The 57671-nt window shown below is 73.9% G+C and carries 39 protein-coding genes and 13 pseudogenes (1 of these 52 running past the window's edge); 17 read left to right on the plus strand and 35 right to left on the minus strand.

Translation table 11 applies throughout. The features are described from left to right. Together BM536_RS05565 and BM536_RS05570 are read right to left on the minus strand one after the other, a co-directional pair. Window positions 1–520 (minus strand): annotated as a pseudogene (locus tag BM536_RS05565) (sigma 54-interacting transcriptional regulator); the annotation flags it as partial. Window positions 521–608: 88 nt separating this feature from the next. Beyond that, window positions 609–2309, minus strand: a complete 1701-nt coding sequence (locus BM536_RS05570) for a hypothetical protein (protein WP_094102681.1) — start codon at window positions 2307–2309, stop codon at window positions 609–611. Window positions 2310–2544: 235 nt separating this feature from the next. Here BM536_RS05570 and BM536_RS41680 point away from each other — a divergent pair, with 235 nt between their 5' ends. Beyond that, window positions 2545–3018 (plus strand): hypothetical protein, encoded by a 474-nt coding sequence (locus BM536_RS41680; protein WP_073491007.1) that lies wholly within the window; start codon window positions 2545–2547, stop codon window positions 3016–3018. Continuing rightward, window positions 3015–4462, plus strand: a pseudogene (locus BM536_RS05580) (alpha-amylase). The gene BM536_RS41680 and the pseudogene BM536_RS05580 overlap by 4 nt, the downstream one beginning before the upstream one ends. A 12-nt stretch (window positions 4463–4474) precedes the next feature. On the opposite strand, the gene BM536_RS44740 reads toward BM536_RS05580, so the two are convergent. The 11 genes and pseudogenes from BM536_RS44740 to BM536_RS05625 form a co-directional block, all read right to left on the minus strand. Further along, window positions 4475–4567 carry a mycothiol transferase gene (locus tag BM536_RS44740; protein WP_425444610.1) on the minus strand — a complete coding sequence of 31 codons (93 nt, stop codon included), beginning with the start codon at window positions 4565–4567 and terminating at the stop codon, window positions 4475–4477. Between the two features lie 15 nt (window positions 4568–4582). After that, window positions 4583–4726, minus strand: a pseudogene (locus BM536_RS44745) (hypothetical protein); the annotation flags it as partial. Beyond that, a pseudogene (locus BM536_RS42415) lies at window positions 4696–5019 on the minus strand (mycothiol transferase); the annotation flags it as partial. The pseudogenes BM536_RS44745 and BM536_RS42415, both read right to left, overlap by 31 nt. Before the next feature lie 103 nt (window positions 5020–5122). Continuing rightward, window positions 5123–6861: pseudogene (locus BM536_RS05590) on the minus strand (hypothetical protein). A 68-nt stretch (window positions 6862–6929) separates the two neighbouring features. Then, window positions 6930–10586, minus strand: coding sequence for a vWA domain-containing protein (locus BM536_RS05595; protein WP_094102613.1), 3657 nt, complete (start codon window positions 10584–10586; stop codon window positions 6930–6932). A gap of 5 nt (window positions 10587–10591) precedes the next feature. After that, entirely contained in the window at window positions 10592–11725 is a 1134-nt protein-coding gene (locus BM536_RS05600) for an ATP-binding protein (protein WP_107439558.1), read from the minus strand. A gap of 70 nt (window positions 11726–11795) precedes the next feature. After that, window positions 11796–16870, minus strand: a pseudogene (locus tag BM536_RS05605) (hypothetical protein). Continuing rightward, the gene (locus tag BM536_RS05610) at window positions 16867–17721 is read right to left on the minus strand and encodes a DUF4132 domain-containing protein (RefSeq protein WP_073491005.1); all 855 of its coding nucleotides are present in this window, start codon (window positions 17719–17721) and stop codon (window positions 16867–16869) included. The pseudogene BM536_RS05605 and the gene BM536_RS05610 overlap by 4 nt, the downstream one beginning before the upstream one ends. A 156-nt stretch (window positions 17722–17877) precedes the next feature. Then, on the minus strand, window positions 17878–18129 hold the full coding sequence (locus BM536_RS05615; protein ID WP_094102614.1) for a hypothetical protein: 252 nt from the start codon (window positions 18127–18129) through the stop codon (window positions 17878–17880). A gap of 182 nt (window positions 18130–18311) precedes the next feature. Then, entirely contained in the window at window positions 18312–18701 is a 390-nt protein-coding gene (locus tag BM536_RS05620; protein WP_073491001.1) for a cold-shock protein, read from the minus strand. A 140-nt stretch (window positions 18702–18841) separates the two neighbouring features. After that, a complete protein-coding gene (locus BM536_RS05625; protein WP_073490999.1) occupies window positions 18842–19237 on the minus strand; it encodes a DUF5997 family protein in 396 nt (131 codons plus the stop codon). 58 nt (window positions 19238–19295) lie between these two features. Between BM536_RS05625 and BM536_RS05630 the strand changes: the two genes are divergently transcribed. After that, a complete protein-coding gene (locus tag BM536_RS05630; protein ID WP_094102615.1) occupies window positions 19296–20075 on the plus strand; it encodes a LysR family substrate-binding domain-containing protein in 780 nt (259 codons plus the stop codon). 13 nt (window positions 20076–20088) lie between these two features. On the opposite strand, the gene BM536_RS05635 is transcribed toward BM536_RS05630, so the two are convergent. Further along, window positions 20089–22887: a beta-L-arabinofuranosidase domain-containing protein gene (locus BM536_RS05635; RefSeq protein WP_094102616.1), complete on the minus strand. Its 2799-nt coding sequence runs from the start codon at window positions 22885–22887 to the stop codon at window positions 20089–20091. A 128-nt stretch (window positions 22888–23015) separates the two neighbouring features. Continuing rightward, window positions 23016–23492, minus strand: coding sequence for an Lrp/AsnC family transcriptional regulator (locus BM536_RS05640; protein ID WP_073499270.1), 477 nt, complete (start codon window positions 23490–23492; stop codon window positions 23016–23018). Between the two features lie 271 nt (window positions 23493–23763). On the opposite strand from BM536_RS05640, the gene BM536_RS05645 reads away from it, so the two are divergent. Further along, window positions 23764–25257 carry an FUSC family protein gene (locus BM536_RS05645; protein ID WP_094102617.1) on the plus strand — a complete coding sequence of 498 codons (1494 nt, stop codon included), beginning with the start codon at window positions 23764–23766 and terminating at the stop codon, window positions 25255–25257. Window positions 25258–25806: 549 nt separating this feature from the next. After that, the gene (locus tag BM536_RS05650; RefSeq protein ID WP_073499272.1) at window positions 25807–26847 is read left to right on the plus strand and encodes a lactonase family protein; all 1041 of its coding nucleotides are present in this window, start codon (window positions 25807–25809) and stop codon (window positions 26845–26847) included. A gap of 158 nt (window positions 26848–27005) precedes the next feature. On the opposite strand, the pseudogene BM536_RS05655 reads toward BM536_RS05650, so the two are convergent. The 4 genes and pseudogenes from BM536_RS05655 to BM536_RS05670 form a co-directional block, all read right to left on the minus strand. Then, window positions 27006–27933: pseudogene (locus tag BM536_RS05655) on the minus strand (sirohydrochlorin chelatase). A gap of 141 nt (window positions 27934–28074) precedes the next feature. After that, window positions 28075–29110, minus strand: a pseudogene (locus BM536_RS05660) (N-acetylglucosamine kinase). Continuing rightward, entirely contained in the window at window positions 29107–29784 is a 678-nt protein-coding gene (locus tag BM536_RS05665; protein ID WP_073491314.1) for a uracil-DNA glycosylase, read from the minus strand. The pseudogene BM536_RS05660 and the gene BM536_RS05665 overlap by 4 nt, the downstream one beginning before the upstream one ends. Window positions 29785–29857: 73 nt before the next feature. After that, window positions 29858–30943, minus strand: a complete 1086-nt coding sequence (locus BM536_RS05670) for a WD40/YVTN/BNR-like repeat-containing protein (RefSeq protein WP_073491324.1) — start codon at window positions 30941–30943, stop codon at window positions 29858–29860. A 278-nt stretch (window positions 30944–31221) separates the two neighbouring features. On the opposite strand from BM536_RS05670, the gene BM536_RS05675 reads away from it, so the two are divergent. After that, window positions 31222–31794, plus strand: a complete 573-nt coding sequence (locus BM536_RS05675; protein WP_073491313.1) for an Rv1733c family protein — start codon at window positions 31222–31224, stop codon at window positions 31792–31794. Between the two features lie 36 nt (window positions 31795–31830). On the opposite strand, the pseudogene BM536_RS05680 reads toward BM536_RS05675, so the two are convergent. The 3 genes and pseudogenes from BM536_RS05680 to BM536_RS05690 form a co-directional block, all read right to left on the minus strand. Next, window positions 31831–32444, minus strand: a pseudogene (locus BM536_RS05680) (SRPBCC family protein). A 128-nt stretch (window positions 32445–32572) separates the two neighbouring features. Then, a complete protein-coding gene (locus tag BM536_RS05685) occupies window positions 32573–33604 on the minus strand; it encodes a medium chain dehydrogenase/reductase family protein (RefSeq protein WP_073491323.1) in 1032 nt (343 codons plus the stop codon). Between the two features lie 139 nt (window positions 33605–33743). Then, window positions 33744–35406, minus strand: a pseudogene (locus tag BM536_RS05690) (acyl-CoA dehydrogenase family protein). Between the two features lie 82 nt (window positions 35407–35488). Between BM536_RS05690 and BM536_RS05695 the strand changes: the two are divergent. Next, window positions 35489–36238 (plus strand): PaaX family transcriptional regulator C-terminal domain-containing protein, encoded by a 750-nt coding sequence (locus BM536_RS05695; protein ID WP_094102619.1) that lies wholly within the window; start codon window positions 35489–35491, stop codon window positions 36236–36238. A 70-nt stretch (window positions 36239–36308) separates the two neighbouring features. On the opposite strand, the gene BM536_RS05700 is transcribed toward BM536_RS05695, so the two are convergent. Further along, window positions 36309–37115, minus strand: coding sequence for a pectate lyase (locus tag BM536_RS05700; RefSeq protein WP_073491311.1), 807 nt, complete (start codon window positions 37113–37115; stop codon window positions 36309–36311). A 348-nt stretch (window positions 37116–37463) separates the two neighbouring features. Here BM536_RS05700 and BM536_RS40220 point away from each other — a divergent pair, with 348 nt between their 5' ends. From BM536_RS40220 to BM536_RS05710, 3 genes are all read left to right on the plus strand, one after another. After that, window positions 37464–37691 carry a hypothetical protein gene (locus tag BM536_RS40220; RefSeq protein WP_073491310.1) on the plus strand — a complete coding sequence of 76 codons (228 nt, stop codon included), beginning with the start codon at window positions 37464–37466 and terminating at the stop codon, window positions 37689–37691. 189 nt (window positions 37692–37880) lie between these two features. Next, the gene (locus tag BM536_RS05705) at window positions 37881–39200 is read left to right on the plus strand and encodes an extracellular catalytic domain type 1 short-chain-length polyhydroxyalkanoate depolymerase (RefSeq protein WP_094102620.1); all 1320 of its coding nucleotides are present in this window, start codon (window positions 37881–37883) and stop codon (window positions 39198–39200) included. A 106-nt stretch (window positions 39201–39306) separates the two neighbouring features. Continuing rightward, complete coding sequence (locus BM536_RS05710; RefSeq protein WP_094102621.1) at window positions 39307–39864, plus strand: DUF2087 domain-containing protein; 558 nt, start codon at window positions 39307–39309, stop codon at window positions 39862–39864. A 13-nt stretch (window positions 39865–39877) separates the two neighbouring features. Here BM536_RS05710 and BM536_RS05715 read toward each other — a convergent pair. Then, a pseudogene (locus BM536_RS05715) lies at window positions 39878–40956 on the minus strand (NADH:flavin oxidoreductase/NADH oxidase). Window positions 40957–41075: 119 nt separating this feature from the next. Between BM536_RS05715 and BM536_RS05720 the strand changes: the two are divergent. After that, the gene (locus BM536_RS05720; RefSeq protein WP_073491309.1) at window positions 41076–41429 is read left to right on the plus strand and encodes an ArsR/SmtB family transcription factor; all 354 of its coding nucleotides are present in this window, start codon (window positions 41076–41078) and stop codon (window positions 41427–41429) included. Here BM536_RS05720 and BM536_RS05725 read toward each other — a convergent pair. Together BM536_RS05725 and BM536_RS05730 are read right to left on the minus strand one after the other, a co-directional pair. After that, window positions 41349–42736 (minus strand): annotated as a pseudogene (locus BM536_RS05725) (nucleobase:cation symporter-2 family protein). The gene BM536_RS05720 and the pseudogene BM536_RS05725 sit on opposite strands and share 81 nt — an antisense overlap. 192 nt (window positions 42737–42928) lie before the next feature. Then, entirely contained in the window at window positions 42929–44269 is a 1341-nt protein-coding gene (locus BM536_RS05730; RefSeq protein WP_073491308.1) for an FAD-dependent oxidoreductase, read from the minus strand. Between the two features lie 201 nt (window positions 44270–44470). On the opposite strand from BM536_RS05730, the gene BM536_RS05735 reads away from it, so the two are divergent. Beyond that, window positions 44471–44971: a DUF6214 family protein gene (locus BM536_RS05735; RefSeq protein WP_079274875.1), complete on the plus strand. Its 501-nt coding sequence runs from the start codon at window positions 44471–44473 to the stop codon at window positions 44969–44971. Between the two features lie 18 nt (window positions 44972–44989). On the opposite strand, the gene BM536_RS05740 is transcribed toward BM536_RS05735, so the two are convergent. Further along, window positions 44990–45649, minus strand: a complete 660-nt coding sequence (locus BM536_RS05740; RefSeq protein WP_245873283.1) for a DUF305 domain-containing protein — start codon at window positions 45647–45649, stop codon at window positions 44990–44992. A gap of 200 nt (window positions 45650–45849) precedes the next feature. Between BM536_RS05740 and BM536_RS05745 the strand changes: the two genes are divergently transcribed. Beyond that, window positions 45850–47352, plus strand: a complete 1503-nt coding sequence (locus tag BM536_RS05745) for an LVIVD repeat-containing protein (protein WP_073491307.1) — start codon at window positions 45850–45852, stop codon at window positions 47350–47352. Here BM536_RS05745 and BM536_RS05750 read toward each other — a convergent pair. After that, window positions 47340–48107, minus strand: a complete 768-nt coding sequence (locus BM536_RS05750; protein ID WP_245873284.1) for a TetR/AcrR family transcriptional regulator — start codon at window positions 48105–48107, stop codon at window positions 47340–47342. The genes BM536_RS05745 and BM536_RS05750 overlap by 13 nt on opposite strands. A gap of 276 nt (window positions 48108–48383) precedes the next feature. On the opposite strand from BM536_RS05750, the gene BM536_RS05755 reads away from it, so the two are divergent. Continuing rightward, window positions 48384–48644: a DUF2630 family protein gene (locus tag BM536_RS05755; protein ID WP_073491306.1), complete on the plus strand. Its 261-nt coding sequence runs from the start codon at window positions 48384–48386 to the stop codon at window positions 48642–48644. A gap of 219 nt (window positions 48645–48863) precedes the next feature. On the opposite strand, the gene BM536_RS05760 is transcribed toward BM536_RS05755, so the two are convergent. The 4 genes from BM536_RS05760 to BM536_RS05775 all read right to left on the minus strand — a co-directional run bounded on the left by BM536_RS05760 (window position 48864) and on the right by BM536_RS05775 (window position 52439). Continuing rightward, window positions 48864–49556, minus strand: coding sequence for an HAD family hydrolase (locus tag BM536_RS05760; protein WP_073491305.1), 693 nt, complete (start codon window positions 49554–49556; stop codon window positions 48864–48866). Window positions 49557–50111: 555 nt separating this feature from the next. After that, the gene (locus BM536_RS05765) at window positions 50112–50783 is read right to left on the minus strand and encodes a phosphatase PAP2 family protein (RefSeq protein WP_073491319.1); all 672 of its coding nucleotides are present in this window, start codon (window positions 50781–50783) and stop codon (window positions 50112–50114) included. 54 nt (window positions 50784–50837) lie between these two features. Continuing rightward, entirely contained in the window at window positions 50838–51773 is a 936-nt protein-coding gene (locus BM536_RS05770) for a M56 family metallopeptidase (protein WP_094102682.1), read from the minus strand. Window positions 51774–51878: 105 nt separating this feature from the next. Further along, window positions 51879–52439 carry a DUF5134 domain-containing protein gene (locus BM536_RS05775; protein ID WP_073491318.1) on the minus strand — a complete coding sequence of 187 codons (561 nt, stop codon included), beginning with the start codon at window positions 52437–52439 and terminating at the stop codon, window positions 51879–51881. Between the two features lie 258 nt (window positions 52440–52697). On the opposite strand from BM536_RS05775, the pseudogene BM536_RS05780 reads away from it, so the two are divergent. Continuing rightward, a pseudogene (locus tag BM536_RS05780) lies at window positions 52698–54310 on the plus strand (FUSC family protein). Between the two features lie 245 nt (window positions 54311–54555). Beyond that, a complete protein-coding gene (locus tag BM536_RS05785) occupies window positions 54556–55038 on the plus strand; it encodes a MarR family winged helix-turn-helix transcriptional regulator (RefSeq protein WP_073491304.1) in 483 nt (160 codons plus the stop codon). Between the two features lie 13 nt (window positions 55039–55051). On the opposite strand, the gene BM536_RS05790 is transcribed toward BM536_RS05785, so the two are convergent. From BM536_RS05790 to BM536_RS05800, 3 genes are all read right to left on the minus strand, one after another. Next, entirely contained in the window at window positions 55052–56098 is a 1047-nt protein-coding gene (locus tag BM536_RS05790; RefSeq protein ID WP_073491303.1) for an aldo/keto reductase, read from the minus strand. An 89-nt stretch (window positions 56099–56187) separates the two neighbouring features. Next, a complete protein-coding gene (locus tag BM536_RS05795; RefSeq protein ID WP_073491302.1) occupies window positions 56188–56952 on the minus strand; it encodes a VOC family protein in 765 nt (254 codons plus the stop codon). Between the two features lie 71 nt (window positions 56953–57023). Further along, window positions 57024–57416, minus strand: coding sequence for a VOC family protein (locus BM536_RS05800; RefSeq protein WP_073491301.1), 393 nt, complete (start codon window positions 57414–57416; stop codon window positions 57024–57026). 72 nt (window positions 57417–57488) lie between these two features. Here BM536_RS05800 and BM536_RS05805 point away from each other — a divergent pair, with 72 nt between their 5' ends. After that, window positions 57489–57671 carry the 5' portion of a GNAT family N-acetyltransferase gene (locus BM536_RS05805; protein ID WP_073491300.1) on the plus strand. Its footprint extends 357 nt past the window's final position, so 183 of the gene's 540 nt are visible here — the first part of the coding sequence; the start codon lies at window positions 57489–57491; its stop codon lies beyond the right edge, outside the window.

Below are 57671 nucleotides of genomic sequence, written 5' to 3' on the forward strand. Positions count from 1 at the left end.
GCGGAGGACCGCGGGTTGGCGGCGGCCACGATCCGGACGTCGGCGGCAGTCGCAGGGCACCGATCCTGCGCTCGAGCACGAGCCGGAGCAGGGCGGCCTGCACGGCGGGCGGCGCGGTGGACAGTTCGTCCAGGAACAGCAGCCCGCGACCGGCCCGCACCAGCCGCACCGCCCAGTCCGGCGGTGCCATCGGAACCCCGTGCACCGCCGGATCGTCCCCTACGACGGGCAGGCCCGAGAAGTCGGACGGCTCGTGCACGCTGGCGATCACCGTGGTCAGCGGCAGGTCCAGGGACTCGGCGAGCTGGGTCAGGGCCGCGGTCTTGCCGATCCCCGGCTCGCCCCACAGCAGTACGGGCAGGTCAGCGGCCACGGCCAGGGTCAGAGCCTCCAGCTGGATGTCGGGCCGCGGTTCGGTCGTCGTAGCGCGCAGTACGGCCAACAGCTCGCCGGCCACGTCGAGTTGGGAGGCGGGAGTGGAATCGGTGGCAAGGGCGGGGGCGGGGGTACGCGTGGACATGTGTGATCACCTTGGGTTCGTGGTGCGACGAGTGAGGGCAGGGCGGGGCCGGGAAGCCCCGAGGGAGGGGTGGGTCGGGTCGTGAGCTTCAGCGGTAGGTGCCGTGTCGTGGGCGCGAGCGGCCCACCCGGGGTCGGCGAACGTCCTCGGGCCGGGTGCGGGCGGGTCCGGTCAGACCGGCCCGGTACAGCCCGTACGTGATCCGCTGCCGCGCGGCCGCCTCCAGGGCGTCCCGCAGCGCGCCGTCGCGCAGCAGTGCGCCAGGACCCAGCAGGCCCTCGACGACGGCCAGCGCGCCGGCGATGTCACCGTGGACGAGGCGTTCGCGGACGCCGGTGAGACAGTCCGGGTGCCGGTGGGCCTCGTCGATGGCCTGGAGGCACGGCAGCGGGGTGCCGGTCAGCGCGACCAGCAACTCCTCCCGCCGGATCTCCTCCGGGTCGTGGTCCAGCGGAGCCAGCACCCCGTCGACCAGGCCGATACGGTGCCGGGCGCCCCGGCACTCGACGAGGCGCGGCCGCCCCGCCGGGTCCGGACGACGGCCCGGGCCGGCCGGCACATGACCCGGCACCAGCGCCGAGGCCACCAAGGGGTGCAGCCGACCGACGTCGATCGCGTCGGCGCGGATCAGCTCCAGGTCGGGCGCCACCCACGTCGCTGCATCGGGCAGGACGGGCAGCTCGGACGTCGACCCGGAGACCTCGTACAGGAGGGGCCAAGCGGACGCCGAGCCGGATACCTCCCACCGGACGGGCCGCTCGGACGCCGCCGCGGAGACCTCGTCCCGGACCGGCCGCGCGGATGTCGCCCCGCCGACCTCGTGCCGCACAGGTAGCTCGGACGTCGCCCCGCCGACCCCGTGCCAGACGGGCACAGCGGACATCGCCCCGCCGGCCTCCCACCGGGCGGGCGCAGTGGACGTCGACCCGCCAGCCTCGCCCGAGACCGGCAACGCAGACGCCGACCCGCCAGCCTCGCCCGAGACCGGCAGCTCGGACGCCGACCCGCCGACCTCCGGCACGACACGCGACGCGGATCCCGGAGCCGCCGCATCCTTCCGTACGTCCAGCACCAGCCGGTGCCGTCCCCCGCACCGCACCAGTACCGGCCCGGTGGGCCGCCGCTCGGCGCGCAGCAGGATCTCCGCCTCGGCCGTCCATCGGCCGACGGCACACCGGTACCCGTCCGGGACCGCCGCCGGCACGGCGGGGTGACGGTCGGCGGCCGGTCCGTCGGCCCCGGACCGGCCGCGCAGCTCGTCCGCACGGCTCGCGTCCCACAGATGGCGGTGCAGGTCGAAGCGGAACCGACGGCTGGGGCGGGGATGCGGATGGCGGCAGGCGCCGGCGCCGTAGTCCGCGCCGGAGCCGTCCCACAGCGTGAGGCTGATCCGCTGACCGGAGTCCGCCCAGGCCGGCGGCGTCCGCACGACGAGGTGCACCGGGCTCACGCCGTCCAGGCCCAGGGCGTCGTAGCGGGCCAGGGTGAGGGTCAGCCCCGGGCGGAGCAGCCCGTCGGGAGCGATCCTCGGCATGTGCCAGCGCAGCAGGTCGGGGGCCAGGCACCGGAGATCGGCCCGGATCCGGGCTGCGAGTTCCGGGTGATGGCTGCGTGCCACGGAGCGCAGATTGAGATCGACGTCGAAGCCTGCGGCTGCGCACGCCCCCGCCCAGTCACCGGCGAGGCGTCGGGCGGTCGCAGTCTCGATCATGGAGGGCGGCACGGCGAACTCGCGCACGCGCAGCCAGAAGGAAAGGCGGGAATCCCCGATCGCGGGTGGGGTGAGCATCAGCACTCACCTTGCGCGGTGGGGTCCCCCAATCTGTCAACGGAGTCAGTTGTCATCGTGATGATCGTAGCGTTCACCCGCCCGGCTGTGCCAGACGCTTTTCACCCAGTCCGACGCTGCACCCCTGAGCGCCTTCGCCGGCACCCACCGTCACCGGACCGCCGTCCCGCCCCCTTGCGGCCCCGCGCGACGGAGCCGACGGTGGAGGCACAGGGCGGGCGGCGAGGAGCGGGCGATGACGCACGGTGGTGGCGGGGCGGACCGCGAACGACGGCTGTTCGCGGAGGCCGACGAAGGCGGCGCCCTGGCGGCGCCGGTGTCCGAGCGAGCGCCGGTGGCGGACCGTACGCGAGAACCCCAGCGGGGACGGGGACGCGTGGTCGTACTTCACCCACGACCAGGTCCGCTCACCCCCGTCTTCCCGCGCGACTGTGACGGTCGCCGCCCCGTGCACCGCGCACAACCCGTGTTCGCCAAGGATCCGCACCGGAAGGACCTCCTCCTCGTCCACGAGCACTTCCACGGCGGCAACGGCGCGGGGTTCGGCGCCTCCCACCGGACCGGCCGGACCGGGCTCGTCGCGGCCACCGCGACCCTGTGCCACAGCCACAGCCACAGCCACAGCCACGGCCACGGCACCGACGACCGGCGCCGCGGCGGACGGGAGTCCCTCAAGTCGGTGCGCGGACGCGGGGAGCCGCTGTCATGACGGTGATCCACGAGATCAACACCCCCGTCTGGCTGACGGAGTTGAGCGAGCGATACGGGCGCCGCGTCACTCTGGGCGAGGTGCCCGGCGAGGTCTGGGACGGGATCGCCCTGCCGGGCATCGACACCGTCTGGCTGATGGGCGTCTGGGAACGCAGCCCGGCCGGTCTGCGGATCGCGCTGCGCGACGACGCCCTGGTGGCGTCGTTGCGCGCGGCCCTGCCCGGCCTCACCGAGGCGGACATCGCCGGCTCCCCGTACTGCGTACGGAACTACGTCGTCGACGAGTCCCTCGGCGGACCGGACGGGCTGGCCGCCGCCCGCTCCCAACTGGCCGCCCGTGGCATGCGGTTGATCCTCGACCACGTGCCCAACCACGTGGCCCCCGACCACCCCTGGCTCACCACGCACCCGGCCCGTCTGATCCGGGGCACCGCCGACGACCTGTCCCGCGCGCCGCAGGCCTACGTCGAGGTCGGCGGGCGGATCTACGCCCGTGGCCGCGACCCGTACTTCCCGCCGTGGCCCGACGTCGTCCAGCTCAACGCCTTCAGCGACGACCTGCGCCGGGCTACCGTGGACACGCTGGTCTCCATCGGCGAGCAGGCGGACGGCGTGCGCTGCGACATGGCGATGCTGATGATGAACGACGTCTTCGCCAAGACCTGGGGCGAGGCCGCGGGACCGGTACCCGCCGAGGACTTCTGGCCGTACGTCGTCCCGCGCGTCCGCGCCCGCCACCCGGACCTGCTCCTCGTCGCCGAGGTGTACTGGGACCGCGAACACGCCCTCCAGCAGCAGGGTTTCGACCACTGCTACGACAAGCGGCTGTACGACCGTCTGCTCCACGAGGACGCCGAAGCCGTCCGCGCCCATCTGCGGGCCGGCCCACCCACCAGCGCGGCCTCGTCCGCTTCCTGGAGAACCACGACGAACCCCGGGCCGCCGCGACCCTGCCGGGGGAGCGGGGACGGGCGACGGCCCTCACCGTCGCCACCCTGCCCGGCGCGACGCTCTGGCACGAGGGCCAGTTCGAGGGCCGGCGCGTACGCCCGCCGGTCTTCCTCTCCCGCCGGCCGGCCGAACCGGCCGACGAGACACTGCGCGACTTCTACGGCCGGCTGCTGCGGGCCGCCAAGGCCGTCCGCCGGGGCGAGTGGCGGCTGTCGACGCCGACCGGCGGGCCGGACGGCGACAGCCACAGCGCGCTGCTCAGCTGGACCTGGACCCACCCGGACGCGCGCCACCTGGTCGTCGTCAACCACTCCGACCGCCCGGTCCAGGCACGGCTGGCCCTCCCCTGGGACGACCTGCGGGGCCGCACGCTCCGCCTGACCGACCTGCTCACCTCAACGACGTACGACCGCGAGGGCGACGAACTGGCCGACCGGGGCCTGTTCGTGGACCTCGGGCCCTGGGCGGGGCATCTGTTCCAGGTGCCCTGACGGGAAGCGGGCTCAGCCCATGGTCTTCGCGCCGTCCAGGGACTCGCGGATGATGTCGGCGTGGCCCGCGTGCTGGGAGGTCTCGGCGATCACGTGCAGCAGCACCCGGCGGGCCGACCACTCCTTGCCCGGCGCGAACCACGGCGCCGACGGCAGAGGGTGCGCCGCGTCGAGGTCGGGCAGGGACGCGACCAGCTCGTCGGTACGGCCGGCCACCTCGGCGTACGTCTCGAGCACCTCCGCCAGCGTCTCGCCCGGCAGCATCCGGAACTCGTCGCCCGCCGCGCGAAGTCCTCCTCCGTCATGTTGTCGAAGTCGCCCATCGACGACGGACCGTCCACGATGAAGGAGACCCAGTTCCGCTCGACGGAGGTCACGTGCTTGATCAGGCCGCCGATGCACAGCTCGCTGGCGGTGGTCCGCAGCCCGGCCTGCTCGTCGGTCAGACCGTTGGCGGTGAAGCGCAGGAAGCCGCGGTGCTTGGCCAGGGTCTCCAGCAGGTCGGCGCGCTCGCCGGTGAGGGCCGGGGCAGGGGCGGTGGGGTTGTTCTGGGACATGGCGGGTCTCCGTCTCCGTGGGGCGTGTTGCGCGTTCGTGGACCACGTTAGGAGGGATACAGGTCAGTTCCTGACCTAAAGGAGCGGGAACCCTGGGCGGCCCTCACACCGGAACAGTGCTCACCCCCCAGGCCTGCGCGCACAGCGCCCGTTCGACCTCGCCGGTGTACACCGCCGCCGCCAGCCACGCGCCCGCGAATCGGTCGGAGTCGGACGGCAGGAGCCGTCCGAACGTGTCACGCGCGCGGTCCGCCGCGGCGGCGTGCAGCTCGTCGAGAAGGTCCCCCGCCGTCCCGAGCCCCACGCGGCGCAGCCGGGCCCCGTCGCCCGCCGCACCCCCCGGGAAGGCCAGCACACGGCGGCCTCCCGAAACGGCCTGATGGACCCGCCGGCGCAGCAGGTGCAGCGGGGCCTCGTCCACGACCGGAACCGGAGCGGCGGCCGGGGCCTTCCCCGCGGGCAGGTCGGCGTGCTGGAGCCGGTCGAGACCCAGGTCGACCCGGGCGGCCGGGTCGCTCGGGTGCTCGGTGGCCAGCAGCAGCGCGCGGGGGAGCGGTCCGGACGCCAGACGGGCGACGACCCGCAGCCGCATGCCGCCGGCCGCCGCCAGCAGACGCAGATTGTCGCGGTACGGCAGGGCGGGAGCGTCATGCGCCGTGGCAAGCCGCAGCGGCAGGCCCGCGCAGTCGGCCAGCAGACAGTCGCCCGTCGCCTCCCGGACCGTGCCCATGAGCCTCACGTCGAGGAACAGCAGGTCATGGCCGCCGCCGAGAGCCCGCGCCACCTGGTCGGCGACGGGTACGGCCCACAGCCGGTCGAGCGGCTCGCCGCGCCACGCGGCGCCGGACGCGCGCACCGCCCGTACCCCCGCCCCCGCGCCGAGGCGGCCCGTGGGTGAAACCGTGGCGCCCGACACGGCGAGTCCCGCGCGCGCCAGCTCACGGTGCGTCAGGGACGTGTCGCCGATCCGCACGGCACGGTCGGCGGCGCCGGTGGCGCGGCCGGGGCCGCCGGGTGCCACGTCGGACACCGTGTGGAGGCGGCCCTCGGCGTCGGCGGTCCAGGTGACCGCACCCGCGTACCCGGTGGTCGTGAGCACCGGCTCGGAGAACAGGCCGTACAGCCGCAGGGAGCCGTCCGGGCGGTACGGCTGCCGTGCCGTGCCGCGCAGTTCGGCCAGGTCGCACCCGTGGCGTGGGGAAGGCGGTGGGCCACGCCGAGGGCGCCACCGAGTGCGTCCGCGAGGTCGGCGAGACGGTACGCCGGGTCGGCGGACCGTGCCGCGCGCACCCCGGTGACCACGGAGACCGCGGCGGCCGAGGCCCGGGGGAGACCCGCGAGGCGCGCGGTGTGCGCGGCGCGCAGCAGCTCCGCCTGGAGCACGGCACCGGACCCGTCCGTGCCGGCCTCCAGGACTGCGGCCGCAGCGGCGAACACCGCACGGGCGGCGGCACGTTCCTCGGGTCCGGCGGTCTCGGGCTGCTCCTGCCGCGTCTCCCGTGTCGCGTCCGCGGGCTCGTCCGCGGGCGGGCTCGGTGGTGTGTCGTCCGCGACCGGCGCGGCCGAGGCGGCGGCCGCGCGGTGCAGACAGTCCGGCGCCAGCAGGCACCCGCAGCGGATGGCGTCCACGCGGGTCACCGTCCCGCCGGGGGCGTGCAGTTCGAGGTCGGTGTCGTCGTCGACGGCGATCCGCACGGTGTCGCCGTCGCGCACCACCGGACGGGCCGCGAGCTTGGCGACCCCGGCGTCCAGCCGCTTGCGGAGCCGGGGAGACAGCGCCCCGACCAGCTCGGCGGTGACGGACGGGGCGACCGGAGGCAGCCCCGGGCCGGGTCGGTCCATAGACGGGTCCGGGCCGGGTCGGTCCGGAGACGGGTCCGGGCCGGGTCGGTCCGGAGGCAGGTCCGGGCTCATGCGATCTTCTCCCCTACCCAGCGGGCGAGTTCGAGCGGACTGAGGGCGGCCACCGGCATGCCCGCGGCGACGAGCTGACCGGCGACCCCCGTGGAGTAGCGGGGCCGCCCCGTGTCGTCGAGGCTCGCGCAGCCCAGGACGTGACAGCCGGCCCCGACGAGTGCTCGGACCTCGGCGAGCAGCCCGCCGAGCGGATAGCCCTCCTCGAAGTCGCTGACGACCACCACGAGGGTGCGCGAGGGCACGGTGACCAGCTCGCGGGCGTGCCGCAGGCCGGCCGCGATGTGCGTGCCGCCGCCCACGCTGACCTCCAGCAGCAGCGACAGCGGGTCCTCCACGTGCCCGGTGAGGTCGATGACCTCGGTGGAGAAGGCCAGGAAGTGCGTGGACAGGGTCGGCACCCCGGCCAGTACCGACGCCGTGAGCGCTGCCCAGACCGTGGACGCCTCCATGGACCCCGACACGTCCGTGACCAGGATCAGCCGCCAGTCGGCGGACCGACGCGCACGCGTGCGGAACACCGGGTGTTCGGGGACGACCTGGACCGTGCCGTCGGGGGCACGGCGCGCGGTCGTCAGGTTGGCGCGCAGCGTGCGGGGCAGGTCGAGGCCGCCGCCCGGACGTCTGCTGGGGCGCGGCAGGGCCGTCCCGTGCAGGGCGGGCCGCAGCCGGGTGGCCAGTTCCCGGGTCAGGGCCTCGACCAGCCGCCGGACCAGCGGACGCAGTGCCGCCAGCCGGGCCTCGGGCAGGCCGCCCGCGTGGCGCAGCACCGTGCGCAGCAGGTCGACCGAGGGGCGGACGCTGTCCGCGTCCAACTCGGCGAGCACGTCCTTGCGGCCAGAGGCGGCGGCCGCCGCCAGCACCTCCTCGCGGACGCCCGGACCGAACAGCACCGCCAGTTCCTCCGACCACTCCCGCACACCGGGATACGGCACCTCCCGGCCGCCGCCCGAGCCCGGCCCGGTCAGCTCCCCGCGGCTGCCCTCCCCGCGCCCACTGCCGTACAGCTCGTCCAGTGCGGTCGCCAACGATGCCGCGGAGGAGGGGAGTTGATCCTTCCGGCGACCCAGGACGAGCCGCCAGCGATCCCCGGGGGCGAGCAGAGCGCCCTCGGTCCGAGGTGCGGCGGTCCCGCCCTCGGCCGCGGACCCGGCATCCGTCGGGGCGGGCGCGGGCAGCAGCCCCAGCGTCCGCAGGGTCTCGCGCGCGGCGAGGTCCGCCCGCGTCCAGGCGGCGAGCGCGGCCGGGCCGACACCGCCGGTGTCCGCGAGGTGCGCCACGCCGAGGCGCTCCTCGACGGCCGCCAGCAGCCGGTCGCGGGCGGCGGGGCTGAGGACGTCGAAGCCACCGCGCAGCGCCGGCAGCCGGTCGAGGAACTCCCTGTCGGGCAGCTCCGCGACCCGGTCGAGCAGAGGCTCCAGCGCGGGCGCCGCGGCCTCCAGCAGGGGACCGGCGGCGGTCAGCAGCCCGCCGAGCCGCGCGGTGAGCGCGGCCCGCGAGTCCGGGTCGACGGCCGCGTCCACCCAGGAGGCCACCCGGTCCCCGAACACCCGCGGATCCTCCTGCCCGAGCAGCACGCGCACGGCCCCGGCGGCGCCGCGCATCAGCGGGGAGCCGTCGGCGGCCAGCCGGGCGAGGGCGTCGGTGAGCCGGATGCCGCCCAGCGCGTCGGCCCGGTGGGCGAGTTCGAGCAGGGCGTGGGCGTCCGCCGGGTCCTCGGAGCCGGTCAGGCCGTCCACCTGGCGTACCGCCGCCGAAGTGAGCAGCCCGGCCACGCCCACCGCCCGCGCCGTACGGTCCTCGTCATGGCCGAGACCGGGGATGTGACCGGCCCGCAGCCGGTCCAGCAGGGCGAGTCCGGCGAGCAGTTCGGGCAGGGTACCGGCGAGGGGGAGCGTGTCGGCGATGTCGGCGAGCCGCTCGTCCGCGAGCGCGGTCAGGCCGCACTCGGCGGCCCCCGCCAGCCCGTCGAGAGCCTGGGCGGCGGTCGGCCCGCCCTCGTCACCCTCCAGGCGCCGCCGCTCGCGCAACACCCCTTCGGCGGCCTGGGCGGCGGTGACCCCGCGCACCCCGGCCGCGGTGAGCATGGCCGCCGTCGCGGGCGTCCAGCGCACCTCCCAGCGCGAGGTGACCGCCTCGGCACCGCCCGCGCCGACGACCTCCTTCGCCTCCCCGTACGGCACCCCGCACACCGCCAGCCGGCGCAGCAGCAGCTCACGGCGCCGGTCGAGGTCGGAGCGCAGCGGGTCCAGACGCAGATCCCGCACCGCACCGGGCACCCCGTCCCCCGGTCCGGGCAGGCCCAGTTCCGCCACCTCGGCCTCCACCGCGGGGGCCAGACCGCAGCGCGGCGCGTCCGGCGCGGGCCGTCCGGTGCGGGTGCCGACGAGCACCCGCTCCATCGCCCGCGCCACGGCGCGCCCCCGCCCGTACGGCTCACCCTGCGTCAGGACCGTCTGCACGGCCTCCACCAGCTCACCCCGGCCCGCCGCGGGCAGCCCGCGCAGCCGGGCCAGATCGGAGGCGAGCCGGACGATCTCCCGCGCGTCGGCGGGCCCCGACGGGTGGCCGAGGCTCCGCAGCTCGGCACAGACACGGACGGCCGCCCGCGTCAACGCCTCCTCCAGCGCCTCGGGATCCCCCGCCGCGCGCAGGACCATGTCCTGCCACTCCGGGTCCCGGATGCCCGCCGGATAGCCGGACCGCTCGTCCAGCAGGGCGTAGGTGTAGGGGATGAGGGACGTGGTCCACACGGGGCGGTTCCCGTCGGCGGCGGCTCCCGCGGCCTTCCCGGTCCCCCCGTCCTTCCCGGTCCCCCCGTCCTTCCCGGTCCTCCTGGCCTCCCCGGTCTCCCTGTCCCTCCCGGCCTCTCCTGCCTCCCCGGCCTGTTCGGCCTCGTCCGGGTGCTGCCCCGTCAGCGCCGGGGCGTGGAAGGCCCCGACCACCACGGCGGCCCGCTCCCCGCCCGCGGTGGCCGCAGCGATCCGCGCCCGCATCCACCGCTCCCGCCGCAGATCCAGCTCGGGCACGCCGCCCGCGGCGGACGCGTCCTCGCGCAGCGCCCAGCCGGTGAGCAGGGCGGCCCGGCGCAGGGCCTCCGGCGGAGAGCCCGGCGCGGTCGCCTCGACGAGCCGGTCCCACAGGTCGTCCCCGGTACGGCCGCTCAGACCGGCCCGCAGCGCGGCGGCCAGTCCGGGCACGGCGTCCCCCGGCGCCGCAGCGGCGGTCCGGCCCTCGCCCCACGCCCGGTCGGCGAGCGGCAGATCGCAGGCGATCACCGGAACGCCCCGCAGACCCGCCCAGCGCACGGCGGCCAGCTCGGGCGAGAAGTCCGCGAACGGATAGAACGCCGGTCCCGCGCCGCCGCTCCCGTCACCGGGGGCGGCGGCGAGGGCGACCGGGGCACGCGTCTCCTCGTGCCCGAGCCACGGCAGCCACTCCTGCGTCTCGGCCGGCAGCTCGACGAGCAGCACGTCCGGCTTCGCCTCGTCCAGCAGCAGGGGCATCGCCGCGGCCAGGGACGGCGCGTGATGCCGTACGCCGATCAGGTACGGCGCCGCCGGGCCGGTCAGGGCGGCGAGAGCCTCGTCGGGTGAGCCGGGACCGAGGCCGGGGCCGGCCGTGACCGGCGTGCGGCGGGAGGTGAGGGACACGGCCGTCAGCCCTCCAGGACCGTGCGCAGGTCCCACAGGGTGCGCCAGGTGGCGGAGCCCTGTTCCGCGCGGCGGCGGACGGGACCGTCCCAGTAGCCGCGCAGCCGGGCGGCGTCGGCGGGGTCGTCCTTGCGGACCACGCCCAGGAGGTGTCCCGGCAACAGGCCGAGCACGTCACGGTCCCCCGGGAAGTAGGCCGCCGCGAGAGCCAGCGCCCCCGCCACGGACACGGCCTCGGCGGTGCTCATCACCGTGGACGGACGCTCCACCTCCCAGCCCTCCGCCGACCGGCCCTCGCGCAGATCCCGGAAGGCCGTCACCAGCGCCTCCAGCACCGCGTCGTCGACATGGAAGGGCGCCCCGGCCCGCTCCACGGACGCCCGCGCCTGGCTGCGCACCAGGGCCGTCTCCGCGTCCAGGTCCGGGATGGGGCCGACGGTCTCGAAGTTGAAGCGGCGCTTGAGCGCCGCGGACATCTCGGAGACCCCCTTGTCGCGCAGGTTCGCGGTGGCGATGAGGTTGAAACCAGGGGCCGCGTGCGCCAACGCGTCCTGCGAGCCCGCCAGTTCGGGTACGGCGATACGCCGCTCGGAGAGGAGCGACACCAGGGAGTCCTGCACCTCGGGCAGACAGCGGGTGACCTCCTCGACCCGCGCGATGCCGCCCCGGCGCATGGCGGTCAGCACCGGCGAGGGCACCAGCGCCTGCCGGCTCGGCCCCTGCGCCAGCAACAAGGCGTAGTTCCAGCCGTACTTGAGCTGGTCCTCGGTGGTGCCCGCCGTGCCCTGCACGACCAGGCCGCTGGTGCCGCACACGGCGGCCGACAGCAGCTCCGACAGCATGGACTTGGCGGTACCGGGCTCGCCGACGAGCAGCAGACCGCGCTCGCCCGCGAGGGTCACCACGCACCGCTCGACCAGGGCCCGGTCGCCCACGAACTTGCCCTCGATCACGAGCCGGCGCGGCACCCCGTCGCCCGCCTCGGCGCCGTCGGGCAGCTTCAGGGCCCGCCCGTCGCTGCCCATGACGAACGTGACGACCGCGCGCGGGGTCAGCCGCCAGGCGGGCGGACGCGGCCCGTCGTCGTACGCGGCGAGGAAGGCCAGTTCACCGGCGTGCAGATCCTCGCGCGGGACGATCTGGCGGGCGGCGCGGGGGACAGGGTGGTCGTCATCGGCGCGTGTTCTTCCGGGTGGGAGGGGACGGTGGTCATCGGCGGCGGCCCTTGCGGGTGGCGCGGGTGGTGAGTTCCTCGTAGGCCGGTGCGTCACCGGCGCGGACGAGTTCCCACGCGCGCGTGAACAGCTCGGGCACGGGCACCAGAGGCACCGCACGGGAGTGCTCGCCCACCGGGTAGAGGCGTTCCTTCCAGACCTCCACCGGCAGCGCGGGCGCCTTGAGGTCCCGCCAGCCGCACGGCAGGAAGAGGGTGCGACCGGCCCGCGGCCGCTTGGCCTCCACGACGAGGTCGGTGGCCATGAGTTCGGCCCGGGCCTTCTTCGTGCGGGCGGGCTTCCAGCCGGTCCAGCGGGCGCAGTTGCGGTCCGTGGGGTCGGGCAGGGCGAGCAACTGGAGGTAGAGCGCCGCCGCGTCCTCGCTCAGACCGTGCGCCCCGGCGACCTCCGCCACCAGCTCCGGCACGGTGACCGCCGGGTCCTGGGCGTGCCCGCCGGGCCTGTCGGACTCCCGGGGGACGATGCCGGCGGCGAGCGCACGGGCGAGGTCGTCGCCCAGGAGTATCCGCAGTGCCCGCAGCCCGCTGCCGCGTCCGGGTCCGGCCAGCCCCTCGACGAGCCCGAACACGGTGTCGTCCGGCCCGGTCAGTCCGGCCGGGCGGACCAGGACCGCCTCCTGATCCTGGTACCAGGGGCGCAGCACCAGCGCGTCGCCCAGGCGCGTCAGACCGTCCGCGTCGGTGCCGCCGGCGGCGGGCAGACCGTACGCCTTGCGCAGTCCGGGTGCGGTCGTGCCCTTCTCCGCCCAGGTGACGTCGAGATCGAGCAGCAGCCCCGGGTCCGTGAGCCGGCGGCGCACCGCGGCGAGCCCCTCGGGCAGGGCGGCGCGCAGCGGATGGCCGTACGGCAGCGTGTAGGCGAGCCCGGCCAGGGAGGCCACGGCGTTCGTCAGCTGGTAGCGGCCGGGCAGCGCCCGCGCGTCGTCGGGGACGAGGTCACCGTTCTCACCGGTGCGCTGCACGGTGGTGCGGCTGATCCAGGGCGTGCGGGTCGGGTTGAGCACGTCCTCGACCGAGCCGATGGACACCCCGGCGAGTTCGAGATCGGCGGCGATGTCCTCGGGGAGCCGGACGAACCCGCCGAACCGCTGCTCCCACACGCGTCCCGCGGCTGCCGTGTCCGGACCGGCGGTCCACAGGTCGCCCGGGCTGTCGGGCAGCAGGGCGCCGGCGAGGGCGGGCCCGTCGCCGAGCCGGAAGGAGTTCAACATGCTCTCACCGAGGGCCTTCTGACGTGGCTTCAGACCGATCGTCGCGAGTACCTCCGTGCTCACCTCCGCCGGCTTGCCGGCCAGCAGCAGCGCCGACTGCACGGGGCCGAGCCCGCCCCCTGTGGCGGCGGTGAGCGCGTCCGGCGCGTCCGGCTGCCAGGGGGCGGCGCCCTTGTCCCGGATCAGCTTGGTGACGGAGGCCAGGGCGTCCGCCGGGAACACCGGCGGGTGCGCGGTCTCCCGCTCCAGCACGAAGTGGGCGATCGCGCCGAACGCGCCGGACGGATCGTGGTCCAGGGCCAGCCAGTGCACACGGCCGTTCGCCCGGTCCACCTGCTGGCAGCCGAGGACGACGACCGTGCGGCCGTCCCGGCGCAGCACCTGGCCGAGGCGTTCGTGCTTGTCCTGAGGCTCGCTCAGCACGATCTCCCGCAGAGCGCGCCGTCGGCCGCGGCCAGCCGCCCGTCCGCGATCACCTCGAACAGCACCAGGAGGGCCTCCCGGTGCGCGTCGGTCACGATCGGGGAGGCGGCGCGGTAGGCGAGCGGCCGCAGCACGTCGAGCAGGGACGGCCACATCATCCTGCCGATGCCGGGGACGGTGAACTCGTCGCTCCGCCAGCCCTCGGCGGCCCCCGCGGTGCGGTCACGCTCCGGCAGCGGCCTGCCGTCGGCGGGCTTGCCCGACAGCACGTGGTTCACGGCGCGGATCTGCCGCACGGCGCTCCACTGCTGCCCGCCTCCCCACCAGCCGCGCTGGTCGGCGAGGCCCGTGGTGGCCGCCCGCAGCGTCTCGTCGTCGGCGTGCGGAGGGCTGTAGTCGACGAACATGCCCGCGACGCGCCGTCGTTCCACCGGCTTCAGCTCCACCGGCGGCGCCACGAACGCCGCGGTCGACTCCGCGAGCCGCAGCACCGCGCGCACCAGGGCGGAGACCCCGGTGAGCAGGTGCGGTTCGGTGAGATCGGGCAGGCAACGGGAGACCGTCTCGCGCAGCACCTCGTCGGAGCTAGGAAGGGCGGGGCTGCCGGGGGAGACGGCGCCCGCCCCGGTGGAACTCCCCGTCGTAGCCGTCGTAGCCGTCGTAGCCGCCTCGGACGCCTCGGACGCCTTGGCCGCCGCCCACCGCACGGCATGCTCGGCGAGCGCCTGCGCCCCGGCGCGCAGCACCGCGGCCGCCTGCTCGTCGGTCAGCGACCGCAGGACCGCCGACGCCGCCTCGTCCCGTGGCCGCAACGCGTGCCAGAAGTCGACCGGCGGGACGAGCCGCGTGCCGGCGGCGAACTCGCCGCCCCGCTCCAGCGGGGTCACCCGCCCCGACTCGCCCGCCTCGGAGGTGTCGTCCGCCGTGTAGAAGGCGATCCCCCGGTGCAGGGCGACGACGACGGGTTCGGCCCCGCCGGGGAGCCGCAGCGCGCCGACCGGCACGCCCCGGACGACGCCGGCGCGGCCCTTCGGCAGGGAGACCGTGCGTCCGTCCGGCGTGCCGGCGGTGGTGCGTGCCTCGGCGCCCTCGCCCTCCTCGCGCACCCAGCGCCCGAGGACCGTGCCGTCCGTGCCGAACGGGCTGTTCTCCAGACCGGGCTGGAGCGGCAGCACCGCACAGTGTTGCTGGAGCAGGTTGGCGTCCTCGCGGATGCCCGCCCGCAGGAAGGCCGGCAGCGAGGCGCGCCCGTGCGTGCCGGTGGCGGGGTCGTACTCCAGCCACACCTGCCTGCGCCCCTGCCGGCCCTCACGCCAGTACGAGGTGCCGTCCCCGAGGACGCGGCGGCTCGGCGGCAGGACGGTGTCGCCGGTGTGCAGCATGCGCCCGCCGGTGGCCCGGCCGCCCGCGGGCAGCGGGATCGACGGTTCACCGGCGTCGTCGGCGCCGTACCAGTGGGCGAGCTGCTCGCCGCCGAGGGGGAAGGTGTCGGACGGGCGGGCCGACCAGTAGCCGAACTGCTTGCCGCCGTCCCGCCACGTCACCAGCAGTTCGCCGTCCGTGAAGCGGAACGACGGACGCTGCCAGCGGTCCAGACCGTCGGGCAGCCGCAGGTCGTGTTCGAGGAGGATGCCCTCCGGGCCGACGACGACCACCTTGTGCCGGCGGGCGAGGATCAGCGCGGGCCAGGCCTCCTCGACGCGCAGGGTGTCGTCGCGGTCGCGCTTGGTCTCGGCGTCCAGCCGCCCGAGCGCCTCCTCCAGAGCGGGCCAGCCCAGTTCGTCCGGGATACCGGCGCGCAGTGTGCGGCCGAGCAGCGGCGCGACCTCGTGCGCGGCGACCTTGGCGACGGCCGCGGGGCTGACCCGGGCGGCGATCGCGCGAAACGGTCGCAGCTTGTCCAGCGCCGCGCGCGCGGAGGGAAGCCCGGCCGCGGCGGTCAGCTCCTCGGCCGCGTCCTCCAGCCACTCGCGCAGCACGTCGGCGAGTACGGGATGACCTGCCACTCCCTCCAGCAGCCGCGCGTCGGGGCGGTGGCCGCCGAGGGTGCCGACGGACACGTACAGGAGCCGGCGGTGGCGCGGGTCCGCAGCGATGGCCGTCAGGTCTCGTCGTCCCGGCGCGGTGTCCTTGAGCCACTGGTTCAGGGGCAGGAAGACGTTCTGCCCGGCGCCGGGCGACGTCAGCGGCACGCCCTTCGCGAGGCACAGGTCGAGGAGGTCCAGGTCGGCTCCGGCGTGCCAGCGGCCGGTGAAGAGGTCCACGGGCCGCCCGTGGTCGCGCAGCCGGGAGGCCATCCGCTCGACGAGCGCCATCGTGGCCGGCGAGCGGCCGCTGACCGAGCTGCCGTGCTTGCGGTGCAGGGACCAACGGCTCAGCCAGTCCGCCGCGTCGACGTCGGTGTCGGCCTCCCCGGTGAGCAGCAGATCCGCACCGCACTCGACGAGGAGCGCCAGCCAGAACTCGTCGTCCTGCGTGGAACGGCCCAGACCGGACGGCATGATCTCCAGCAGCCGGGTGCGCACGGCGGGCTGCTGTTCGGCGAGCAGCACCAGCGTCGACCGGTAGGTGTTCCAGAAGGACGCGGGCGCCCGGACCGCCGCCGGCGAGGCGATCAGGTCGGCGACCAGCGCGCACTCCTCCGCGGCCCGGTCCAGGCCCGCGGCCTTGATGAGCCCGCGCGCGTCCTGCGGCAGGGAGGCGTACGGCGGCATGCCCGCCGCGCACCGCTCCACCGTCAGCTGGCGGAACTGGGACCAGGCCTCGGCGGGGCTGAGACGCGCCGCGAGGGCCTTGACGTGTTCCTTGAGCGCCTTGACGGTCAGCGCCCCGGCGAACGCGAACTCCAGGAACACGGCCCGCTGCCGCTCCTCGTCGACGGCCAGCGCGTGCACCCGCTCGGCCTCGCGGGCCTTGCCGAAGAACGCGGCGGCGTACGTGGTGTTCTCGTGCTGGAGGAAGACGCGGGCGGCCTGCTCGTAGAAGGTGGGCAGGAAGTGCGGCACGGACCGGCCGAGCCGTTCGCCGAGCGCCTCGAAGCCCTCCTTGGCGGTGCCGGGGCGGGACTTGGCCTGCCGTGAGAGCCGCTCGACGTCCTTGACGAGGGCCAGCGCGTGGTGGCCGTTCGCCGGATCGTTGACCAGTGCCCAGGCGGGGAAGCCGAGCGTCTCCCGGCGGATCTGTCCGACCTCCGGCGTCTCCGGCTCCCGGACCAGGCCGAGAAAGTCCAGGGCCAGGTCCTCCGCCTCGCCCAGCGTGCCCGGCACCAGCCGCACGATCCGCCGCTCGTCCAGCGCGGGATGCGTGTACGTGCGCACGGTGAGGACGTCGGCGTCCTCCCGGCCGGTGGTGCCCGGCGGCAGGACCGCGCCGGCGTCGAGCAGTGCGGCGGAGGTCGTCTCGTCGTACGTCGTCATGCCGCCTGCTCCTCGTCCTCGATGTCCCGCCCGGCGTACAGCGAGGCCGCCATGCGCATGCCCTCCGACCAGGCCACCGGCCCGACCTGACCGAGTTTCAGGGCCCGCCCGGCGGGGTCGGTGAAGGTCAGGGGACCGGTCTCGGTCTCCTCGTAGCCGTCGTAGTCGCCGATCCACACCCGGGCCTCGACGCCCCGGCCGCCCTCCAGGACGGAGCAGACGGCGTTCCCGCCGCGCACGCGGTAGCCGAGCTGGGCGGCCCTGCCGTGCAGGAACCGCAGCTCCTTGAATCGGCCGCCCGCGAACTCCTCGACGGCAGTGCCCTCGGTGTCGAGCGCGGCGGGCCGCTGCCAGACCTCGCGGAACAGCTGCTGGGCGCGCTGCTCCACGCCGAGTTCGACGGCGAACTCCCGCAGGTCCTCCAGGTCTTCGAGGAGCACCGGGTGCGGGAGACGGACCAGGCCGGGGGTGATGCGGACGGTGTCGCCGTCGAGGTCGACCAGGCCGAGGCCGCGCTCGGTGTCGGCGTCCCGCAGGAATCCGGCCACTTCGCCGTCCTCCCCGGTGACGACGAGGTCGCGCAGGGCGGCCTGCCACGCCGGGTCGGGCCACACCCGGGCGAGGACGGCGAACGGCACCGGCAGGGAGCGCACCATCCAGCGCTCCACGTCGCTCAGGCACCGGTGTTCGTGCCGCTCCAGCCATTCGACCAGCTGACGCAGGCCCACCACGGCCGGATCGTCGGCGATCTTGGGCGGAACGGACTTCAACCGCCGCCCCGCCGCGTTGCGGCACACCACCTTGCCGTCGTCCAGGGCAACTTCGTAGTCCCCGGCGGACACCCACCCCATGTGTGCCTCCTGCACCCGCACTGATCAAGTGACCGGAACTCTAGATCAGGCCACTGACAACGGGTCCTGACGGGAGGCGACGCGGTTGTTGCCGTTGTGCACGGTGCCGACGCGGATGAGGGAACAGACCGAGGATCACGCACCGCGGACCCTCGATCACCGCGGACCCGAAGGCCGTCCGCACCGCCGGACCGCACCCCGTCCGCCGGCCAGGGTCTCGCCGCACCGCTGCCGGACGCGCACACCGTCGCCGACGACCTGGCGCCGGTGCAGCAGGAACGCCGCTTCGGCGAGCGGGTCCGCGCGGCCGGGGACGGGGCGCTGCCGCGGCAGGCGTAGCGTCGAGCGGGTCGGCCGCCGCACGTGCACCACGGCGGGGCCGTCGCCGCGCCGCACGCGCTCGAGCACCGGGCGGACACCGGCCGCTGGGACCAGGTCACGCCCCGCCCTCCGGAGCGCGGCGACCGGCCCTGGCCTCGGCGGAGCGGCGTACCTCGTCCACCGCCCGGCATCCCTGACGGTGGGCGGCGACCGCTGAGCGCGGCGCCGGGAGACGGAGGCGTACCGGCCGGGGACCCCGGCCGGTACGGTCAGCCCTCGACCCAGCCGTGGTTCTTGGCGAACTGGGCCAGTCCGGAGCGCACCTGGAGGATCTGCTCGGCGGTCAGCGAGGGCGCCGCCGTCAGCAGGGACTCGGTGACGTCACGGGTGAACTCCTCCGTGCTGAGCACGTCGCACAGGACGTCGTCGTCCGCCACGAGCGGCTTGCCGTCCGCCCCGCGCGCGAGCCGTACTCCGGACGCCTTCGGACCGCGCTCGCCGTCCTCGACCTCGAACTCGACCACGATGCCCCGCCGCACCTGCGACTCGGGCATCAGCATGTCGTTGACGTGCAGGAAGACATCCTCCCCGCCGTCGTCGGGCGCGATGAACCCGTAACCCCGCTGGCTGTCGAAGCGCACCACACGACCAGCAACCATCCCAACCCCCAGCAACCTCGAAACACCCACGTCGGTGGACCTGAGCAGATCGTAGTCACCGCGACGGCCCAGGGCGACCATCGCGGGCGCGCCGGACCCGGTCCGACGTCATACGGATACGGGAGGGGGCGCGACGGCGGTCAGGACTCCGCGCCGTCGGCCTTCTCGGCGTCGCGCTGCTTGAGGCGCGCCGCCTCCTTGCGGACCTCGGCCTGGGTGGCGCGCTCCTTCTCCAGCCACTCCGGCCCGGCGTCCTTGATCTCCTGGATCTGCTCGCTGGTCAGCGCCTCCGTGACGCCGCCGCGCGCCAGTCCGGCGATGGACACACCGAGCTTCGCCGCGACCACGGGACGGGGGTGCGGCCCGTTCTCCCGCAGGGCGCGCAGCCATTCCGGCGGGTTCGCCTGGAGCTCGTTCAGTTCGGCGCGCGTGACGACACCCTCCTGGAACTCGGCGGGGGTGGCGGGGAGGTACACACCCAGCTTCTTCGCCGCGGTCGCGGGCTTCATCGTCTGGGTGCTCTGGTGCGACTTCATGCCGTCCAGACTATCGGCCGCGGATAGGACCGCCGACCACAGCCGGTAGCCTGGCGGGATGACCGACTCGGCGGATTCCCCCTCGTTCCGGCTCGCGTACGTCCCCGGAGTGACCCCCGCCAAGTGGGCGCGGACCTGGCATGAGCGCCTGCCCGACGTGCCCCTCACCCTGCTCCAGGTGACGCCCGCCGAGGCCCCCGAGGCGCTGCGCGAGGGCAATGCCGACGCGGCCTTCGTACGGCTCCCGGTGGACCGTACGGCGTTCAGCGCGATCCCCCTCTACACCGAGACGACCGTCGTCGTGGTCCCCAAGGACCACGTGATCACGGCGGCGGACGAGGTGACCCTCGACGACCTCGCCCACGAGGTGGTCATCCATCCCCTCGACGACGTCCTCGGCTGGGAGAAGCTCCCGGGGGAGCCCGCCTTCGAGCGCCCGGAGACCACGGCCGACGCGATCGAGCTGGTCGCGGCGAACATCGGCGTCCTGGTCGTGCCCCAGTCGCTGGCCCGGCTGCACCACCGCCGCGACCTCACCTACCGGACCCTCGTGGACGCCCCGCAGTCCAGCGTCGCCCTGTCCTGGCCGGAGGACGCCACGACCGACCTGGTCGAGGACTTCATCGGCATCGTCCGCGGCCGTACCGTGAACAGCACCCGCGGCCGGGGCCAGCAGCCGCCCGCCGAGCCGAAGGCCGAGCGGGCCAAGCCGAGAACCGGAGCCGCCCCGCGCAAGGCCGGCTCGGGCGGGGCCGCGCGGGGCCGCGCCGGCGGCGCCAAGGGCGGCAGCCGACGCGGCACGGGCGGAAAGCCCGGCAAGCCCCGCCGCCGGTCGTAGCGGCGGTCCGGGGTCACGGCACGAACGTCGCACCCCGCGCGGTGCTCACCACCTTCTCCCCGTCGGCCTGCCCGAGCAGCCCGCCGGCGACCCACGCGTCCACCACCCCCCGCACCCGCGTCACCAGCGCCCCTTTGCCGCTGAACGGCGCCCCCGCCCAGACCTCGTCGAGCAGCGTCGTGCCGTCCGCCTTCGGGGGATTCGGCACCCCGGAATCGCTGTTCCCGAACACGACACGGGGTTCCGCCCGCCGCACATAGGCGTGCGTCGGGTCCTCGGTCCCCTCGAAGAAGGGGGCGAACCCGGTGCCGTCGAGCGTGAAATGCAGCGGCTTCCCGCTCACGGGTGTGAGCGAGGGCAGCAGGTCGCCGGAGAGGGCCGCGTTGCGGTACAGACCGAACTCCAGGTACGACGTCGAGGGGTTGCGGGCGACGAGGTTCACCGGGCCGAGGAACAGGGTCTGCAACGACGGGTCGTCCAGGGCCTTTTCCACCCGCAGCCGGAACGGCGCCGACACGCGCACGGTGTCCCCGTCGCGCCAGGTCCGCGACACCGGGAAATAGCTCCCGGGCGTCGGAGTGCCGCTCACCTGGCGCCCGTTGACGGTCACCCGGAACCCGGCGGTCGCCCAGGACGGCACGCGGAGCCGCAGCGAGAAGGACGCCGTACGCCCCCGGACGGTGAGCGTGGTGCCCTGCTCACGCGGGAAGTCGGTGCTCTGGGTGACGGTGACGCCCTTCTCGGCCCAGTTCAGCGTCGTCGGGCTGTAGAGGTTGACGTACAGCGCGCTGCCGTCGGCGGCCTTGAAGTACACCGAGTCCTGGTACTTGGTGGCGCTCTCCATGCCGGTGCCCTCGCAGCAGGTGGTGCCCTGCTTCGGCGTGTAGTCGCGCACATGGCCCGGGGTGAGCCCGATGAAGTACGTGACCAGCGGCTTCTCCGCGTCCGCCCGGTCCTGCCGGGAACCGAGGACCTGGTTGAGCAGGGCGCGCTCGTAGTACTCCATGTACTTCGGGTGCTGGTCGTGGAAGAACAGCGTCCGGCTGAGCTTGAGCAGGTTGTACGCGCAGCACGTCTCGGCCGTGGTGGCGCTGATCGTCCCCGCGATGACGTCCCGCGCCTTCCAGAACTCGCCCGTACTGGTGCCGCCGATGCCGTACATCCGGTGCGGTACGACCATGTCCCAGAAGTTCTTCGCGGCGGTGAGGTAGCGCTCCTCGCCCGTCGCGTCGTACAGCCGGACGTACCCGGTGAAGATCGGTATGTGCTGGTTGGCGTGCAGGCCGTCGAGGACGTCGGTGTTCGCCGCGCACGCGTCGATGAGCCGGTCGAGGTCGAACAGCCGGGCCAGCGCCAGGTGTTCGGCCTTTCCGGTGAGCGCGTGCAGATCGACGATCGCCTCGACGATGCCGCCGAACTCGCCGCTGGAGAACAGCCCCCACATGCGCTGGAGCGTGGCTTCGGGCAGCTTCGACAGCCGGGAGTACATCCAGTCGGCCATGCCGGCCGCCAGGTCCAGGGCGCGGGCGTCGTCGGTGGCCAGGTGCGCGTCCAGCAGACCCCGCAGGATCTTGTGGGCGGTGTAGTAGGGCGCCCACACGCGCGTGTAGTCGCTGCCGGTCATCGACTCCAGCTGGATGAACTGCGTCTCCGGATACGCCGCCAGGAACCCCGGATGGCTCGGGGCGCCCCAGGTGCGGCGCAGGGTGGCGGTCAGGCCGCGGCCGGAGGAGTCGGCGAAGGCGGAGCCGGACGTCTCGTCGAAGGCGTACGAGACGAGGTCGCCCGGGACGCGGGCGCCCTGCAGCCCGGTGATCTCGTCGGCGGCCAGGGCGCGCGACCACGCGTCGAACCCGCCGAGGACCCCCGCGAAGACCGGGTCGGAGGCGTAGTGGGAGCGGCCGAGCCAGTGGTGGGCGAGGGTGCCGAGGGCGGCCGGGGTCAGGGACATCGCCGTGTTCCGGGCGACGACCGTGCCGTTGACGTAGAGCGTCCCGGTGCCGCCGCCGATCGTGACCGCGAGGTGGCTCCACTGGTTCAGGGGGAGCGCGGCGGTGCCGTCGAGGCCCTGTTCGGCGCCGGGCCCGCTGGTGGTGACGGCGAACCGGGGGACACCGTTGCCGTTGCGCGCGACCAGGTACAGGTAGCGGGTGGTGTCGTTGCCGAAGTCGAGGACGCGGGCCCAGTTGCCGTCGTGGGTGGGCTTCACCCAGGCGGCCAGGGTGACCTCGGCGGCCCCGCCGAGCACTCCGGCCGGCAGGTCGACGTACCGGTGGGAGCCGCGGACGTGCTCGGCCGCCCGGCCGAATCTGCCGGCGACGCTCAGTACGGCCGGGTCGCGCCGCAGGGCCTCGCGCACCTCGGTCAGCGCGCCGACCATCGTCCCGATACGGTCCGCGTAGACCTGCTCGCCGCTGCCCGCGTACGCCTGGGACAGCATGGTCAGGAAGTGTCCGGTGTAGTGGCCGCGCAGATTGCCGTTGGCCTCGCCGTCGAGCCCCTCCCAGCCGCCGGGGGCGACCGCGCCCAGGGTGGACAGGCCGGCGTTGGCGCGGAACACCTGGAGCAGCCGGTTCACGTCGTAGCCGCGCGCGTGGTCGAGCATCAGCTGCCGTTTGGCGGCGAAGACACCGGCGCCGAGCCGGACGGTGTCGAGGGGGAAGGGCTGGAGCGCCCAGCCGACCGGGGGCGGCAGTGCCGTCGCCGTGTACGCGGCCGAGGCGGTCGAAGCCGCCGCGCCCCCGATGCCGGGGACGGCGGCGGCGAGTATCGCGCTCTGGAGAAGGGTTCGTCTGGTGAGGGGCGGTGCCATGTGCTGCTCCTCCGGTGGTCCACGGTTCGTTCGATATCACGGACGGCGTGCGGATGATCGACCAGACGCTATGAGGGGTGACGGAGGGCGTCAACGGTGCCGACGTGATTGGCGCGGAGTGGCCGCCGTCAGCCGCCCGCCGTGCGGCCGATCGACTCCACCAGAGGCAGCAGGCGGTACGGCACCCGCTCGCGCAGCGCGACCTCGGTGCGGGTGCGGACCACGCCGGGGAGGCTGATCAGCTTCTGGATCACGTCCTCCAGGTGGGCGTTGTCGCGCGCCACGACCCGGGTGAGGAGATCGCCGCCGCCGGTGATCGAGAACACCTCGACGATCTCCGGTACGGCCGCCAGCGCGTCGCCCACGTCGTCGAGGTGGCCCTGGGTGACCTCGATGTGCACGAACGCGAGCACGGGGTGGCCCAGCGCGGCGGGGGAGAGGGACGGACCCGTGCCGGTGATCACGCCCTCGCGCTCCAGCCGGTCGAGACGGGCCTGCAGCGTGCCGCGCGCCACGCCGAGGAGGCGTGCGTACTCCCGCACGCTGGTGCGGGGCTGCTCGAGCAGCAGACGCAGGATGCGGGTGTCGAGCGCGTCGACGGCCATGGTGCCCGGACTCCTCGTGTTCATCGGTGATCGCCGCCGACTGTACCAATGGCCCAGCGAGGCGCATTCCGGGCGGACCGGCCGTTCCTGGTCCGTTGGCCCTTCAACGGTTCTTCCTGGAGGTCTTTCGATGGGCCAATGGACCAGTGGACAAGGAGCCACTTGAGCCAGCTGCGGCATGGGTGCTGTCATGGAGCCGTCGATGGCGCTGCGGATACCGCGGCGCCTTTTTCATGCCGGTGTTCATGGGTGACCGATGGGGTGGGAAGCAGTGCTGAAGAGGGTGTTCGTGGCTCCGGATCCGGGGCGGGTACGGCTGCGCTTCGCCGCGCGGGCCGTCCTCGGCATCGGCCTGGCCGTCGTGGTCTGCGGCCTGGCCGGGCACTCCCTGGCGGGCGCCGTCACCGGCGGGCTCGCCGCGCTGCTCGCCCTGTTCACCGTCACCGACACCACCGTGCGCCGCCAGGCGGTCACCACCGCGCTGCTCCCGGTGGCCGGTCTGCCCGTGCTCGCCGCCGCGGCCCTCCTGCACGACGAACCCCTGGCACGCGACCTGACCTTCCTGGCCGTCACCGGCGCGGGCGTGTACGCGCGCCGGTGGGGGCCGCGCGGGCACAGCCTGGGCGTGTTCGCGTTCATGATGTTCTTCGTCGCCCAGTTCCTGCACGCGACCGGCGGACGGCTCCCCGAGCTGGCCGCCGCCGTCGTGCTCTCCGTCCTGACCGCGGCGGCCGTGCGCTTCGGCCTGTGGTGCTACGAGCGACGCCTGACCCCGGCCCCCGTGCCCGCCCCGCCGGGCGGTCGCGGTCTCGCCCGGATCACCACCCGCCAGGCCGTCCAGGCGACCGCCGGCGCGGGATTCGCGCTCCTCGTGGGCCAACTGGTGTCCGGGGAGCGCTGGTACTGGGCCGTCGGCGCCACCTGGTGGATCTTCGTCAACACCACCTCCCGCGGCGAGACGCTGGTCCGCGGCTTCCGCCGGGTGCTCGGCACGGTCATCGGCGTCGGTCTCGGCCTCCTCGTGGCCGTCCCCCTGCACGGCGCCGGCGTGCCCACGGCCGCCCTCGTGGCCGTCTGCGTCTTCGGCATCTTCTACACCGCCGCCGTCTCCTACACCTGGATGATGCTCTGGGTGACCCTGCTCGCCGAGCTGCTCTATGGACTCCTCGGCGTACTCAGCCCCGGCCTGCTCACCGTCCGCCTCGCCGAGACCGGCGTGGGCGCGCTCGGCGCCGTCCTCGCGGTGCTGTTCGTCCTGCCCGTCACCACGCACGCCGTCACCGACGCCTGGATCCAGCGCGCGTTGCGCTGCGTCCACGCCTGCACCGCCGAGGCCGCCGCCCGGCTCGCGGGCGACACCGCCGCCGACCCCGGCGCGCGCGTCGCCGAACTGGAGCAGCTGCTCGGCCGGGTCCGGCTCTCCGTCGCCCCGCTCGTGCACCCGCTGAACCCCATGCTCGGCCGCAAGGCGCGCGCCCGTCGCGTCCTCGGTCTGCTCGACGACTGTGCCCGCGAGATCCGCGGCCTCGTCGCCGTCGCCGCCGACCCCGAGGCCTCCCACGACGCCCGCCTCGCCGCCGCCTGCTGGCGGGTGCAGGCCGCGGTGGAGGCCCTGACCGAAGGCGGCACGGAACACCTCACGCTCACCGACCACCCCACGGCGGCCGAACCGGCGCTGGCCCACCTGCACGGCCTGGAACGAGCCCTGGCGGAACTGGCCCATCCCCTGCGCACCCCGCCGGGCTCGCCGCTGGTGGGGGCCTGAGAGTTTCCGCGTCCGACCGACGCGAGGTCACGTCGGCCGCCCCCGGCCCGGCCGGAGGGCGCCGACGTCAGCCGAGGCGACGGCGGGCGAGCCCTTCCCTGCTCCGAGGGGTGCCCCTCGTCCGTTCCGCCTGATCGCGGCCGGGTGCAAACCCGTAGCGGTCCGAGTCGGCGTCGCCCGTCGAGGCCTCGGCGAGTCACGACTGTCGCGCGTGGCCCTGGGCCTGAGCGCAGCTTCGGACGCGTGCTCCGCCCCGGGTGGGGTCGGGTGCGGCTGTCGGTTCGGAGTCGGCGGTGGCTGGAGCTGGTGCGTTTCCTGGCGGGCGCTCCAGGTGTTGCCGCAGGTGCCGGGCCGAGCGGGGGTCGGTCCCTGCTCCTCGACCGTCCCCCGCCACGCCCGGTCGGCCGGTGTCGGGTCCCCGCCGACCGTTCGTCCGGTGTGTCGAAACCCCTCGGCGAGCTGCCGTCTCACCTCCTCCGCCTGGTCTAGACCGCGCGTGATCGGCTGCTACCGTCGGCCCGAACAGCGACGGCACGAGAGGGGACAGCGGTGGCAGACCTCGGCAGGCGGCCCCAGCGGGCGTTCATCGGGTCGTTCACGGCGGCCGGCGGGCCCGGGATCGTGGCGGCCGGCGTGGACCCGCACAGCGGCGCACTGACCGTCCTGAGCAGCGTGAACACCCTCGCCGACCCCGCGTACCTGGCCCTGTCCCCGGGCGGCGGCATGCTGTACGCCGTCAGCGAGACCGCCGACGGCGCGGTGGCCGCGTACAGCGTGGCCGGGGACGTTCCGGAGCAGGTCGGGCCGCCCGTGCCGGTCGACGCCGGCGGTCCCACGCACCTCAGCGTGTGCGACGGCCACGTCCTGACCGCCAACTACGGCTCCGGCAGCGTCACCGCCGTGCCCGTCAGAGCCGACGGCACCCTCGCCCCGGCGGCCTCCGGGGTGCTCCGGCACAGCGGGGCCGGTCCGCACACCCGGCGCCAGCAGGGGCCGCACGCCCACCAGGTGCAGGCCGACCCGAGCGGACGCTGGGTGGTCAGCGTGGACCTGGGAACGGACTCCGTGCGGGTGTGCGACCTGCGCGACGGCAAACCGGTCCTGCACCGGGAGTCCGCCCTGCGCCCCGGCTCGGGCCCCCGCCACCTGGCCTTCCACCCGGGTGGCGGCCACGCGTACGTCGTCAACGAACTCACCCCGACCGTCACCGTCTGCCGCTGGGACGCCCCGGACGGGTCCCTGAAGCCGCTGGCGGAGGTCCCCGTGCTGCCGGGCGCGCCCGCGGGGGACGCCTACCCGTCCGGCATCGCCGTCTCGCCCGACGGGCGGTTCGTGTGGACGGCGACCCGCGGCGAGGACGTGCTGTCGGTGTTCGCCGTCGAGGGCGGCGGAGAGGCGCTGCGCCTGATCGGCACGGTGTCCTGCGCGGGCCGCTGGCCACGGGCGCTCGCCGAGTCGGCCGGTTTCCTGTACGTCGCGAACGAGCGCTCCGGCGACGTGACCTGGTTCGCCCTCGACCAGGCCACCGGGCTGCCCCGGCGCGGCGGGTCGATCCGGGTGCCCGCGGCGTCCTGCGTGGTCCTCGGCTGAAGCCACCGCGCCCACCCGCACGCACGGAAGTCAGGAAAGCACGACAGCACGGCGGTACGGCAGCACCGAAGCCGGGCACGACGAAGGGCCCGCTCCTCGGTCGGGGAGCGGGCCCTCTCGGCGTCCTTGCGGGTCTTACGGGCTCACGCCCGCGTCATTTACGACAGGTGGGCCGGCGTGCCCTGCGCCTGCTGCGGCGCGATGCCCAGGGCGGTCGTGTACTTGGCCAGGGCCAGCTTGCCGATGGCCGGGTACGGGCCGAGCGCCTCGGCGGACGCGCAGCCCGCCTCCCTGGCCGCCTCCTCCAGCAGCGTGGAGTCGATCTCCGGGCCGATGAGGTACGGCGCCAGAGCCAGGTGCTGGGAACCGGAGCCGCGCAGCTGCTCGGCGACGGAGGCGATGGAACCCTCCTGGTCGAGGGCCGCGGCCATCACCGGCACGGCGAGGCGTGCGGCGAGCAGCATGCCGGTGATCCCGGCGGCCTGCACGGCCTCCTCGCCGCCCACGGAGGCGAGGATGATGCCGTCCGCGGCCGTCGCCACGGTGAACAGGCGGGCGCGGTCGGCGCGGGCCAGACCGGCCTCGGACAGCCGCACGTGCAGCGCCTCGGCGAGCAGCGGGTGCGGGCCGAGGACATCGGTCAGGTCGGCCGCGACCCGGCTGTCCATGACGCCTGGCGGACCTGCCGCAGCAGGGCACTGTCCGGCCCGGCCAGCAGCGGCACGACGACGGCGACCGGGCCGTCGGGCTCCTTGGCGTCCACCCCGGCGGCGCGGGCCTGCTCGTAGCGGGCGGTGCGCTCGCCGGCGGAGTGCGCCAGGACGGACTGGAGGGTGGGGAACTCGGCGTCGTCCCCGTCGAGGTACCCGATGCGCGCGTCGAGACCGGGAAGCTCGGAGCGGGCGATGCTCACGACTTCCTCGGCGAGGCCGCGGACGGCGGCGCTCGGCGTACCCGGCACCGCGAGGACGAGCGCGGGCGCGCCCTCGGGAGCCGCCAGGGGCTCGGGTCGGCGGTGCGCCCGGGCTGGCGGGGGCGCGGCATTCGTACAGGGAGGCCGGACGCGGGCCCAGTGGGGGAGCTCATGGCGCCGCATGTTACTGGCTTCCTGGGCTCCCCTGTTCGGGGAGGGTGCAGGTGAGCGGTATCCGTCCGGTTTTGTCTGATGAGTTACGTACGGATCAGAAGTGATCAGCATGTATTCCGGGCGACTTGCCCTCGAAGGGGTCAATCCCCCTTTTCCGTCGTGACGTGCCGTTCACCCGCCGAGCCGTTCGGCGCGAGGCACAGCATCGTCTCGTCGACCGGCAGGCCGAGCGCGCCGGTCGCGAGATCGGTGGCGATGCGGACGGCACCGGCCAGCGGATCTCCGGCCGCCGCCACCCGCCGCGCGTACGGCAGCCGCCGTGCCAGTTCCTCCGCCAGCGGTACGAGGAGGGGCTCGCCCAGTTCCACGAGGCCGCCGGTGACGGCGACATGGTGGCGGGGCCCCACGTCCCGCGGGCAGACCGCGGCGGCGGAGTCGGCGATGTGCCGGGCGGCCGTGCGCAGGATGTCCGCGGCGACCGGATCGGCCGCCGCGGAGGCGGCCACCCGGGGCGCGAAGGAGGCGAGGACGGCGGGGCGGTCGGTGCGCGGGTAGAGCAGGCCGGGCAGACCTGCGATCGGCCCGAACTGCTCCTCTGCGCAGGCCAGGAGGGCGGCGGAACCGCCGGACCGGCCGTCGTGGGCGCGCAGTGCGGCCTCCAGCCCGGCCCGCCCGATCCACGCGCCGCCGCCGCAGTCGCCCAGGACGATGCCCCCAGCCGTCCGCCCGGTGCCAGGCCGTCAGGTCGGTGCCGAGCGCGATCAGTCCGGTCCCGGCGGCGACCACCGCCCCCGGACCGGTGCCGAGGGCACCGGCGTAGGCGGTGACGGCGTCCGCGGCGAGGGCGGTCGTGCCGACCCCGAACTCCCGCGCCAGCGCGCCCGGCAGCTCGGCCCGCAGCGCGTCGCCGAGGGTGGCGAGACCGGCGGCGCCGACGACCGCCACGACCGGCCGCGACACACCGGTCTCCGCCGCCAAGGCCCGCACCATGGGCACCAGTTGTTCCATCAGGTGCCCGGGGTCGATGCCCCGCGCGCCGGTACGCACGGGGACCCGCGACGACCGAACGGCCGGCGCGGAACCCTCGGCTCTGCCGAGGGCCACCCGCAGTCCGGAGCCGCCCGAGTCCACGGCGAGGACGCCGGGGGAGGGCTTCGGACCCGCGGGTGAGGTCACGGCAGGCGCCAGTCCACGGGTTGGCCGCCCTGCCGGATCAGCAGGTCGTTGGCCCGGCTGAACGGCCGCGAGCCGAAGAAGCCCCGGTCCGCCGACATGGGCGAGGGGTGCGCCGACTCCACCGAGGGCAGATCGCCGAGCAGCGGACGCAGATTGCGTGCGTCGCGGCCCCACAGGACGGACACCAGGGGCTTGCCGCGTGCGGCCAGCGCCCGGATCGCCTGCTCGGTGACCTCCTCCCAGCCCTTGCCGCGGTGTGCCGCGGGTTTGCGCGGGGCCGTGGTGAGCGCCCTGTTGAGCAGCAGCACACCCTGCTGCGTCCACGGCGTCAGGTCGCCGCTGGACGGCTGGGGCAGCCCCAGGTCGGTGTTCAGCTCCCGGTAGATGTTGATCAGGCTGCCGGGCAGCGGCCGTACGTCGGGCGCGACCGAGAAGGACAGGCCCACCGCGTGACCCGGCGTCGGGTACGGGTCCTGCCCGACGATCAGGACGCGGACGTCGTCGAAGGGCTGCTGGAAGGCCCGCAGGACGTTGGGTCCGGCGGGGAGGTAGGTGCGTCCCGCGGCGATCTCCGCGCGCAGGAAGTCGCCCATCTCGGCGATCCGTCCGGCCACGGGTTCCAGGGCCTTCGCCCAGCCCGGTTCGACGATCTCATGCAAGGGTCGTGGTGCCACGGGCGTCACCCTACTGCCGTACGGGCAGCGGCGATCAACCGGTGGCCAGGACCCCACGCTCCCCCCGTCGGACTCATCCGACCACCGCGGCCCGCACGCAGAGCACGTCCGGCAGGTGCGAGGCCAACTGCCGCCAGCTGTCGCCGTCGTCGGCCGAGGCGAACACCTCGCCGTTGCGGTTGCCGAAGTACACGCCCGCCGGGTCCGCGTCGTCCGTACAGAGCGCGTCGCGCAGCACGGTGCCGTAGTGGTCCTCCTGCGGCAGACCGACCGTGAGGGGTTCCCAGCTCTCGCCCGCGTCGGACGTGCGGTAGATCCGGCAGCGGTGGTCGGCGGGCACACGGTCCGCGTCGGCGTTGATCGGGAAGACGTACGCCGTGTCCCCGCGATGGGGGTGCGCGGCGACGGCGAAGCCGAAGGTGGAGGGCAGGCCGGCGCCGATGTCCGTCCACTGCGCGCCCGCGTCGTCGCTGCGGTACACCCCCCAGTGGTTCTGCAGGTAGAGCCGGTCCGGGTTCGCCGCGTCCCGCGCGACCTTGTGCACGCACTGGCCGAACTCCGGGTTCGGATCCGGCAGGAACACCGCGGAGACACCGGAGTTGGAGGGCGCCCAGTTCGCGCCGCCGTCGGCGGTTCGGAACACACCGGCCGTCGACACGGCCACCGTCACCGCTTGCGGGTCCCGCTCGTCGGTCAGCACCGTGTGCAGGCCCTCGCCGCCTCCGCCCGGCACCCACTGGGAGCGCGTCGGGTGTTCCCACAGCGGGCGGACCAGCTCGAAGCTCTCCCCGCGGTCCTCGGAGCGGTACAGCGCGGCCGGTTCCGTGCCCGCGTACACCACGTCCGGCTCGCCGGCCGCCGGGTGCAGTTGCCACACCCGCTCCAGCGAAGCCTGCGTGTCCTGCGGGAACCTGACGGCCGGCTTCGCCGGTTCGGTCCAGGTGCGGCCCAGGTCGTCGGAGTGGAACACCGACGGACCCCAGTGGGCGCTGTCACCGCCCGCGAGGAGCCGGGTGCGGTCGCCACGTGTGTCGATCGCGACCGAATAGATCGCCTGTGCGTTGAAGTAGGGGGATTCGTCGAACTCCCAGGTGCCCCCGCGCCTGCGCCCGATGAAAAGGCCTTTGCGCGTGCCCACGGCGAGCAGTACCTCGGTCATGCCGGTCACCTCCGCTGTGCTGTGACGTCCTTGTCGCAACCACCGGCCAGTCTGCACCCAGCCACTGACAGTCACCCCTGGAACAGGCGTCGCCGCAGGTCACGGCGGCGATGACGAGCCGGGACCGTACGGAGTCGGCCACCTTCCGCGCAAGGCCCGCACGGCGGCCCGGCCCGTGGGACCGTCGGGACGGAGGACTCGTCCTGAGCATCGGGACCGCCGGCCCCGTATGGGAGGGCGGTCGGGATGTTCACGCGCTCATGAGGAGGAAGCCTTCGATGGCGTTCCGTGGTCCGAGGGTGTGGCTGTGGCGTTGGCGGCGCAACCCGCTCAAGCGGCGCTCCGACACCGTGGAGGCATGGGTCGTGCTGGGCGCCTGGACGCTCACCGTCCTGTGCGGGGTACTGGCCGGCTGGGCCGCCGCCCGATCCGTCGAGCAGAGTCTGGCCAGGGAGCGCGTCGAGTGGCGGCCGGTCGCCGGACGCCTGACCGAGCGGGCGCCGGGAAAGGCCACCGCGCACTCCAGCGAGCGGGTCTGGGCCGAGGTCGGCTGGATCGGGCCCGACGGTTCCGCCCACGCCGGTCAGGCCAGGGTCGTCCCGGGCAGCGCCGCCGGCACCACGGTGACGGTGTGGACGGACCGCCGGGGCCGCATGGTCACGGAACCGGCCACCGCCGCCCAGGCCCGGGTACGGGCCTCGCTCGTCGGTGGGCTGGCGGGCGTCACCGTGGCGGTCCTGCCGCTGGCCGGCGGCCGGTACCTGCGCGGTCGGCTGGAGCGCCGGCGGATGGACCGGTGGGGTGTGGAGTGGGCCCTGTTCGACGCGGTGCGGGGGCGGTCGACGGGCTGAGCGGGGCGAGAGTCGTGGGCGCTGTCGCCGGGGACGTCAGGGGTGGGCCTCGGCCGCGGCCCCGAGGTCGCTCGGCCACGTCTCCAGACCCCGCCCGAGAGCGGCGGTGGCCGTGGGCATGTCCGCCTCGACCTGGGCGCCGGTCCAGGTCTCCTCGGTGTGCACGTGGACACCGCCGCCCTTCGCCTTCGTGAAGGTCCACAGGTGCACCCCCTCGTCGATGCGCAGCCCGTCCCCGGCCGCCGGCCCGCGCCACAGGACGCAGTGCCCGCGCTGGAGCTGCTGGACCGTGGACGTGATGGCGAGGGTGGTGGCCGGGGTGGTCGGCGTGGCGGGCGCGGGTGTCGTCGTCCAGTGGAAGCGCGAACCCCTGCGCAGCGGGCCGCTGTCGAGGCGCTCGGCACCGGTGACGGCGGCCTGCCAGGTGGGCCAGTGCTCCACGTCGGTCTGGAGCTGACACACGGTGCTCAGCGGTGCGTCGATCACGATGTCGGACTCGTAGCGGATCAGGGCGGAGCCGTCGACGCCCTGCCCGCGGCACGCGTCCCGCTGTGCGGTCCGGGCGGGGCGGACTCGGCGGCCGGGGCGGTCGTCGTGCCGAGGACTGCGGCCACGGCGAGCGGGACGGCGACCGCGGTGGCCCTGACCACGTTCCGTTGCGATCGCGTGGTTCGCCGACGTGTGGTCCCGGGCTTCGTCCGAAGCGGCGGGACGCGTGCCGACCATGAGGATTCCTTCGTCGAGAGGCTCGGGAGAGGGTCGGGCTCACGGCGGCGCGCTACGGATTGAGCACGACCTTCCCGGCGACGGTCCCGGACTCGGCGAGCCGCAGGGCGTCGGCGACGCGCGCGAGCGGAAGCTGGGCGGCGATCTGGGCGGTGACCTCCCCGCGCTGGAGGGCGGCGAACACCTGAGTGAGGTCGGCGCGCAGCCGGTTCCGGAAGCGGTCGCGCGACAGGGCGCGCCCGGCCCACACGTTGAAGAAGCAGGCGCGGCGCCGGTTGGGCAGGGCGTTCCACAGCCACACGCGGCCGAGCAGCTTGAGCACGGGCACCTGACGGGACCCCTCGTGGTCCCGGGTGGAGGCGCTGCCGTAGGAGACGAGCGTGCCGCCCGGTGCGAGGAGGCGCCAGGAGTCGACGATGCCGCGGCCGCCGACGTGGTCGAAGACGGCGTCCACCCCGCCGGGGGCGAGGGCGCGCACGCGCGCGGGGATGTCGTCGGTGCGGTGGTCGACGGGTTCCACGCCCTTCTCCCGCAGGGCGTCGTGGTGGCGGGCGGAGGCCGTGCCGATGACCCTGGCGCCCGCCGCCCGGGCGAGCTGGACCAGCACCGAGCCGACGCCGCCGTTGGCCCCGTGCACCAGAACGGTCTGGCCCGCGCGGACCCGTGCCTTGCGGTGCAGCATCTGCCAGGCGGTGATGCCGTTGACCACCAGGGTCTCCGCCTCGGCCGCGCCGACCCCGGCGGGCACCGGTACCAGGTCGGCCGCGTCGACGAGGACGTGGCTGGCCCAGGCGCCCACCTTGACCAGCGCCGCCACCCGTACACCGGTGAGGCCGGGCTCGACGCCCGGACCGGCCGCGAGGACGGTGCCGACGAGGTCGTAGCCGGGCACGAAGGGGAACGGCGGTTGGTCGTAGTACCGGCCGCGGCGCATCTGCTGCTCGGCGAAGGAGACCCCGGTCGCCTCCATCCGGACGACGACCTGTCCCGGGCCCGGGGCGGGCACGGCGCCGTGCCGGAGCTGGAGCCCCTCGGGCTCGACCTTGCCCGGCAGGACGACCTCGACGAGTTCTTCGGCGTTCATGACGACCTCCATGGCCCTACTGAGTTACTTGCCCTCGTGTTCGTTATAAGTTGTAACCCGACGCCGAGCGGAGTGTCAATAGCTTTCGTGACACCCTCTAACTAGCTTGATCCCGGCTCGCGTGAGGAGTGGGGAGCTGTCACCCGTCGGCGGGCGACAGCGCCCGCCCGAGGATCCCGTCGAGGTCGGCGCCGTCGGGCAAGGTGCCGAACGAGTGTCCCCAGTCGCCGTCGAGCCGGGTCGCGCAGAAGGCGTCGGCGACCGCGGGCGGGGCGTGCCGGACCAGCAGGGACGCCTGGAGGGTCAGCGCCATCCGCTCCACGAGCCGGCGGGCCCCGGCCTGCGTGACCTCGCCCAGCCCGGACCCCAGCCGGGCCACTGCCGCGTCCAGGCGGGCGTCCGCCCCGTGCGCCAGGGCGAGTTCGGCGAAGAAGGCGTCCGCGGTGGCGGGCTCGCGGGTCAGCGCCCGCAGCACGTCCAGGGCGTTGACGTTGCCCGAGCCCTCCCAGATCGACAGCAGGGGAGCCTCGCGGTAGTGCCGGGGCATGCCCGACTCCTCCACATAGCCGTTGCCGCCGAGGCATTCCAGCGCCTCCGCCGTGAAGGCCGGACCTCGCTTGGTCACCCAGTACTTGCCGACGGCCGTCGCGATCCGCCGGAAGGCCCGCTCGTCGCCCCGGTCGTCGTCTCCGCGCACCGCCCGGTCGGCCGCCCCGGCCAGCCGCAGGGTGAGCGTCGTCGCGGCCTCGGACTCCAGCGCCAGGTCCGCCAGGACGTTGCGCATCAGCGGCTGGTCGAGCAGCCGCGCGCCGAACGCGCCGCGGTGGCGCGCGTGATGGCCGGCCTCGACGAGCGTCCTGCGCATCAGCGCAGCCGACATCATCACGCAGTCCAGGCGCGTGCAGTTGACCATCTCGATGATGGTCTTCACGCCCTGCCCCTCGGGCCCGACCAGCCAGGCCACCGTCCCGTCGAACTCGGGCTCACAGGAGGCGTTGGAGCGGTTGCCGAGCTTGTCCTTGAGCCGCTGGATGTGGAAGGTGTTACGGCTGCCGTCGGGCAGCACCCGCGGAAGCAGGAAGCACGACAGGCCGTGCGGGGCCTGGGCGAGGACCAGGAACACGTCGCACATCGGCGCCGACGTGAACCACTTGTGGCCGCGCAGGGTGTACACCCCGGGCTCGGCGGTGGGCGTGGCCGTCGTGGTGTTCGTCCGGACGTCCGAGCCGCCCTGCTTCTCGGTCATCCCCATGCCGGCGAGCAGCCCGCGCTTCCGGGTCGGCACCCGCAGCCCCGGGTCGTACGCACGACCGGTCAGCAGCGGCTCGTACACCTTCGCCAGCTCGGGCTGACGGGGGCGGGGACGGCGGCGTACGTCATCGATGTGGGGCAGCCGTGGCCGGCCTCCGTGTGCCCCCACACCAGCCCGCCGGCCGTACGGGCCACATGGGCGCCCCGCCGGCCGTCCGCCCAGGGCGCCCCGGCCAGGCCCTCGGCGACGGCGACCCGCATCAGCTGGTGCCAGGAGGGGTGGAAGTCGACCTCGTCGACGCGGTGGCCGTACCGGTCGTGGGTGCGCAGCACCGGCTCGTGCCGGTTGGCCAGTTCGCCCCACTCCTGCGCTTCGGGGCCGCCCGCCCGCAGCCCGAGCCGGCGGAGGTCGGACTCCGCCCAGCCGGCACCCTCGCGCCGCAGCCCCTCCAGCAGGGCCACGTCGTCGGAGGCGTCGTACGGGTCAGGGGCGGGGGCTGGTTGGTGACGTCGTGCGTGGCGGGGGACGGGGTGCGGGGCTCTGCGTCCATGAAGGTCATGACCCTCATGTTGCATCTCTCGTACAGCCGCAGCAATAGTGCAACATCGGGGGCGGACGTACAGTACGTCCTCATGCGCAGGAACGTGACGTCCGGGCCCGGAGAGGTGGAGCTGCCGCCGCTGTCGGCCCGGTCGGTGGTGCTGAGTCTGCTGCTCGGCAGCCATCCGCCCGAACTGCCGGTGAAGGACCTCGTCCGGCTGGTGGAACCCTTCGGCGTGGGCGGCTCCGCCCTGCGGGCCGCGCTCAGCCGGATGGTGGCGGCGGGCGACCTGCGGCGCACCGGTTCCGTGTACGGCCTCAGCGACCGCCTGCTGGAACGTCAGCGCAGGCAGGACGACGCCGTTCACCCGGCGACGCGGCCCTGGGACGGCGCCTGGGAGATGGCGGTGGTCACGGCGACCGGCCGTGGTCCCGCCGAACGCGCCGAACTGCGGACCGGGCTGACCCGTCTGCGCCTCGCCGAGCTGCGCGAGGGCGTCTGGCTGCGCCCCGCGACCCTGAGCCGCCCCTGGCCGGCCGAACTGGACGGCGTGACGCGGTACTTCACCGCCCGCCCGGACACCCCCGCGCGGGAACTGGCCGCCGTGCTCTGGCCGTTGGAGGAGTGGGCCGCCCAGGGCCGGGCCCTGCTCGCGCACCTCGCGCGGGCCGACCGCCCCGGCGACCGCTTCACCACGTTCGCGGCCGTCGTCCGCCATCTCCTCGCCGACCCGGTCCTGCCCCCCGAACTGCTGCCGGCGGACTGGCCCGGCGCCGCACTGCGCGCCGCCTACGCCGACTTCCAGCGGGAGGTGGCGGCTCACGCGCGCGCACACGCGTGACGCCGGAGGGAGCGCGTGCGGTCGCTTCCTCCGGCCGTGCGTGGGGGATTCCCGCCGGCGGGTGCTCGGCCTACTTGTAGGTGATGTCCGAGCCGGCGTACTTGCAGTACGTGCCGTCGGGGCCCGAGCCGTTCGTCGTCGGCTCGTCACCGTCGTCGTTGCCGATGTACTTCTGGCAGGGGACGATCTTCCTGCTGGTGTCCCCGACGATCGTGATGCCCCGCAGGGTCGCGCTGTCACCGTAGTTGGTGTTGATGCCGACGAGCCTGCTGCCCTTGTAGGTCACCTCGACGGTGTTGAGGTTGATCGTCCGCTTGTACTGCGTGGAGCAGTTGCCGCACGAGCGGATGAAGGTGCCGAAGTTCTGCACGGCGAAGTTCGAGACGTTCAGCGTCCCGGCGCCGTTGAACTGGAACACCTTGTCGCTGGCTTCCTTCGCTCCGCCGCCGACGACGTTGTAGACGTTGGACGACGAGGAGCCGCGGAAGGTCGCCGCGTCCTCGCCGACGTCCTCCCACCAGACGTTCTGGAGCGTGCAGCTGCCCTTGCAGTGGATGCCGTCGGCGGCGGGCGCGCCGATGATGACGTTCTTCAGGACGGCACCGGCGGCCAGTTCGAGGATCGGTCCCTGGTCCTCGTCCTGGCTGCCGCTGCCCAGGTCGCCCGTGCCGTACAGGCGCTTCATCCCGTAGTCCTTGGTGCCGGAGACCGGGATGGTGGCGGAGACGCCCTGGCTGCCGTTCGCGGTGGGCCAGGTGGCCGCGCTCGCCGGGGTGAGCGCCCCGCTGGTCATGATCATGCCAACCGCGAGGCCGAGAGCGGCCAGTGAGCCGGTCAGCGCGCGCCCGTGGGTGCGCAGGGGTGCTGGGGAAGTCATGTCCCGATGCCTTCTTCCAGGTGGGGATGGTCGAAGCTTTCCGGTGGTCGCGGCGGACGGGCCGACGCAACTAGATCTCATACGTGAACGTTTTATGCGTTCGTGAACCACTTGCGTGAGGAGTCCGGACCTGGATGGGTCACGGTGAGCGGCTCGTCCACACTCCTGAACGGAAGGTAGACGGCAAGCGCTTTCTAGTCAACGTTTCCCGCAGAACGCATCCGGCCGCGATGGCCGCCGGCAGGGGCTTGCGGAGCATGGCCGTGGGAGCGCTTCCATGGCAGACATGTGCATGCCATTATGCGGTTCGGACGCTTCCCATTCGTTGCGGAGGAGAGGGGCGAGTCGATGCCGACTCCGCGCACGCGTACGTTCTCGGGCGCCCCCGTCCTGCTCCTGACCGCCCTCGCCGCCCGTTCCCGGCGCCGACGCCGCGACCGCGGTCCCGGCGACCGAGGGCGGGGCCACCGAGGGCCGGGCGTCGCCGGTGAGCAGACCAACGCCTTCCTCCACGCGACCAACGCCACCTCGCCGGCCAGGCCGCCAGGACCACGGACTCCGGCCGCGCCCGGCTGATCCGCGACGGAGTCGACCGGGCCCTCACCGTCGACCCCTGCCGACCGCGCTTCCCCTACCGGGGCACGGACCCCGCGGTGAGCGCGACCACGCCCGACTGCCTTGGCGGCTCGCCCTGGTGGCCCGGAGGGACGCCGCCTGCTGAACCCTCCTTCCGCGCACGACGAGCCGCCAACAGAAGGGACCGGTGTGATCACCTCCGACTTCCCCAGGAGAGCGCTGCGTTCGGTACTCGCGGTGCTGGTGCTCCTCCTCGCCGGCGCTCTCCTCGCCGCCCCCACCGTCTCCGCCCGCCCGCAGTCCGCGCCGACGGCGGCGATCCCGCCCGCCACCCTCACCGAGGTCACCGGTTTCGGTGCCAACCCCAGCAACCTCCAGATGTACGTGTACGCGCCGGCCGGCGTCACCGCCCACCCGGCCGTCCTCGTCGCCGTGCACTGGTGCGGCGGCTCGGGACCGGCCATGCACTCCGGCACCGAGTACGCCCGACTCGCCGACCGGTACGGCTTCCTGATCGTCTATCCGTCCGTGACCCGCAGCAGCAAGTGCTTCGACGTCTCCTCGCCGCAGGCACTCCGGCGCGACGGCGGCAGCGACCCCGTCGGCATCAAGTCGATGATCGACTGGGTGAGTGCCGCCTACTCCGCCGACCGCACGCGCGTGTTCGCCACCGGCATCTCCTCCGGGGCGATGATGACCAACGTCCTGCTCGGTGACTATCCCGACGTGTTCGCGGCGGGCGCCGCGTTCTCCGGGGTCCCGTTCGGCTGCTTCGCCACCACGGACGGCTCCGGGTGGAACAGCGCCTGTTCCGGCGGCACGGTGATCCGTACCCCGCAGCAGTGGGGCGACCTCGTGCGAGGCGCGTACCCCGGCTACACCGGACCCCGGCCGCGCATGCAGCTGTGGCACGGCACCGAGGACGACGTGCTGCGCCACCCCAACTTCGGCGAGGAGATCAAACAGTGGACCGAGGTGCGGGGGATCGGCCAGACCCCGGCCGCGACCGACGAGCCGCAGGCCGGCTGGATCCGCACCCGCTACGGCGCCACCGGTGACCAGGCCCCCGTGGAGGCCATCAGTCTCCAGGGCGTCGGACACAACCTCTACGCGTGGGGCATGGCCGACAAGGTGCTCACGTTCTTCGGCCTGGACGCCGGCGGTGACCCGGGACCGGGGCCCCAGCCGGCCGGCGCCTGCAGGGTGACCGTGTCCACCAGCGCGTGGAGCACCGGCCTGACCGCCTCCGTGACGCTCACCAACACCGGCACCGCCGCGGTGAACGGCTGGCGGCTGGGCTTCTCCCTGCCCACCGGGCAGACCGTCACCAATGGCTGGGGCGCCACGTACACCCCCGCCGCGGGGACGGTGACGGCCACGAACGCGTCGTACAACGGCACGATCGCGCCGAACGCGAGCGTCACCCTCGGCTACCAGGCGAGCCATACGGGCGACAGCCGGGCGCCCTCCTCCTTCACGCTCAACGGGACCCAGTACGCGGTGAGTTGACGTCGCCGCCGTGATGCGGCGCGGAAATTCGCGGGCGGGGGAGCGGGCGGGCGAAGTAGCGTCGCCGCGACCGGGGCCCCCGCCCCGGAGTGACGGAGAAACAGGTATGACGGCCGACGACGTGGTGAGGCTGTTCGCCGACGAGAGGCGGGTCCGTGTCTTCGCCGCCGTGGCGCTGGGCGCCACGAGCGCCGCGGAGGTCGCCGAGCGGACAGGTCTGGCGGCGAGGGAGGCGGCCGGCGCGCTGCGTCGGCTGGAGGACCGCGAGATCGTCGTCTCGGACGCCGGCGGGCTCGCCGTGTCCTACGGCCGCTTCCGCGACCTGGCCCGCGCGGCGGCCGGGTCCGGGCCGCCCGAGGATCACGGCACCGGGGACGAACGGGCCGAGACCGTGCTGCGGACGTTCGTCCGCGAGGGCCGGCTGGTGCGGCTGCCCGCCCAGTGGGAACGCAGGAAGCTCGTCCTGCGCCACCTCGCGCAGCGCACCTTCGAGGCCGGCCGTGAGTACTCCGAACGGGAGGTCGACGACCGGCTGCGCACCTGGTGCGAGGGAGGCGCGGCCGACCATGTCACGCTGCGCCGCTGTCTGGTCGACCTGCACCACCTGGACCGGCAGGACGGTGTCTACCGCCGTTCGCCCGAGGACACCGCACTGATCGGCTGACCGTGCCGGTGGCTCACACGGACCGGTGGTACTGGTCCGGCACCCGGACCTCGGCCCCGGCCTCGCGTGCCGCCTGCCGCGCCCAGGACGGGTTGCGCAGCAGCTCACGGCCGAGCAGCACCGCGTCGGCCTCGCCGTTGGCGAGGATCTTCTCGGCCTGCTCGGCGTCCGTGATCAGGCCCACCGCGGCGACCGGCATCGGCGTCTCGGCCTTCACCCGGGCGGCGAACGGAACCTGGTAGCCGGGGCCGACCGGGATGCGCACGCCCGAGGCGTTGCCGCCGGTGGACACGTCCAGCAGGTCCACACCGTGCGCGTGCAGATCACGGGCGAGGCGAACGGTCTCGTCGGGTGTCCAGCCGTCCTCCTCGAGCCAGTCGGTGGCGGAGATGCGGAAGAACAGCGGCTTGTCGTCGGGCCACACCGCGCGTACGGCGTCGACGACCTCCAGGGCGAAACGGGTGCGGTTCTCGTAGGAGCCGCCGTACTCGTCGGTGCGGTGGTTGGAGTGCGGCGAGAGGAAGTTGCCGATGAGGTAGCCGTGGGCGCCGTGGATCTCGGCGATCTCGAAGCCGGCGGCGAGGGCGCGCCGGGCCGCGTCCGCGAACTCGCCGACCACCTCGGCGATCCGGGTCGTCGTCAGTTCGGTCGGCACCGGGTGGTCCTCGGCGAAGGGGACCGCGCTCGGGCCCACCGGCTGCACCCGTGCGCCTGCGGACCCACGGGCGCCCCACCCTTCCAGGGCCGGTCCGTCGATGCCTTGCGCCCGGCATGCGCGAGCTGGACGGCAGGGACGGTGCCCTGCTCGACGAGGAAGCGGGTGATCCGGCGGAACGCCTCGACCTGGGTGTCGTTCCAGATGCCGAGGTCGTACGGCGAGATCCGGCCCTCCGGGGACACGGCGGTGGCCTCGACGATGATCAGGCCGGTGCCGCCCGTCGCGCGGGCCGCGTAGTGCGCGAAGTGCCAGTCGGTGGGGGCGCCGGTCAGCGGTCCCTCGGGTGCGGCCGAGTACTGGCACATGGGCGGCATCCACACCCGGTTGGGGATGGTCACGTCGCGCAGGGAGTAGGGCTGGAAGAGCGCGCTCACGGCGGACTCCATTCGTCACGGGGCCGGTGGTCGACTCATACGATAGGCATCGTAGTACGTCAGGTGTCAAACTACGATAGTTCTCGTACAATGGAGTTCCCCGACGGAGTGGAGCCGCCGTGACCGCCCCCGCAGTCAGCAGTCGTGACCTCCCGCATCCGCGGCGCGAGGAGATCCGGCTGGAGGCCGTCCTGCACGCGCTCTCCGATCGGATGCGGCTGCGGATCGTGCGAGAGCTCGCCGCCGACGGCGACGAGCTGTCCTGTTCGCACTTCGACCTGCCGGTCACCAAGTCGACCACCACGCACCACTTCCGGGTGCTGCGCGAGGCCGGTGTCGTCCGGCAGGTCTACCGCGGCACGGCCAAGATGAACGGCCTGCGCAAGGACGACCTAGACGACCTCTTCCCGGGGCTTCTCGACGCCGTCCTCGACGCCGCCGCCCATGAGTCCCGTCGGCTCCGCGACAGGTGAACCGGCCTTCCCCGGAAGGTGGTTGAACAGCAGGTTCAGCACGATCGCGGTCACACAGCCCGCGCTGATGCCGCTGTTCATCACCGTCTGGAACCAGTGGGGGAACTGCTCGTAGACCGTGGGCACACCCACCGGCAGCACGCCCACCGCCACCGACACCGCGACCACGGTCAGATTGTGGTTGTCCTTGAAGTCGACCTCGGCCAGCGTCCGCAGGCCGCTCGCCGCGACCGTCCCGAACATCACCAGGCCCGCGCCGCCGAGAACGGGCGCCGGAACGGCCGCCACCACCGCACCCAGCTTGGGCAGCAGGCCGAGCAGGACCAGGATGCCGCCGGCCGCCGCGACGACCCAGCGGCTGCGCACCCGGGTCATGCCCACCAGTCCCACGTTCTGCGCGTACGCCGTGTACGGGAAGGTGTTGAAGACGCCGCCCAGAACGGTCGACAGTCCGTCGGCGCGCAGTCCGTCGGACAGGGCGCGCCGTCGACCCCGCGGCCGGTCATCTCGCCGACCGCGATGAAGTCGCCCGTGGTCTCCGTCATGCACACCAGCGCCACGACCAGCATCGATATGATCGCCGACGCCTCGAAGGTCGGCGCCCCGAAGTGGAACGGCGTGCTGATCCCGACCCAGTCCGCGTCGCCGATCCCGCCGAAGTCCGTGAAGCCGAAGGGCACCGCGACCGCGAGACCCACCACGATGCCGATCAGCACCGCGATCCGGCTCAGGAAGACCGGCGCGAACCGCTGCACCCCCAGTACCACCGCCAGCACGAACGCGGCGAGCGCGAGGTTCCTCGGCTCCCCGAAGTCCGCGGAACCGGCCCCGCCCGCGGCCCAGTTGCCCGCCACCGGCAGCAGTGAGATGCCGATGACCAGGATCACGGTGCCGGTGACGAGCGGCGGGAAGAACCTCAGCAGCCGGCCGAACACGGGTGCCAGCAGCACGATCGCCAGCCCGGCCACGATCACCGAGCCGTAGATCGCCGGCAGTCCGCCACCCGTCGTCCCGATCAGCACCATCGGCGCCACGGCCGCGAACGTACAGCCCTGCATGATCGGCAGCCGCACGCCGAAGCGCCAGAAGCCCACGCACTGGACGAGCGTGGCGATGCCGCACACGAGCAGGTCCGCGGTGATCAGATACGCCAGATCGGCGGGCGACAGCTTCATCGCGCCGCCCACGATCAGCGGCACGGCCACCGCGCCCGCGTACATCGCGAGCACGTGCTGGAGGCCGAAGACGGCCAACTGCCGTGCGGGTGGCACCTCGTCGACGGGATGAACGGACGCGGTCGTGGTCATCGGCACTCCAGAGCGGCGGGAGACGGGAGGGGGAGGGCGGCTGGGGGCTGCGGGATCCGGACAGCACGAGACCGTACGAGGCTTGAACAGTTTGTTGATTTCACGGACGTTGCGGCTGTGTGTCTCGTACAACGATCCGGTCGTACCGCCCGGGCGGGACGCTCAGGCCCGCAACGCTCAGGCCCGCAACGCTCAGGCCCGCTCCGCCGCGGACCGCAGCGCAGCCCAGTCCGGCAGCTTCACCAGGCCCCGCCCCAGGGAGGCGCCCAGTGCCGCCTCGGCCCGCTCGATCGCAAGCCACCCCGCCCATCCGACCGGCTCGGCCCCGGCCTCCCGAAGCGGCGTGAGCGGGTCACCGGGCACTTCCCGCCGGGCGAGCGCGGGAGAGTCGGCCAGCAGGGACTCCACCGTCTCCTTCGCGCACGGCCGGTTGGTGCCGATGACACCGGTCGGGCCGCGCTTGATCCAGCCAGCCACGTACTCGCCCGGCGAGGCACTGCCCTCGCGCAGCACCCGCCCGGCGAGCTGCGGCACCGTGCCCCGCTCCGCGTCGAACGGCAGCCCCTCCAGCGGCACTCCGCGGTAGCCCACCGACCGCAGCACCAACTCGGCCCCGATGTCCTGGAAGCGGCCGGTGCCCGTCACCCCGCCGTGTCCGTCGGGCGCGGTCCGCTCGAAGCGCACGGCGCCCACCCGGCCTTCCTCGCCGGCGAGCAGTTCGCCGGGCCGCAGGAAGAAGCGCAGGTGGATGCGGCGCCGCAGACCCCGTGACGGCGAGGCCGCCCAGCCCCGCAGCACCTCGACGTTGCGGCGCTGGGCCGCGGGCAGTGCCGACGGGTCGGCGTACGCCGGGTCCAGCGCCAGTTCCGCCTCGTCGACGAGAACGTCCGTGTCCGGCAGGGTGCCCAGTTCCCGCAGCTCCTTGGTGGTGAAGCGGGCCTGTGCGGGGCCGCGCCGGCCCACCATGTGGATGTCGGTCACCTCGCTCGCGGCCAGCGCGGTGAGGGCCGCCTGCGGTATGTCGGTCGGGCTCAGCTCCGCCGCGCCGCGCGCCAGGATGCGGGTGACGTCCACGGCGACATTGCCCATCCCGACGACGACGGCGGATCGGGCGCCGGCCACGAAGCCGTCGGCCGCGGCGTCCGGATGGGCGCTGTACCAGGCCACGAACTCCGTCGCCGAGAAGCTGCCGGGCAGGTCCTCGCCGGGGACCCCCAGCCGTCGGTCCGCCGCCGCGCCCACGCAGTACACCACCGCGTGGTACAGCTCGCGCAGCCTGGCCACGGGCACCCCGTCCGCCCCGATCCGCACCCCGCCGAGGAACCGCACCCGCTCGTGCTCCAGCACGGTGCGCAGGTTCTGCTGGAGCGACTTGATCTTCTCGTGGTCGGGGGCGACGCCGTACCGCACGAGCCCGTACGGACACGGCAGCCGGTCGAGGACGTCGACGAGCACCTCGGGGTCCTGCTGGACGAGACTCTGGGCGGTGTAGACCCCACTCGGCCCGGAGCCGACGACGGCGACACGCAGCACGGCCGAACTCCTTACCCCGGAGGGACGCAGGAGAGCACTGGTGCTCCCAGCATGGCACCGCACGGGCTCCGCTGTCAGGGGGCCGCACGTCCACCGGGCGTGCGTGTCCCTTCGCAGCCGAAGTGATCATGCGGTTACTTTGCGTGTGTGATGGAAACATCGTTTCTCAATCTCTCCGGCCGCCGCGCCGAGGACGGCACGGTGTCCGTGTGGCCCGCGTGGGAAGTGCGGGAGGACGGGGAGCCGACGTCCTGGTACACCGTGCGGCTGGCGTTCCCCGACGAGGCGTGCGTCGAGGTGCTGGCGGTCGTCAGCGCGCGGAGCGTCTCGGTCGAGGACGTCAGGGCCCGGCCGGCGCTCTCCCTGGACGACCTGACCGCGCTCGCGGAGTGGATCGAGGAGCCGCTCTTCGAGCGGTGCGGCAGCGGCCGGGAGCCACCGTCGCCGGATGGGCTGGATGGGCCGGATGGGCGGCCTATCGCGGCCGGGGCGTCCGGCGCACGGCGGGCCCGGCCCGTCTGGCCGCGCGGGACCGAGGGCCGCCGACTGGTCGCGCAGGAGTACCGCGCGGCGCAGGACCACGGTGTCGACCCGGTGCTCGCCGTCATGTGGGCGACCGGGCACAGCCGGCGCAGATCCCTGAGAATGATCGCGCAAGCACGGGACGCCGGTTTCCTGACGCCCCGTCACGCGCGCCGCTGAGCAGGGCGGCGCGGCCGGTCAGAGCATCGCGCGCATCCGCGTGATCTCCGTCGTCTGCTCCGCGACGACGTCGTCCGCCATCTCCTCGATCCGTACGTTGTTGCCCTGCGCCTTGACGTCCGCGGCCATGGTGATGGCGCCCTCGTGGTGAGTGATCATCAAGGTCAGGAACAGCTGGTCGAAAGCCTTGCCGCGCGCCGCCCGCAGCTTCTTCAGCTGTGCCTCGGTCGCCATCCCGGGCATCCCGGTCGCCGCATGCTCGTGCCCGCCGCCCGTACCGCCGCCGGCGTCGCCGTCCTTGCCGGAGTAGGTCGCGAGCCAGCTCTCCATGGCCTGGATCTCCGGGCCCTGCGCGGCGGTGATCCGGGAGGCGAGGGCCTTGAGCTTCGCCGACTCCGCCTGCTTCGGGGCGAGTCCGGTCATCTCCAGGGCCTGCCGGTGGTGCTCGATCATCATCCGGGCGAAATCGATGTCCGCGGAGTTGGGGGTGTCGTCGTCGACGCGCTGTTCGGCCGCGTCCTGGGCGGAGAGTGTGCGGTTCGCCTCGCCGGGCTTCCCCGGGGCGATCACCGAGGGCCCGGCGGCCGCGCCCGATCCGGTGTCCGACCCGGAGTCGCAGCCCGTCAGGACCAGGGCGGACAGGGCGACGGCGACAAGGGGCGCACGGCGGACGGGCACAACGACCTCCAGGTGCTGGCGGCTTGGGAAGCGGCCAAGGGTGAGCGGACGGTCCCGGACCGTCCTGGTACGAGTCTGCGTCCTACTGATCGAAAACATTCATGACGAATGCGTTGCCGACTGTTGATCTGTGCATGATGAAGACGATACTGCGGGGGACCGTGCACCGTTCCCCGTGTACGGCTACGAGGGAGGACGCAGTGATCCTGTTGAACGAATCCCGAACACGACGCAGACGGCTGGGAGTTGTCGCGGCCTGTGCCGGACTCCTGGCCACGCTGCTGTCGGCGGTACCGGCCGCCGCGACCCCCGACCCGGGGGACGGCCCGGCCGTGGAGCGTGAAGTGTCCCGGAGCGCGCAGGCCGAGGTGGCCGAGGCGATAGCCGACGGCGAGATACCCGGCCAGGACGAGATCGTCCACTCCGCCAACATCCAGCACATCGCCAACGTCCCCAAGGACGTGCTGCCCGGCACCAATACGGACCTGGCCTTCCAGGGCAGGTACGCCTTCTCCGGCAACTACGACGGCTTCCGCATCTTCGACATCAGCAACCCGAAGGCCCCGAAGACCGTCTCCCAGGTGCTCTGCCCCGGCTCGCAGAACGACATCTCCGTCTCCGGGGACCTGCTGTTCCTGTCCACCGACTCCTCGCGCAGCGACAGCAGTTGCAACAGCACCACGCAGCCGGCGACCGAGAAGTCCTCCTGGGAGGGCATGAAGGTCTTCGACATCAGCGACAAGGCGAACCCCAAGTACGTCGCCGCCGTCGAGACCGCCTGCGGTTCGCACACCCACACGCTGGTGCCCGAGCGCAAGAACGTCTACGTCTACGTCTCCTCGTACTCGCCCAACGCGGCCTACCCCGACTGCCAGCCCCCGCACGACGGCATCTCGGTCATCAAGGTGCCGCGCAAGGCGCCGGAGAAGGCCGCGATCGTGAACTTCCCGGTGCTGTTCCCGGGTGAGGGAGCGGACGGCGGCGGCAACCCGGGCGGGCCCACCAACCCCGGTGTCTCCAAGACGACCGGCTGCCACGACATCACCGTGCTGCCGGACAAGGACCTGGCGGCCGGAGCCTGCATGGGCGACGGCATCCTGTTCTCGATCGAGGACCCGGAGAACCCGAAGATCATCGACCAGGTCCAGGACAACGTGAACTTCGCGTTCTGGCACTCGGCGACCTTCAACCAGAAGGCGAACAAGGTCGTCTTCACCGACGAGCTGGGCGGCGGCGGCGCGGCCACCTGCACCGCGGAGATAGGCCCGAACAAGGGTGCCGACGGCATCTACGACATCGTCGGCAAGGGCGACAAGCGCAAGCTCGTCTTCCGCAGCTACTTCAAGATCGACCGCCCGCAGGCGCCGACCGAGGTCTGTGTCGCGCACAACGGCTCGCTGATCCCGGTCAAGGGCAAGGACATCATGGTCCAGGCCTGGTACCAGGGCGGCGTCTCCGTCTGGGACTTCACCGACTCGGCCCACCCGACGGAGATCGCCTACTTCGAGCGCGGCCCGGTCAACACCGAGCGGCTGACGACCGCCGGCCCCTGGTCGGCGTACTACTACAACGGTTACATCTACTCGAACGACATCGCCAAGGGCTTCGACGTGCTGAAGATCAACGACCGGCGCACGGACCCGGCGAAGTACGTGCGACTGCCTGAGCTGAACGTCCAGACGCAACCGGACTACTTCGACTGATCGACGGCCTGCGGCTCGTCCGCGGGCTCGGGCGGCTGGTCGCAGGGCCTCCGCCTCGTCGCGGGCCTCGGCTCGTCCGCGGTGCGCGGTTGGTCCGGAGCGGGCCGTCCGGTCGCGAAGAAGCGCGAGAAATCGGTGTCACGCGTCCCGCCGGGCGCCTCGGTGTCCGGCGGGAGGCCCTGGCCCCAGTCCAGCCGGTAGCGCGCGAACAGCTCGGCCCGCAGGGGGGCGAGGGGCATCCCCACGTTCGGCAGGACCATCGCGTAGACGGCGCCCATGAGCAGGGAGCGCAGCATCGGATAGTCGGTGTCGACGTCCCGTGAGCCGTGCCGGGCCACGGTGTCCCGCAGCAGTTCGGCCAGCCGCCGCTGCTCGGGGCACTGCACGAAACCCTCCGCTTGGAGCAGCCCCGCCATGTGCTGGCGCATCAGCACCGTCCGGTCCCGGGCCAGCCCGAGGATGGCGTCGACGGCCCGCGCCATCCGCTCCCGGCCGTCCCCGGTGCGCGGCTCGCGCTCCAGCGCCTCCTCCAGCGTGCGGTGCATGAGCCGGTGCACGGCCGACTGCACCAGCTGGCGCTTGCCGGGGAAGTAGTACGACACCAGACCGCGGGCCGAGCCCGCCCGGTCCGCGATGTCGCCGAGCGTCGTCGCCTCGTACCCGCGCTCGCTCACCAGCTCGACGGCCGCCTGGAGAAACCGTTCCCGGGAACGCCGACGCAATTCTTCATTGACCGAGGCGCTGCGCGGGGACATGCTGTAACTCCTGCGTTGACTGGCTCCGAGCCAACTATACTCAGCGCAGCCCGGTCGGTTCCGTTTCGGAGGCGTACCGGGGCCGCCCGCTCTGGGCGACGCGGGGGATCGTCCAGAGTGGGCGTGCTTTCTCCCCGATGGTGGCCTGAGGCTCCTTTTCGAAGGGTTCCCTTCCGGTTCTGGTCCGTGAGTGCACCGCACCGCCCCATCGGTCGCCGCCCGAGCGGGCCGTCCCTACAGTGGGCAGGAGTGCCGAGCCGAGGAGGGCGTACCGCCATGGCAGCCGACAGCGGACACGACCGGGAGATCTTCACCCGGATCACGACGATGGTCGAGGATGAGCGCAGGCTGCGCGAGGACCTGGCGGCCGGCCGGATCGACGACGCCGCCGGACACCAGCGGCTCGGTGAACTGGAGAGCGCCCTCGACCAGTGCTGGGACCTGCTGCGCCAGCGGCGCGCCAAGTCCGAGTTCGGGGAGAACCCGGACGACGCGCGGGTGCGGTCCTCGTCGCAGGTCGAGGGCTACCAGAGCTGACCTGACCCGGCAGGACGGGCTCAGCCCGGCAGGGCTCAGCCCGGCAGGACGGAATCGGCCCACCAGGGCTCAGCCCGGCAGGACCGGATCGGCCCACAAGGGCTCAGCCCGGCAGGACCGGACGGCCCACCAGCGGATCGCACCGGGGCTCAGCCCCTCACGGACTCCACCCGGGCTCAGCCCCTCACGGGCTCCACCGGGGCTCAGCCCCTCACGGGCCTACCCCACCAGGTCCAGCACCGGACGCAGGCCGTCCGGCCGTTCGGCCGCCGGAAGGTGGTCCACGAAGTACACCGAGCAGCCGAGGGCCGCCGCCCCGCCGTCGGCCGGCCGGCTGTCACCGACCATCAGCGTGGAGCGCGGATCGGCGCCGAGCGCCTCGCACGCCGTCGCGAACAGCCGCGGGTCGGGCTTCTGCACCCCGTGCTCGTACGACAGCACGTAGGTGTCGACGTACGTGTCGAGGCCGTGCGCGCGGAACACCGGCCGCAGGTCCCAGCCGATGTTGCTCACCACACCCACCCGGACCCCGCGCTCGCGCAGGGTGCTCAGCACCTGCGGGGCGTCCGGGTACGGCGCCCAGGCGGCCGGCTCCATGTGCCGGTCGTACAACGCGTCGTGCAGGGCCGGGTCGGGCAGCGGCACCCGACGGGACAGCCCGGTGTAGGCGGCCCGGTGCAGCTCCGCGCTCTCGTCCCGCACCTGCCACAGTCCGGCCAACTCCTCGGGGACCCGCACCGGAAACGCCGCGCCGGGCAGCGCCCCGGCCGCCTCCAGCGCCCGCGCCGTCTCCGCCACCTCGCCCTCGGTCAGCACGACACCGGCCGCGTCGAGTCCGGCCCGCAGCCACGACTCGGCGGACTCGACACGGAAGAGGGTGCCGGAGAAGTCGAACAGCACAGTGGAAGTCATGGAGTTGATCCTAGGAAGGCGGCGAGCCCGGGTTCCAGACCGCCGGAGGACCGGCATCGCGGAACACGCGGACGAACACGCCCTCGCGTACCACGCTGGTCTCCCGGAAGCGCTCGCGGCGGCGGAGGACCAGCGCGGGGGGAAACCGTCGGGGCGCTCGAGGCCGACGCGGTCCAGCGCGGCGGCGGTGGCCGGACAGGAGACGGGGTCGGGGGCACCGGCCGCTGGGGGACTGGCTTCTCACCTTGCGCGCCCCCAACCGCCGCCCGACCGGCGCAGGGGGACCTCTCCGGCGCCGAGAACCTCGCCATCGCCCGCGCAGGCGACGTGATCGCACGGCGGGGTGCGGGCCGCAGCAGGCCGCCGGCGCCACGACGAAGGTGAACGCCTCCTCGCCTAGCGTCCGGCCGTCCACGCGTCGAGGTCGGCGGCCCGGCGGATCCCTGGCCCCAGGTACCCGGGACGACTGCCTGCCGCAGTCCGGCCCGACCCACGTAGCCGTACCGGCGGGCCGGCAGGCTCACGGCCGCCACCCGTGCGCGCGTCGGGGCAGGCTCACGGCCGCCACCGCACGTGCGCCGCGATCGCCAGGGACACCAGCATCGCGCCCATGAGCCAGCCGCCGAGGACGTCCGTGGGCCAGTGGACCCCCAGCCAGACGCGGGTCAGGCCGACGCCCGCCACCGAGACGGCGACCACCGCCACCGCCGTACGCCACAGGGCGGGGCCGACACCGTGGCGGTACAGCAGCCACAGGAGGAGACCCAGGACCACGGTGGCCGTGAGGGCGTGGCCGGAGGGGTAGGCCGCGTAGTGGGCCGAGTCGACGGGGTCGGTCCAGACCGGGCGGTCGCGGCCGAGCGCGGCCTTGAGACCCTGTTGCAGGACCGTGCCGACCGCCGACACCGTGACCAGCCACACCGCCGTCCACCAGGCCGCGCGCCGCCACACCAGCCACACGGCCACCGCCGCGCACAGCAGGCGCATCGTCAGCGGGTCCCAGACCCAGTCCGTCAGGATGCGGAAGGCCTGGGTGACGTCGGGGTCGGCGACGGCCCAGCGGTGGGTCGTGCGGGAGACGTCTCCGTCGAAGGAGAGCAGCGGATGCCACTCGGCCGCCACCAGGATCAGCAGCACGAGCGAGCACAGGCCGAGGACGATCGCCGTACGGACGGCTGTGCGGTACGGCGACGGGGCGGGCGGGGAGTCGACGGAGGGGGAGTGCATGAGGTGATCCTTGCCGAATCCCGGGGTGTGAAGCCAACCCGGGGGCCGGTTCATTCAGCCGAGCGCCCGTAACGCCGGCACCAGTGTCACCAGCACCGGTACCACCGGGACCAGCGAGGCCGCGGCCGTCAGCCGCAGCCTGCGGGCCGCCGTGAGCCGGTCCGCGGGTGTCAGCAGCCGGTGCACGCGCTGCGGGACGTGGGCCTGTGGGGCGGGCGAGGGGCCGAAGACGCCTCGGTCCTCGTTCAGTTCGACCAGGGCGAGCGCGGTCGTCAGCCGGCCGAAGCGCCGGGAGGCCGCGTCGTCGGCGGCCAGCTCGACCAGGCGGTGCATCTCGGCACGGAACGCGGCGAACACCGGCACCTGTGGGAAACCGGTTGCCAGTGCGGCCGAGCAGTGCAGCAGCCAGTGGTGCCGTGCCTGGGCGTGTCCCTGCTCGTGTGCCAGCACGGCGTCCAGCTGACGCCCCTTCAGTCGGCGCAACGCGGCTGTCGTGACGACCAGTTGGGGCGCCCCGCCGGGCATCCACCACGCGTCGGACCGCTCACCCTCCAGCACCACGAGCCGCCCGGGAGCGGGCTCCTCGCCCGGCAACAGTGGTGCCCGCAGGCTCAGTTCGTCGCGCTGGTGGCGCAGCCTGCTGCGCGCCGCCGTGACCTCCCGGACCAGCATCGCCCCGCTCCACAGCCCGGCGCACGCCAGGGCCACCGCGGTCGTCGCCGCCCAGGGGCCGGTCGCGCTCAGCGCGTACGCCTCCACGACCCCGTGCGGGGCCGGCGCGAAGACGTGCCCGCGCACCGCCTGCCAGGCGGCCGCCGCGCTCAGCGTCATCGCCAGCGCGCAGCACATCAGCACCGCCGCCACCACGCACTGCCACACCCACAGCGCGATCACCGGTTCACGGTCCGGCCAGTCCGCCCGGGCGAGCAGCCGGGGAGCGACGACGGCGGTCAGCGCACCGAGCAGCAGCAGCACCGCGGGGACCATCATGGTCAGCACCCTATGAGCGCCGCGCCGCTCAGGGGTACGGCTCGGCACGGCAAAGTGACGCAGGCCACGAGTGCCCCGGCCGCGCCGGGGTGCCGGGGTAGGGCCTCAGATCGTCAGCAGCATCGCGAGCATCCCGATCCCCATCGACAGCCGGCAGGCACGCGCCAGCTCGGGCCGGTCGCCCCAGGCCAGGGCGCTCCGCGCGGCGGCGCCTCCCGCGACTCCGGCCACCGGCAGCAGCCGTACGCCGGAGACGAGGACGTACGCCGTGAAGTACACCAGCAGTCCGCCCGTGAGCAGCGGCACCCCGGAGCCGCCGTGCGCGTGGCCGGTCGCGGTGGGGGAGGCGGTCATCACGGCCGCCATGTAGACCATGGCCGCGGCGCCCACCAGGTGGTGCAGATGGTGCGGGCCGGTCCGGGCCACCCACAGGGCCCGCAGCGCGGCCCCGCCGAAGACCACCGCGTACACCGGCCAGACCCACACCGGCGGGGTGAACGCCGAGCCCGGTACCGCCATGGCGGCCATCCCGAAGCCCATCAGGGCCTCGTCGCCCGCGGCCAGGCGCTGTGTCTCGTCGCTGCTGCGCATCCTCAGCAGGCAGTAGGCCCCGGTCGCCGCACACAACGTCACGAGCAGCCAGCCGGACGACGCCGGTCCGTGCACGCGCACCTCCCCGTTCGACGGACGGTCCAGGAAGGCGATGCCCTCGGCACGCGGCGCGCACGCGAGCGCAAGGGTGTACACGGGGAGCATTCGGCGGAGCACAGGGGGTGAGCGGGTGGGCGTGGAGAGTCCGTGACTGGGGTCCGAATGTATTTCACGAGTAAAACACCTGCTAAATTAGTGAGAGTGAGCAAGAGCAGTGCGACACCCCGGCAGCAGCCCCGTCCCCGTCCCTCGGTCCGTCTCCCGTTGGCCGGTGTGCTGCGGCTCGGGCGCCCTTCCGACATCTGGTTCAAGCCCGCGCTCAGCGTGGTCGCCGCGGTCGCCCCGCCCAACCTGACCCTGCTGGCGCTCGACCGCCTCGACCTGGCGATGTACACGATGGCCGGATCCCTGTGCGCGCTGTACGCCCACCATCGCCCGTACGCCGCGCGCGCCCGCGTGCTGGCCCTGGTGGTGCTCGGCATGACCGGTGGGCTCGCCGTCGCGCTGCTCGCGGCCGCGCTCACCACGAACGCCGTCGTCCTCGTCGCCGTCGGCGCCCTCCTCGCCGCCGCCCAGAAGACGCTGTGCGACGCCACCAGGATCGGCCCGCCCGGCAACGTCATCCTCACCTTCATCAGCTCCGCCGCGCTCTTCGCCCCGCAGACCCTCGGACAGATCCCCGGCCACCTGGGCCTCGCCCTCGCGGCGGGCGCCTGGTCGTGGATCATCGGCATGGCGCCGGGCCTCCTGCGCCCGCACGGCCCCGAGCGCCGCGCCACCGCGCAGGCGCTGAACGCCGCCGCCGCGTACGCCGCCACACGAGGCACCGGCGAGGGCCACGCCCGGGCCCGCGCGCCGCGGCCGCAGCCGTGCACGCGGCCTGGCAGACCCTGCTGTCGGCCCGCGGCGGGGACACCGGCCGTGCCCTGGAACGGCTCCTGGTCCGCGCCGAGGTGGCCCTCGCAGCGCCCGTCGACACCGACCCGGTACGGCTGCGCGGCTGGGCCCGCGCGCTGCGCGGCACCGGACCCGTCCCGCGCCCCCACGTCCTTCCGGCCGACGACGAACTCCTCGGTGTGGACACCGAACTCGCCTCGCCGCGAACGTCGTTGTGGCACCGCCTCGGCCCCCTGACCCCGCTCGCCGTGCGCACCGCCCTCGGTTGCGGCCTGGCCGGCTACGCCTCCCTCGCGCTCGGTATCGGCCGTCCCTACTGGGCCCTGGTCACCGCCGCCTCCCTCTACCAGGCCAACGTCACCCTCACCTGGAGTCGCGGGGTCCAGCGCGTCGTCGGCAACCTCCTGGGCGTCCTCGCCTTCGCCGCGATCGTCCCGCTCGCCCACCTCCACCCGGCGGCCCTGGTCCTGACCTGCCTCGCCCTGAACTTCGGCGCGGAGGCGCTGATCAGCCGCAACTACTGGCTCGGCAGCGTCTGCGTGACCCCGATGGCGCTCCTCATCACCGAGTTCGCCCAGTACCAGGACGCGGGCACGCTCATCACCGAGCGGGTCGTGGACACCCTCGTCGGCGCGCTGGTCGGCTTCGTCGCCGCCGTCGCCGTCACCAACCGGCGCTCCGGCGACCGCCTCGACCACGCCCTGACGGCGGCCGAACGCGCCCGCGAAACCGCTGCCCTCCTCCTCGCCCGGCCGCGCCCCGCCCCGGCGGCCCTGGAGTCAGCCCGCCGCGGCCTGGCCGCCGCACTCGTCGAGCTGCGCGGCACGGCCGACGCCGCCACCGGCGAGTGGTGGCAGCGCGCCCTGCCGCAGGAGCGGGTCGTCGCGGCCGAGCAGGCCGGACACCGTACGCTCGCCGCGACGGTCCGGGGCCAGGGACTCCTCCTGACCCGGCACAACGAGGCGAGAGCGGAGGACGTACGGCCATGACGGCGACGCAGGGACAGCCGGTGGGCGGGGACGACGCGGACGGTCCGGCCGGCGGGAACGAGACCGCTCGGGAACCACTCGGCGGCGCCGACGCGGCGCAACGGCGGCCCACTGGGCAGAGCGAGCCCGCCGGGCCGGAGGCCACACAGTCGCAGCCCGCCGGGCCCGAGGCCGCGCCGGGTCGCCCCGCCCCCCGTGGCGACGGCGCCCGTGGCGACCGCGCCCGCGGTGACACCGTCGCCTCCGTGGTGCGGCAGTGGCAGGCCGTGCGGCCCGAGCTGGACACCGGGCCCATGGAGATCATCGGGCGGGTCAACCGCTGTGCGGCGCTCCTTCAGCAGGCCGAGGACGCCCCGCTGCGGCGTGCCGGGCTCAGCCGGGCGGAGTTCGATCTGCTCGGTGCGCTGCGCCGCACCGGTCACGAGCTGACGCCCGGGGAACTCGCCCGCGAGACGTTCTCCTCGGGAGCCGCCGTCACCAAACGCGTCAAGCAGCTGACCGAACGGGGCCTGGTGGAGCGCCGCGGGGACGCCCGGGACCGCCGCGTCGCCCACCTGCGCCTCAGCGAGGCCGGCCGGGCCCTGGTCGACGGCATCATGCCCGAGCAGCTCGCCTACGAGAGCGCCGTACTGGCCGCCCTGGACGCCGACCGGCAGGGTGAACTGGCGGTACTGCTCGGTGAGTTGCTCAGCCGGCTGGAGGGGCACATGCAGGCGCTGCGGAGCTGAGGGCGCCGTACGGTCACCGCACGTCGTGGACCGTGCGGCGGTACGTGGAACGCCGGTCGTCGATGGCCTGCCAGCGGTCGCCGTAGACGGTGCGGGTGACGCCCTGATCGCGCAGGAAGTCGTGCGGGAAGCCGAGCGGCACGGCGCTCACCTCGTCGAGGCGGGCCACGGCGTCGGCGTCCAGACGGACGTCGAGACAGCCGAGGTTGTCCGCGAGCTGGCTCTCCCTCGTGGCCGAGACGATCGGCACCACGTTCCCGGGGCGGCCGAGCAGCCAGGCCAGGGCCACCTGGGCCGGGCTCCAGCCGCCCTCCTCCGCGATCTCCAGGACGGCGCTGATCACCGCCGCCTCGCGCTGGTCCTCCTCACCCGCCCCCAGCCGGCCGGACTCGCCCCGTCGGTACTTCCCGGTGAGTTTCCCGGCCGCGAGGGGCGCCCACGCCAGGACCGCCAGGTCGAAGCCCCTCGCCTGCGGCAGGAGTTCGCGTTCGGGGGTGCGTTCCAGCAGGCTGTACCGCAGCTGCGAGCCGGCGAACGACGTCCAGCCCCGCAGCTCGGCGAGGGTGTTGGCCTGCGCGATCTCCCAGGCGGGCCAGTCCGAGACACCGAGGTAGAGGACCTTGCCCGCGCGCACGAGGTCGTCGAGCGCGCGCATGACCTCGTCGACCGGGGTGAACTGGTCGCGGGCGTGGACCCACAGCACGTCCAGCCGGTCGGTGCGCAGCCGGTCCAGGCTCGCCTCCACCGACTGCACCAGGTTCTTACGGTGGTTGCCGGCGGCGTTGACGTCACCTTCGCGGAACGCACAGGTGTACTTGCTGGCGAGGACGAACTCGTCGCGCCGCCCTTCCAGCAGGGCACCGAGGAAGCGCTCGGAGTCGCCCCCGGTGTAGATGTTGGCCGTGTCGACGAAGTTGCCGCCCGCCTGCGCGTAGACGTCCAGCATCTTCGCGCTGGTGTCCCGGTCCGCGCCCCAGCCTCCGTCGCCGCCCATGGTCATCGCGCCGAGGCCCAGCTCGCTCACGCGCAGACCGGTCCGGCCGAACAGTGTGTACCGCACGTCGTCGTTCCCCCTTGGAAGGCAATCGAAAGGCACTGCTGGGATGACGCTAGGGGCTGAAGCGCGCTCGAAGGCAAGCCGATGCCGGCTCAGTGTTCGTCGCCGGCCCGGTACACGCCGAACACCGCTCCCCGCGGGTCCCGCAGCACCGCGATCCGTGGACCGCTCGGCACGGGGGCCGGCTGCCTCAGCGCCGTACCGCCCGCCCGGTCCGCCGCCGCCGTCGAGGCGTCCACGTCGGCCACCGCGAAGTAGGGCAGCCAGTGCGGCGGCACCTCGGGCGGGAACCTGTCGTCCATCGTCGTCATGCCGCCCAGGTCGGCGCCTCCGACGCCCCATCGCGTGTAGTGCTCCGAGGTCGCCACGGTCCAGCCGAACACGGTCGTGTAGAAGGCCTCCGCCCGCGCGGTGTCGCGGGTCAGCAACTCCACCCAGCCCAGCGAACCGGGGGCGTTGAACAGTCCCGCGCCGGGGAAGGTGCGAGCCTGCCACAGCTGGAAGGCCGCGCCGCCCGGGTCGTGGGCGACCACGAAACGGCCCACGTCGAACACGTCCATCGGGCCGACCAGCACCTTGCCCCCGGCCTCCTCGATCATCCGCGCGGTGACGTCGGCGTCGGACACCCCGAAGGACACACTCCAGGCGACCGGCCGGCCCTGCTGGTGGAGCGGGCTGAGCGCGGCGACGGCCGCGTCCCCGAGATGCGCGACGGTGTAGCCGCCCGCCTCCTGCCGCGGGTCGGTCTCGAACCGCCAGCCGAACAGCTCCGTGTAGAACCGCTGGGCGGTGGCCAGGTCATTGGTCCCCAGCTCGGCCCAGCAGGGCCCACCGGGCACGGGCGCGTCGAGCTTCATGGCGTTCCTTCCGAAGGGAGCACCCCCTCCAGCACGCTAAGCCCGGGCCCGCTCCGCGGCATCCGCTGAGGTCAGGTACCCGGGCGGTACCGCAGCGGATGGTCGGCCGGCACCTCCACCAGCACGATCGGTGTACCGTCCGGGTCGGCGATCCACATCTCGACCAGACCCCACGGCTCCTTCACCGGGGGGCGGACGATCGGCACCCCCGTGGCCGTCAGCTCCGCGTGGGCCGCCGCGACGTCCGGGACCTGCATCCACAGCCGTACGGCGGGGTCCGGCGGGGTCTGCGCCCGCCCGGAGACCTCCAGGAACCCGCCGCCGAGGAAGTAGACGGTGCCCCGCTCCGGGCCCGTACCGAACTCGCGGTACACGGGGAGGCCCAGTTGCTCCCCGTAGAAGGCGCGGGATCGCTCGGGGTCGCGGGGGTGGAGAAGGATTCGACTGCTGAGTACATGCACCATGCATCGGGAGCCTAGACGCCGGTTAGGCTCGGCGGAGCCCAGCCGCGCGACAGATGATCCGGAGAGCCCCGCATGGACACCACCGCCACCGAGTCCACCTTCCGTGACGCCACCGACGCCGACGTGGACGCACTGGTCTCGCTCGTCGACTCGGCCTACCGCGGGGACGCCAGCCGGGCCGGCTGGACCACGGAGGCGGACCTCCTGGAGGGGCGGCGCACCGACCCCGAGGGCGTCCTGGAGGTCATCAAGTCG

Origin of the sequence: Streptomyces phaeoluteigriseus (genome assembly GCF_001896135.2) — a bacterium.
GTDB classification, from domain to species: domain Bacteria; phylum Actinomycetota; class Actinomycetes; order Streptomycetales; family Streptomycetaceae; genus Streptomyces; species Streptomyces phaeoluteigriseus.

Excerpts from the sequence above, each read along its gene's own strand:
- BM536_RS05620 (WP_073491001.1), bottom strand. The coding sequence starts at position 18,701 with ATGGTTGCTGGTCGTGTGGTGCGCTTCGACAGCCAGCGGGGTTACGGG.
- BM536_RS05695 (WP_094102619.1), top strand. The coding sequence starts at position 35,489 with ATGCGCAGGAACGTGACGTCCGGGCCCGGAGAGGTGGAGCTGCCGCCG.
- BM536_RS05795 (WP_073491302.1), bottom strand. The coding sequence starts at position 56,952 with ATGAAGCTCGACGCGCCCGTGCCCGGTGGGCCCTGCTGGGCCGAGCTG.
- BM536_RS05710 (WP_094102621.1), top strand. The coding sequence starts at position 39,307 with ATGACGGCCGACGACGTGGTGAGGCTGTTCGCCGACGAGAGGCGGGTC.
- BM536_RS05800 (WP_073491301.1), bottom strand. The coding sequence starts at position 57,416 with ATGGTGCATGTACTCAGCAGTCGAATCCTTCTCCACCCCCGCGACCCC.
- BM536_RS05685 (WP_073491323.1), bottom strand. The coding sequence starts at position 33,604 with ATGAACGCCGAAGAACTCGTCGAGGTCGTCCTGCCGGGCAAGGTCGAG.
- BM536_RS05635 (WP_094102616.1), bottom strand. The coding sequence starts at position 22,887 with ATGGCACCGCCCCTCACCAGACGAACCCTTCTCCAGAGCGCGATACTC.
- BM536_RS40220 (WP_073491310.1), top strand. The coding sequence starts at position 37,464 with ATGCCGACTCCGCGCACGCGTACGTTCTCGGGCGCCCCCGTCCTGCTC.
- BM536_RS05700 (WP_073491311.1), bottom strand. The coding sequence starts at position 37,115 with ATGACTTCCCCAGCACCCCTGCGCACCCACGGGCGCGCGCTGACCGGC.
- BM536_RS05610 (WP_073491005.1), bottom strand. The coding sequence starts at position 17,721 with ATGGGGTGGGTGTCCGCCGGGGACTACGAAGTTGCCCTGGACGACGGC.
- BM536_RS41680 (WP_073491007.1), top strand. The coding sequence starts at position 2,545 with ATGACGCACGGTGGTGGCGGGGCGGACCGCGAACGACGGCTGTTCGCG.
- BM536_RS05765 (WP_073491319.1), bottom strand. The coding sequence starts at position 50,783 with ATGCACTCCCCCTCCGTCGACTCCCCGCCCGCCCCGTCGCCGTACCGC.
- BM536_RS05755 (WP_073491306.1), top strand. The coding sequence starts at position 48,384 with ATGGCAGCCGACAGCGGACACGACCGGGAGATCTTCACCCGGATCACG.
- BM536_RS05640 (WP_073499270.1), bottom strand. The coding sequence starts at position 23,492 with ATGGCCGTCGACGCGCTCGACACCCGCATCCTGCGTCTGCTGCTCGAG.
- BM536_RS05670 (WP_073491324.1), bottom strand. The coding sequence starts at position 30,943 with ATGACCGAGGTACTGCTCGCCGTGGGCACGCGCAAAGGCCTTTTCATC.
- BM536_RS05570 (WP_094102681.1), bottom strand. The coding sequence starts at position 2,309 with ATGCTCACCCCACCCGCGATCGGGGATTCCCGCCTTTCCTTCTGGCTG.
- BM536_RS05770 (WP_094102682.1), bottom strand. The coding sequence starts at position 51,773 with ATGATGGTCCCCGCGGTGCTGCTGCTGCTCGGTGCGCTGACCGCCGTC.
- BM536_RS05750 (WP_245873284.1), bottom strand. The coding sequence starts at position 48,107 with ATGTCCCCGCGCAGCGCCTCGGTCAATGAAGAATTGCGTCGGCGTTCC.
- BM536_RS05760 (WP_073491305.1), bottom strand. The coding sequence starts at position 49,556 with ATGACTTCCACTGTGCTGTTCGACTTCTCCGGCACCCTCTTCCGTGTC.
- BM536_RS05625 (WP_073490999.1), bottom strand. The coding sequence starts at position 19,237 with ATGAAGTCGCACCAGAGCACCCAGACGATGAAGCCCGCGACCGCGGCG.
- BM536_RS05675 (WP_073491313.1), top strand. The coding sequence starts at position 31,222 with ATGGCGTTCCGTGGTCCGAGGGTGTGGCTGTGGCGTTGGCGGCGCAAC.
- BM536_RS05630 (WP_094102615.1), top strand. The coding sequence starts at position 19,296 with ATGACCGACTCGGCGGATTCCCCCTCGTTCCGGCTCGCGTACGTCCCC.